We start from the raw sequence: 55,005 nt of genomic DNA, 5'->3' as shown, positions 1-55,005 counted from the left end.
CGGGGTGGGGCGCGACTGGGCCATTTCCTACGATGAGCTGGAACCGTACTATTGCCGCGCGGAACAGGAAATGGGCGTGGCCGGCCCCAACGATCCCGCCCTGCAATCGCCCAGCGAACGCAGCGCGCCGTACCCGATGGACATGGTGCCCTGGGGCTATGGCGACAAGCGCTTCGCCGAAGTGGTCAACCCGCACGGCTACCGCTCCGTGCCGATCCCGCAAGGCCGCTCGACGCGCCCATGGCAGGGCCGCCCGACGTGCTGCGGCAATAATAATTGCCAGCCGATCTGCCCCATCGGCGCCATGTACAACGGCATCCACCACGTGGAGCGGGCCGAGCTGAAGGGCGCGGGCGTGCTGGCCGAGGCCGTCGTCTACCGCATCGACACGGATCAGAACAACCGCGTGACGGCCGTGCACTGGTATGACGCGAAGAAACAGTCGCATATGGCGACGGGCAAGGCTTTCGTGATTGCCTGCAATGGCATTGAAACACCGCGTTTACTGCTGCTGGCGGCCAACCAGAACAATCCGAACGGCATCGCCAACAGTTCCGATCAAGTCGGCCGCAACATGATGGACCACTCGGGTTTCCACTGTACTTTCCTCGCCAATGAACCGATCTGGACGGGCCGTGGTCCTGCGCAGAGCAGCTGCCTGGTGGGCCCGCGCGATGGTGCCTTCCGCGCGCAGTATTCGGCCAACAAGATGATCCTGAACAATATCACCCGCGTCGGACCCGCTACGCAGCAGTCGTTGAAGCTGGGCCTGGTGGGCAAGGACCTCGACGATGAAATCCGCCGCCGCGCCGCGTTTGGCGTGGACTTGTCGATCAGCCTGGAACCGCTGCCCGAAGCGCATAACCGTTTGACCTTGAGCAAGACGCGCAAGGACCCGCTGGGCCTGGCCTGTCCCGACATTTACTATGACGTGGGCGATTACGTGCGCAATGGCGCGAAGGCCGCGCATGCGCAGCTCGAGCACATCGGCAAGCTGTTCGGCGCCGTGGAATTCCATATCACCGAGAGCCTGAACGCGAACAACCACATCATGGGCGGCGTCATCATGGGCAGCAACCGTCTTGACTCCGTGGTCGACGGCAATTGCCGCGCGCACGACCATGCCAATTTGTGGTTGCCGGGCGGCGGCGCCATGCCGTCGGCCAGCGTGGTCAACACCACCCTCAGCATGGCCGCGCTCGGCTTGCGCGCGGCCGACGACATCGCCCGCACCCTGGCAAGGGAGGCAGCATGATGCGCCGTTTATTACTGAGCCTGGCGCTGGCGGCCGGCTTGCCGCTGGCCGCCCACGCTGTGCCACCGGCGCCGCCTGTCACGCTGACGCCGGACCGCCCGGCCGCGCCTGCCGCCGCCAGTCCCGATGCGCGCCTGGAGCGGGGCCGTTACCTGGCCATCGCGGCCGATTGCATGGCTTGCCATACGGCAGCGGGCGGCAAGCCGTATGCGGGTGGCTACGCCATCGATTCGCCGCTGGGCACGATCTACGCGACGAACATCACGCCGTCGAAACAAGGCGGCATCGGCCACTACACGGAAGCCGACTTTGCGCGCGCGCTGCGCGAAGGCGTGCGCGCCGACGGCAGCCATCTGTATCCGGCCATGCCCTACACCAGCTATGCGCAGCTGACGGATGCGGACGTGGGCGACCTGTATTATTACTTCATGCAGGCCGTCAAGCCCGTCGACGAGCCAGCGCGCCAGACGGCCCTGCCATTCCCGTTCAATGTGCGCCTGTCCATGCTGGGCTGGAATACCTTGTTTCTTGACAATAAACGCTTCGTGCCGGACGCGGCGAAGAGCGCGCAGATCAACCGCGGCGCCTACCTGGCCGAAGGCCTGGCGCACTGCAGCGCCTGCCACACGCCGCGCAACGCGCTGATGGCGGAAATCGGCAGCCAGACCCTGGCCGGCGCGTCGCTTGGTTCCTGGCATGCGCCGAACATCACGTCCGACAAGGTCAGCGGCATCGGCGCGTGGACGGATGCGGAACTCACGGCTTACCTGAAGACGGGCCACGTGGAAGGCAAGGGGCAGGCGGCGGGCGGCATGGCCGAAGCCATCCAGAACAGCCTGCAGTTTTTGCGCGACGACGACGTGGCCGCCATCGTGGCCTGGCTGCGCACGGTGCCGCCCGTGCGCGCGCCGGGCCAGACGAAAGCTGCCTTCAGCCATGGCAGCGCCGCCAGCGAAGAGCCGCTGCTGCGCGGCATGGCCGGTTCCACCGAGCACCATTCGCTCAACAGTGGCGCCGTGCTGTTTTCCGGCTACTGCGCCAGCTGCCATTCGGCCAGCGGCGCCGGCAGCACGGGCCAGGCGTATCCCGCCCTGTTCCACAACACGGCGACGGGCGGCAATACGCCGGCCAATCTGGTCTCGGCCATGCTGTTTGGCGTCGAGCGCAAGATCGAAGGGGAAGAACACGAAGCGTTCATGCCCCGTTTCGACCAGCGCTCCTACGTGCAGCCATTGACGGATGAGCAGATCGCCGCTATCGCCAATTACGTATTGAAACAGTACGGTAACCCGGATGTGTCCGTCACGCCCGCGTATGTGGCGCAGGCGCGCAGCGGCGGCGAGAAGCCCGTGCTGGCGCGTGCACAGCCCTTCATGCTACCGGGCGGCATCGTGGGAATCTTGCTGCTGATCGCGCTGTTCGTTTGGCTGCGCCGGCGCCGCCAGCGCAAGGGATAAGGGTAGAAGCGACGCCGCAGCGGCGGCGAATATGAACGTTGGGCGCAACTTGCAGTAAAATGTAGGCTGAAAAATGGTTACGAGCAATCGTAGCCATTTTTTATTCTGGCCTGATCCTGGCGATTGTTTTCGTCTTATTTGAAAATTGACAATGTCCCATTCCCTGCATCACCAATTTTTACGTTTCGCCGCCGTCGGCGCTTCCGGCACGGCCGTGCAATACAGCGTGCTGTGGGGCGGCGTGGAATGGGCCGGCGTCAGCGCCGCCGCCGCGTCCGGCATCGGCTATATCCTCGGTTCCGTCGTTAACTACCTCCTCAATTACTTTTTCACGTTTAAAAGCGACAAGGGCCACGGCGAGGCGGCTTCCAAATATTTCACCCTGCTGGGCATCGGCTGGTGCATCAATACGGGCCTGATGTGGCTGCTGGTACACCAGCTGGGCTGGTATTACTGGCTGGCGCAGGTGCTGGCGACGGGCATCGGGCTGGTCTGGAATTTCGCGGGCAGCCGCTGGTGGGCCTTCAAGCCGGCCGGCGCAGCGGGAAAGTAGTCATTTCGTCATAAAAAGAGGCGCACTGGCCACACGCAGGCGCCCGGTTTTACCAAAACAAGGGGTTAATCATGCAGTTCCTGGAACGCTATTTCAAACTGAAGGACAACGGGACCAATGTGCGCACGGAGCTGCTGGCCGGCCTGACCACGTTCCTGACGATGGCCTACATCATCTTCGTCAACCCGTCCATCCTCGGCGACGCGGGCATGCCGAAAGACTCCGTTTTTGTCGCCACCTGCCTGGCGGCCGCCATCGGCACCCTGATCATGGGCCTGTATGCGAACTACCCGATCGCGCTGGCGCCGGGCATGGGCTTGAATGCGTACTTCTCGTACACGGTGGTCAAGGGCATGGGCATGAGCTGGGAAGTGGCGCTGGGCGCCGTCTTCATTTCCGGCTGCCTGTTCATCCTCGTCAGCCTGTTCAAGGTGCGCGAAATGATCATCAACAGCATCCCGCCCGCGCTGCGCACGGCCATCACTGTCGGTATCGGCCTGTTCCTGGCCATCATTTCCCTGAAAAGCGCGGGCGTGGTGGTGTCGAACCCGGCCACCATCATCGCCCTGGGCGACTTGCACCAGGCGGCGCCCATCCTGGCCATCCTCGGTTTCTTCATCATCGTCGCGCTGGACCGCCTGAAAGTGCCGGGCGCCATCCTGATCGGCATTCTCACCATCACCGTCGCCAGCTTCTTCTTTGGCGGCAACCAGTTCAACGGCATCGTCTCGGCGCCGCCCGCCATCGAGCCGACCTTGTTCAAGCTCGACATCATGGGCGCGCTGTCGATCGGCATCGTCAACGTGGTGCTGGTGTTTTTCCTGGTGGAATTGTTCGATGCGACGGGCACCCTGATGGGCGTGGCCAACCGTGCCGGCTTGTTGAAAGACGGCAAGATGGAACGCATGAACAAGGCCTTGCTGGCCGACAGCACGGCGATTGCCGCCGGCGCCTGCCTGGGTACGTCGAGCACGACGGCCTTCGTGGAAAGCGCGGCTGGCGTGCAGGCGGGTGGACGCACGGGCTTGACGGCCGTCGCCGTCGCGCTGCTGTTCCTGGGCAGCCTGTTCTTCGCTCCACTGGCACACACGGTGCCGCCGTACGCGACGGCGCCCGCGCTGCTGTACGTGGCCTGCCTGATGCTGCGCGAACTGACCTTCATCGACTGGGATGACAGCACGGAAAGCATTCCTGCCGCCATTACGGCGCTGATGATGCCGTTTACCTATTCCGTGGCCAGCGGCGTCGCGTTCGGCTTCATCACCTATGCCGTCTTGAAACTGTTGACGGGCAAGGGCAAGCAGGTATCGGTGGTGGCTTACATCATCGCCGCCATCTTCCTGTTCAAGTTTATCTACCTGGGCGAATAGCAAGTTTGCCGGCAAGCAGTTGCCGCAGCAATGACAAGGCCGCCCGTGCATCCGCATCGGCGGCCTTTTTTGATGGGAGGCTTACATCAGCAGTGCGGCCACCAGGTCTTTCTTGTGGTCGCCGGCGCTGCCGTCGAAGCGCAACGCCGCTTCCACATGCGCCAGGTGCTCGACCATCAGGCGCGCCGCCAGGTCGGCGTCGCCGCTGCGCGCCGCGTCGAGAAAGCGGCCGTGTTCGTCGCAAGAGCAGGCCGCGTCGTGGCCGGACTGGTACAGCATGGTGATGAGCGAACTGCGGCCCACGAGTTCGCGCACGATGTCGCGCAGCACGGCGTTGCCGGCGATATCGGCCAGCAATACGTGGAAGTCGCCCAGCAGTTGCGAGCGCAGCGGCGTGTCCCGTGCCAGCGCCTGGCGTTCCGCTTTCAGGTGCCGCTCCAGCATCCGGTAGTCGGCAGCTTTGGCCCGCGCGACGAATTCGCGCGCCAGGGCCGCCTCGATGATGCGCCGCGCGGCAAAGATGTCGCGTGCCTCCGCCTCCGTTGGCTGGCTGACGAAGGCGCCCTTGTCGGGCACCATGCGTATGAGTTTGTCTTTCGAGAGTATCAGCAGGGCGGCGCGGATCTTGGTGCGGCTGACGCCATACAGCCGGCACAGCGCCTCTTCGCGCAGCCGCGTGCCGGGCGGCAATTGGCGCGCCACGATGGCGGCCGCCATATGCTCGGCAATTTCCGCCGAGCTGTCGCCGCTGCCGGGTTGGTCCACCAGGGTTGCGCTTGATTCTGTCATGTCGGATGAGAGCAGTAAGCCAGGGGCAAGGCGAACCTTGCAAGCGCATGTCCGCGTGGCGGCGTGGTTGACGCCCCGCTGCCGGCATGCGGTTGTGCGCCTTGCGTGTCGCTAAGGCCTGGCTATTCTACTATCTTGCGTGGCGCAGCGCAGACGGACTCTGCCATCTGGCGAGGCTTGCTCGCTGGCGGCCTGTTTTGCTGGCCATGCAGATTGAAACTGGACATGGGAAATTTTGACGTATATAATTCGGCCTCCTTTCCCTGATAGCTCAGTTGGTAGAGCGACGGACTGTTAATCCGCAGGTCCCTGGTTCGAGTCCAGGTCGGGGAGCCAGAACAAGCAGCAGCAAAGGGCCACGTGGCAACACGTGGCCCTTTTGTCATGCGCGCACGGTTTCCCGTTCGCGCTGGCCATTGCTTCAGTGCCTTGGCGACGTGCGCGATGCCGGCCCGCTGGTGGCGGGGGCGCGCGCAGTGTTTCCCGGATCAGGGATCCACAAACACGTCGAAACGCACCTTCAGCGGGCTGCCCCACGAGATATCCACCCAGGCCCGGAAACCGCCGTTATACGGTGCGATGTTGTACACGGCCATGCGGGCGGCGCCGATGAAACGGTCCTGTGGCGTCGCGGCATACTCGCTGATGTTGAGCAATACGCGCGAATTGGCCTTCACGTTGGCATTGGCGAAGTTGACCGAAGGATGCACGCCATTGGCCGTCCACGTGTAATAGGTGGTGAAGGCGGCGGGGCTCAGGTTCAAGTCTTGTGCTGCCGCGCCTTTTGCACTCTTGCCTTCCTGCTCCATCGGCGCATCGGTTTCTTCCAGTGCCAGGTTGCTGCCGGTGCGGTGTTCTACTTTCATTTCCATGATGTACTCCTGATCGATAGTTTGGACGCCGCGCCTGTCGTCGTGCGGCAAGACGCCTTATCTGTTGCCGTGACGGCCAGTGTCACGTCCTGGCTGATAAGGTAGCCGTCTGCTCCATGCTGTTGGAGTAAGCCATTCTAGGCAAACGCGCGGGCAAAAAGCGCGCGGCGCGGCCGGAAAAACGGCGCTCACTTGTGCTGGCGCAAACACCTTGCAGGCAGGCGGGAATATCTTTTCCAGCAGGCTATTTTTACGGGGCGCCACGCATGCCGTGCAGGACAATGGCACAATAGGCCCAGCCGACCTGCCGATGCGAGCCTAGCCCATGCCGATACTGAACCTGAGCGCCGAAACCGATATCTATTACGAATTGATCGAAGGCGACCCCGCCAAGCCTTGCCTGGTATTCCTGCACGAGGGACTCGGTTGCTGTGCGATGTGGAAAGATTTCCCCGCGCAGCTATGCCAGGCGACGGGGTGCCGCGGCTTGCTGTATGACCGCCATGGCTATGGGCAGTCGTCGCCGCTGGCGGCGCGCCGCCAACTCCATTATTTGCACGACTACGCGCTGTGCGAGCTGCCGCAGGTGCTCGCCGCACTGCTGCCGGGACAGGACCATTTTCTCGTCGGCCACTCCGATGGCGGCAGCATTGCCCTGATCTATGCGGCGCAGCAGCCGCCGCGCTTGCGCGGCATCATCACCGAAGCGGCGCACGTGTTTGTCGAGGGCATCACGCTCGATGGCATACGCGTTGCGGATGCGGCGTTTGGCGCGGGCAAGCTGCGCGCGCTGGCGAAATACCATGGCGACAAGACGGAGACCATCTTCAAGGCCTGGTCGGATACCTGGCTCAGTTATGGTTTCCAGTTCTGGAACATCGAATACCTGCTGCCCTCCGTCGAATGTCCGGCGCTGGTGGTGCAGGGCAGCGAGGACCAGTACGGCAGCGCGGCCCAGGTCGACACGATCGTGGCGCAGGCGCTCAACGCCGTGCCCGCCATTGTCGAGCAGTGCGGCCATACGCCGCACCAGGAGCAGCCGCAGGCACTGCTGGCGCTGATGGAAGGTTTTTTGCAAGGCCGCATGGACGCGGCCACTCACCCGAGAACTGTATGATAGACCACCTGGATCACCTGGTATTGACCACCCGCGACAAGCCCGCCTGCATCGATTTCTATACGCGCGTGCTGGGCATGCAGCTGGAAACGTTTGGCGCCGGCCGCCATGCCTTCAAGTTTGGCGCGCAAAAAATCAATCTGCATGAGGCTGGCAAGGAATTCCTGCCCAAGGCGGACTTACCCACGCCCGGCTCGCTGGACCTGTGCTTCATCGCCGCCGTGCCACTGGACGCGTTCATCGCCCACCTGGCGGCGCTGGGGATTGCCATCGAGGAGGGACCGGTGGCCCGCACGGGCGCCAATTGGCCCATCCGCTCCGTGTATCTGCGCGACCCGGACCGCAACCTGATCGAAGTGTCCGAACGCGCCTGAGGTTCGTCAACCGCCGGCAACCCCCATCAATGGCAGGCGGGATCGCTGTCCCAGCGGCCCGAGCAGATGCGCGAGCGGCACAGCATGCCTTCGATCAGGCCCAGCTGCTGACAGCGCCGCAACAGTTCCGCCGTTTCCTGTTCCCCTTCCCGCTGGCGCAGCACCACGTCGCGCACGGGCGCCGCCGTGCTTTCTTGCCGGTGCGCATGGGCCACCATCGCCGTCAGCAAGGTCACGTCGCTGTCGCCGGGAGCGGCAACCGGCCTCGGCCCCTGAGGGCGCGCGGCGGCCTGGCGCACGGGCGGTAGCGTCTTGTGCGGTGCGCTTGCTGTCGTGGCGGCCATCGCAGGCAAGGGCGGTCCCGCCGTATTGACGATGGTGGCCGCCTGCGCCGCGTGCGGCGGCACCGTTGGCGCCGGCATTGCGGGCGGAGCCTCAATCACGGCCGTGACGTGCGCCGGCGGCAGGGGCAGGACGTCCGTGTCATACGCGAGCACGACCGTGATCAGCAGCGCCAGACACAGCGCGCCAGCGGCCCAGTGCCGCCAGCCGGGGCGCCAGCGCAGTGCAGGTCTGGCCACAGGCGCGGCGATGCCGTGTTCGAGCTGCGACAGGATGCCCTTGCCTTCGATGCGCGCGCCAGCCGCGCCGGTCTTGCTCAACAGGTCAGGGCTGCGGGCCTGGCCATCCCCGTTTTTCAGTAAAGACAAAATATCACCTCCGCAGTGGAACAAACTCGACTGACCTTGATGTAAACCGCGCTCATGCGGGCCGCGGACGCCTACGATCTAGCGATGCCGCCGAGCATGCTGCCCGGCCCCCGTTATTCCCGTCACGGAGCGCCCATGTTCGTCGCCCTGGTCTTGATGTATTTCCTGCTCGCCTGTCTTGCCTGCTGGCTGCTGCTGTTTCCCGGCGGCCGCGCCATCGTGCTGCACACGCTCGTCAACCTGGGCTGGCGCATGCAGCGGCGCGCGCAGCACCTGAAGGGCGGCAGCGGCGCGCAGTGGCAACGCGTGCAGCGGCACACGGTCTCGGGCATGGCGCGTGCCTGGCAGCTGCTGTGGCTGCATCGCTGGCTGAGTCTGGCGGGCAGCGTGCTGGTCATCGTGCCGCCGCTGCTGGCCTGGCTGTCCAGCGACCGCATCGCCTTGCGCGGCTATGCCGACCAGCAACACGCGATCAATGACCAGGTCAGCGACTTGTTGAAGGGCGAGCAGCTGGTGCCGCCGCCGGCCTTGCCGCCGCTGCTGTTTTCCACGGCGGAAGTAACGCAGCTGCGCCCGCTGCTGGGCGGCGCCAGCCGCAACTGGCAATTGCTCGACCACGATTTCGCGCAGCGCCTGCTGCTGGTCTTCAAGATCATGAAAGACGTGCATGGCTACGACATGGTCTTGCTGGAAGGCTATCGCAGCCCTGCGCGCCAGGACCAATTGGCGGCGGCCGGCCCGAACGTGACGAACGCGAGGGCGTTTCAAAGCTATCACCAGTATGGCCTGGCGGCCGATTGCGCATTCATGCATGAAGGAAAGCTCATCATTTCTGAAAAAAATGCCTGGGCCATGCGCGGCTACCGTTTATATGGCGTGACGGCCGAATCGGTGGGCCTGCGCTGGGGCGGGCGTTGGACCATGATGGATTTTGGCCACACGGAATTGCCGCAACCGCGCGTGCTGGGCAAGTAAGCCGCGCCAGTCATTCTAGCGCCGGGTTTGGGCCTGATTTTCACCGCTGCAAGCTTGCTTGCGCGGCGTCAATGGCAGGCCAGCGCCTGCCGCACGCTGGCACCTGGTACTTGTCATATGTCAACAAAGGCGCGCCGCATTGCTGTCAGCATGGGCCGAATCCGCCTCGCTGCGCGGCGGCGTTACTCCTGCTTTGCGACCTCACCCTGGGCTCATCATGCTGCGACGAATCTGGCATTTCCTCACCGACAGCCGCAATCTGACCATCCTCGGCTTCATGGCGCTGGCCGTGTTCCTGTACCTGGGCGCCGAGGTGCTGGAAGTGGCGCTGGTCTGGGCCCTGGCCTTGCTGCTGCTGGCCTTGGTCACGTGGCTGGGCCTGTGGCTGTGGCGCCGGCGCCGCGCGCGGCGCGATGCGCAGGCGCTGGGGCAGGCCATCCTCAACGAAGCCGAGATCGCCGCCGCGCAAGCCGCTTCGGCATCCACGGCCGGCAGTACGCAGCGGGGGGAACTCGACGCCGTGCGCACGGGCATGCTGGCCGCCATCGAGACCATCAAGACGTCCAAGCTGGGCATCAAATCGGGCGCCGCCGCCTTGTACGAACTGCCGTGGTACATGATCATCGGCAATCCGGCCGCCGGCAAGAGCAGCGCCATCCTGCATTCGGGCTTGCAGTTTCCCTTTGCCGACGGCAAGATCGTGCAAGGCGTGGGCGGCACGCGCAACTGCGACTGGTTTTTCACCACGGACGGCATCGTGCTCGACACGGCGGGACGCTATTCCGTCGTCGACGAGCATCGCGGCGAGTGGTTCGGCTTTCTCGACCTGCTGAAAAAATACCGGCGCAAGGCGCCCATCAACGGCATCCTCATCGCCGTCAGCATCGCCGAATTGAAAGGCGACCCTGATGTCGGCATGCAACTGGCGCGCAGCCTGCGCAAGCGGGTGCAGGACGTCATCGAACGCCTGGAAGTGTTCGCGCCCCTGTACATCGTGTTTACCAAGGCGGACCTGATCGCCGGCTTCACGGAGTTTTTCGCGGATGCCGAGCGTAGCGAGCGAGAGCGTGTATGGGGCGCCACCATGCCGTACCAGCGCAAGTTGCCCACGGCGGATTTGCTGGCGTTTTTCGACCAGGGTTTCGATGAATTGCACGATGGCTTGACGGAACTGAGCCTGGCCAATATGGCGCACCGGCAACGCAAGACGATGGCGCCCGGCGTCTTTACCTTTCCGCTGGAATTTGCCGCCATCAAGCCGGCCTTGCGCGCCTTCATCGCCACCCTGTTCGAGGAAAACCCGTTCCAGTTCCAGCCCGTGTTCCGCGGCTTTTACTTTACCAGCGCGCTGCAGGAAGGCGAGCCCGTCAGTGCCTCCTCGCAGCAGGTGGCGCGCCGCTTCGACCTGGCCTTCGCGCCGGCCCCGGCCGCGGCGCCGTCCGGTGCGCGCCAGCATGGCTATTTCCTGCTGGAGCTGTTCCGCAAGGTGATTTTTGCCGACAAGCACCTGGTGGCCAACTATGCCAACCGCGCCAAGCTGCGCTTCAAATATGCCGTGTTCTTTGCCGCCACGGTGTCGCTGGGCGCCTGCCTGGGCGGCTGGAGCTGGTCCTACCTGGGCAACCGGCAACTGGTGGCCAACGTCGAGGCCGATTTAACCAAAGTGGTGAAGCTGCAGGAGCGGCGCCTGGACTTGCAGTCGCGCCTGGAAGCGCTCGAGATCTTGCAGGACCGCATCGAGCAGCTGGAAGCGTACCGCACGCAACGGCCGTGGTCCCTGCGCCTGGGCCTGTACCAGGGCGAGCTGCTTGAACGCAAGCTGCGCGAGGAATATTTTGCCGGTGCGCGCCAGGTCATGCTCGGCCCCGTGGCGGGCGCGCTGGAAGCCTTGCTGTTTGAAATGAACGCCAGCGCGGACCAGCTGCAGCCCACGGCGCGCACGCCGCAGACGCCGGCCGCCGCGCCAGCAGCGTCCGCGGCACCGCGCAGCGTCCAGTACCAGGCGGCCAGCGCGATGAATGTGGAAGATGCCTATAACGCGCTGAAAACCTATCTGATGCTGGCCGATAAGACGCATGCGGAAAGCAGTCACCTGAATGACCAGCTGACGCGTTTCTGGCGTGCCTGGCTGGAGGGCAACCGGGGCGCCATGCCGCGCGAGCAGATGATACGCAGCGCCGAGCGGCTGCTGACGTTTTACCTGGCGCAGATCGGCGATCCGTCCTGGCCGCGCATCGAGCAGAAGCTGGCGCTGGTCGACCAGGCGCGCGAAAACCTGCGCCGCGTGGTGCGCGGCATGCCGGCGCGCGAGCGCGTGTATGCCGATGTCAAGGCGCGCGCCTCGACGCGCTTTCCCGGCATGACGGTGGCGCGCATCGTCGGCGAACAGGATCAGGCGCTGCTGGCGGGCAGTTACGCCGTCTCCGGCGCCTTTACGCGCCAGGCCTGGGAAAAGTTCGTCGAGGGCGCGTTTCGCGATGCCGCCAACCGCGAGCTGCAAAGCGCCGACTGGGTGCTGAAAAGCGCTTCCACCGACGACCTGACCCTGGAAGGCAGTCCGGAACAGATCGAGAAAAACCTGGTGGCCATGTACAAGGCCGACTACGCGCGCGAGTGGCAAAAATTCGTGCAGGGCGTGGCCGTCGCCGACCTGAAAGGCTTCGACGGCGCCGTGCAGGCGATGAACCGCCTGGGCGACCCGCAGTCGTCGCCGATCGCCAGGCTGCTGACGACCATCTATCAGGAAACATCGTGGGACAACCCGGCGCTGCAGAATGCCCAGTTGCGCCAGGCCGAGCGGGGCATCGTCGCCTGGTTCAAGGAAACCGTGCTGCGCCGCGCGCCGTCGCCGCTGACGGCCAGTCCCGCCGCTCTCCATGCGCAGCTCGACCCTGCCCGCCTGGACAAGCCCATGGGGCCTGTCGGGCGCGAATTTGCCGGCGTGGGCAAGCTGGTGGCGGCCAGGGACGACAATGCATCCCTGATGCGCGCCTACCTGGAAGCGCTGTCGAAACTGCGCAGCCGTTTGAACCAGCTGAAGAACCAGGGCGACGCGGGGCCGGGCGCGCGCCAGTTCATGCAGCAGACCCTGGAGGGCAGCGGTTCCGAACTGGCCGACGCCCTGAAACTGGTCGACGAGCAGGTGCTCACGGGGATGAGCGACGCGCAAAAGCAGGCGATCCGTCCCATCCTCGTGCGCCCGCTGATGCAGACCTTTGCCGTCATCGTCGCACCGGCCGAACTCGATATCAACAAGACCTGGGCGGCGCAGGTGTATGAACCGTTCCAGAAATCGCTGGCCAACAAATATCCATTCGCGCCCACGGCGCGCATCGAGGCGAGCAACCTCGAGATCGGCCAGTTCTTCGGCCCGGAAGGCCTGGTGGCGAAATTCGTCACCACGTCCATGGGCCCGCTGGTGGTGCGGCGCGGCGACGTGCTGGCGCCGCGCACCTGGGCCGACATGGGCATCAGCCTGTCGCCGCAGGTGGTGGCGCGTTTCCCCGGCTGGATCGCGCCGCTGGGCGCGGGCGGCGTGGCGGCCACGTCGACGGCGGCGCAAACCGTCTTCCAGATCCAGCCGTCGCCCGCGCCTGGCACCCTGGAATACACGGTGGAGATCGACGGCCAGCAGCTGCGTTACCGCAACACCCCGGCGCAGTGGACGAACATGGTCCATCCGGGCCCGCAAGGCGCGGCGGGCCAGCAGGGCGCGCGCATCACGGCCGTCACCTTCGACGGGCGCACGGTGGAACTGTTCAACGAGCCGGGGCAATTCGGCTTGAAGCGCATGATCGACGCGGCGGCCAAGAAGCGCAAGGAGGGCGGCGTGTTCGAACTGCGCTGGGCGCGCGGCGAGGTGGCCGTGGCGGTCGACCTGAAAATCACCAGCAGCGCCGAGACGACGGGCGCGGGATCCGCCACGGCGGTGCAGGAACAGGGCTTTCGCGGCATGCAGCTGCCCGAGACGATCGTCGGCGCGCCCGGTGCTTCTGCCGCGTCCCCCGCGCCTCCCGCGCAGGCCATCGCCGCCGCAGTCATGCCCGGAGTCTCGCCATGATGCGCGCGGCGCAGCAGGTGCGCCTCGGCTACTTTGGCAAGATTCCCGCGCGGGGCGACTTCATCAAGGCTTGCGACAATCACGCGCTGGTGCAGCTGCTCGACGACTGGCTGGCGCAGGTCATGACTGCCCTGACGGTGGAACCGCGTTGGAAGCTCAATTACGACGCCTTGCCGCCGCTGCGCTTTGCCTTCGTCGGCACGCGCAGCCGGCGCGCCATCGCCGGGCGCCTGGAAGCGAGCAATGACCAGTCGTTGCGGCGCTTTCCCTTCATGGCCATGGGCGCGCTGGAAGTCGATGACGCGGAGACCTTTGTCGCTTGCAGCCCGCTGGCGCTGGCGCCGCTGTGGCAGCGGGTGGAGCAGCTGTCGCAAGGCATCGTGGCCAGCGCCGAACCGGGGCCGGCCCTGCTGGCGCTGGCCGGCAACGTGGTCGAAGTCGAACCGGCGGCCCCTGATCACGCGGCGCGGCTGGCAGCCTTCTTGCAGGCGCAGACGGTGCACGGCTTGCAGACGCTGCTGGCATCGCCCGCGTTTCCCGTGACGGTGCGCGAACTGCTGCTGGGCCTGGGCATGCTGCTGCAGCCGGTGCGCCAGAGCGGCTTGCCGCGCCTGGAAAAAAGCCTGGTGCTGCCGCTGCCGCACGACGCGCAGCTGCGCGACCTGGTGGCCAGCTTCTGGCTGCACCTGATCGCGCCTTTCCTGAGCCTGGCCGATTTCGAACTGGCGCTGTTCTTTTCCCACCTCGACGAGGCGCCCGTGCTGGTGATCGGCTTTTGCGGCGCCGACCCGCATGGCTTGCGCGCGCTGATCGATCCGCAGGCCGGCTGCGAACGGCTGATCGTGTTCGATCAGCTGGACTGGGTCGAGGAGCAGCTGGGACGCGATGCGGCGCTGCGCCGTTTTTCCGCCTGCCTGCAGCAGGAACAGCTGTCGCTGCGCTCGGCCTGCGCCATGTTTGCCGATACCTTTGTCTGAAGGATTGCGATGAAATATCCTGTCATTCTTCTGCTGCTTGCTGCAGCCGCTCCCTGCCACGCGCAGGCGCAAGCGCCCCAGACACCGATGCCGGGGCAGATCCTTGTCACGGGCACCCTGGCCGACGAGGCGGGCAAGGCGGCGGTGCTGGCCCGCCTGCGCGAACTGTATGGCGCCGAGCGCGTGGTCGACCAGATCGCCATCGGCAGCGTGGCCGTGCCGGCCAACTGGAACGCCTACGTGCACAAGCTGATTGCGCCGAACCTGAAGCTGATTTCACGGGGGCAGATCAGTATCGACGGCAATAACGTCAGCGTGCGCGGCGAAGTGGCGAACGAGGCGCAGCGCCAGCAGATCGCCAGCGACATCGCCACCAGCCTCAATCCCACCTACGTCGTCAACAACGGCTTGCGGGTCAAGGCGGCCGAGGCGGAGCAGGGTTTGCTTGATGCTGCGCTGGATAAACGCATCATCGAATTCGACAGCGGCAAGGCGTCCATCACGCCGGCGGGCCTGGCCATCCTCGACGAGATGGCGGCCGCCATGCTCAGGCTGCGGGGCCGCAAGGTGGAGGTGATCGGCCACACGGACGACACGGGCCTGCGCGCCAGCAATGTGGCCTTGAGCCAGGCGCGCGCCGAAGCCGTGCGCGCCTACCTGGCCAGCAAGGGCGTCGCGGCCGATTCGGTGCTGGTGTCGGGCCAGGGACCGGACCGTCCCGTGGCCAGCAACGCCACGGCCGATGGCCGGGCGAGGAACCGGCGCATCGAGTTCCGTATTGCGCAATAGATTGGCTTGACACCTCACAGAACCGTAGCGAGCGGATGAGAGTTGTGGCCGAGAAGCGCAGGTGTGCGAATGCACATTGAGCATCGCAGGCCGCAAATCTCGACGCGCAGTAGGTTCTGTGAGGTGTTCAGGGCAGGGTGATGGTCAGGTGCGCGGGGCGCGGCGCCAGCTTGACCAGGTCCGCATACGCGGCCAGGGTCGTTTGCGTGCCGCGCGTCAGATGGGTTTTCAGGCCCAGGTAGGCGCAGATGGCCAGCAGGGCGAAAAAGCTCGACAGCGCCCACAGCGGCACGTCGCTGCCGCGCTTGTTGACCACCTGGTCGGGGCGGTCCGCGCGCGGCGCGAAGCCGCGGCTCTTGCCCTTGATGTGGGCGATCTCGTCGCCCAGGCGCGCCGTCAGGTAACTGAGTTTTTCGCCGCCGTCGATCGCATACTTGCCCTGGAATCCCAGCAATAAACACATGTGGAAGACCTGCAGCGCCTGCACGCGCATGGCGCCCTTGCCGCGCAAGGCGTCGAGGCGGTCGAAAAAGTGTTCGCCGGCCAGCTGGTCGCCAAAGATCAGCAGCTGCAGCGGGCGCCGCTCCCACTGCTTGCGCAGGGCGAAAGGCGAAGCCAGGATGATTTCATCGACGGCCGCGCAAAACGCATACTTGGCTGCCTCGATATCGTCGCCATCGGCGCGGATTTTTTTTGCTTCGCGCTCGAAGTCGTCGAGGAAGGCCGTGATGCGGTCCATGAAGCTTTGCTCGTCGCCGGGCGCCGAACCGTGCTTCAGCATGAACAGCATATAAAAGCCTTCGTGCATCAGGTCCAGCAGGGCGCTGCCGGCATGCCGGCTGCCGCCGGTTGGGGCGGAACCGCGTTGTCCCAGCAGGGAGGGCGCTGCGCGCCGTTCGATGAGCTGGCTCATGCCGTCACCGCGATCAGTTCCAGCTGCAGGTCGCGTATGCCGGCCGGCACGTACACGGAGATCGACTGCGCCTTGAGCATCTGTTCATATAGCACGCCACGGTTTTCAATCGCAAAATAATAGGTGTCGGGGCGCACGGGAATGGCGGCCGGCACTTGCGGCGCATGCGACAGTTTCAGGCCGGGCATGGCCGTGAGCACGCATTTTTCCACGTCGTCGGGTGCGCCCACTTTCACGCGCAGCGGCACCACGTCCACCAGTTCGATGGCGGGCATGGCGGCGCGGATCGCCAGGTACAAGGTGGTGTGCTGGTCGATCTTGCCCGAATCGAGCTTGCCCAGGTAGTACGACGGCTGGTCCTCGAGCAGGGCGATGGAAAAATACTTCGACGAGATGACGGTGTCGAGCAGTTCGCGGATGATGCCGTCGATGGCGTCGAAGCAGGCGCCCGGTTGCGCGTGGTCGTAGGCGGGCAGGCTGGCCAGGGTGTAATGCTTGGAGTAGCTGAGCAGGCCGCCCGCCAGTCCCAGCAGCGCTTCGTACAGGCGCTCCGGATGCAGGGCCGGATGGCGCACATAGTGCATCAGCGCGGCGGCGGCCGTGCTGACCGTGTGCAGCAGCCAGAACGAGGACACGTCGCCGGAGCGGAACTCGATCACGTTGCGGCTCGGTTCGCGGTGGTGGCCGTGCAGCGCGCTCACCTTCGCCTGCAAGGCGTCGAGCAGGTGTTCCAGCACGCCCTGCAAGCGCGGCGCGCCGGCGATGGCCAGGCTGGGGGCCATGAACGAGGGCACGGGTTCGAAGCCGCCAGATACAGTGCGCCGCAGGGCGATCAGCGGCAGGCAGTCGTAGGAGCCGCGCGCCTCGCTGTCGGGAATCAGCCGCACGGTTTTCTTCAGGTAGGCCACGTCGGCCACGGCGGACTCCGTAAACAGGTCGGGCGTGGCGCGCATGGCGTGCGCAAAGCGCGTGGCCGCCGGCATGCCTGCCGTCGATGCCTGCGCCGTGTAATTCATGCCTTCGCGATTGAGGATGGGCAGCGCCGCGTAATACGTCACTTCCTGCACCGCCGGCGGCAGCGCTTCCAGGTCCACCGGCGGGGGCAGGGTATCGCTGCCGGGCGCGCCGTCGCCCAGCGACTCGAACACTTCGCCGTCGCGGAAGATCGCCGACAGGGCATGCAGGCGCAAGGTGCCCGTCTTCAGCGCCGCCAGGTCCCACGCCATGTGCGCCACGCCCCACAGGTAGGGATGCAGCGCGCTGGCCGTGTGATGCAGGCGCGCTTCGTGATACTGGTCCTGGCGCTGGAAATGCTGCGGCCGCAGGAACAGGCCCTCTCCCCACAAGATTTTCGCTGCCATGCCCATCTCGTTTCTCCTTGAATGTGTGGCGTGCCGGTGTGCCTTGCTGCCCTGCGCTACTGGCAGCGCAGGGCAGCCAGCGGCGCCATGCCGCTATCCATGCTGGCGACGCTGAGCGCGCAGGCGTGCAGGCCGACGGTGATGCCGCCGCGTTCCGCGTCCGCGGCGACAAAGGTGGCGCGCCAGCGCTGTACCGCAGGCGCGCGGAACAGGGCCGCCACGCCGATGAAATCTGCCTCCTTGCTGACTTTTTCCTGCACTTCGTAGCGCTGGCCCGGCACCAGCAGCACTTCCTTCACTTCCATCAGGTCGGCGCCCAGCGCGGTCTTTTCGCGCTGCGCGTCGAGGAAGCTGTCGTAGGGCGCCTGCTCGAAGGCGGCGCGCTGGCGCAGCTTGTAGATGCGCGCCACCAGCGCCAGCGGCCGGCCGTCGGCATCCGTGTTGAGGCGCTGCGCCGCATGCAGGCGGATGCTGACATTGCGCGGCGGCTTTTGCGCGTCGGGCAGTTCCGCTGGCGGCTTGGCCACGCCGGCCACTTGCAGCGCCGCGTTGGCCAGGGTGCCGATGGCGCCGCCCGCACAGCCGGCCAGCAGAAGGGCCGGCAGCAGTGGCGCGGTGGCGCGGGCCAGGCGGCGGAGCGGGGCGTCAAATGGCATGGGTGATCTTTGCAAGGTGAACGGTGGAAATAAAAGTGTTGCAGTCATTTAAGCGCATGCAGGGGCGACCCGCTTGCGTTGGCACAAAGTCCGCCCGCGATCAAGATAATTACTGCGCCAGATCAGGATTCATGTCGCTGCGCGCGGCTGTGATGTGGAACTTCTTCTTTGCTGATTAATCTCAATTTGGCAAAAAAATTGGCGATCAATAATGGCCTCCACCAAGGCGCCGCCCATCTTTCCCAGCGGTAGCGTCCTCCACGTGAAGGAATGCCTCGATGAAGCCAGCCACCATGTTGCCCCGTATTGCCTGCCTCGCCAGCGCCCTGCTGCTGGCCGCCTGCGCCACGCCAGAACAGCCGGCGCCCAAAAAACCTGCCGCGCCGACCCTGGCGCAAGTGATGAGCGATGCCGATGCGGCCGCGCGTGCCGGCCAGTACGAGCGCGCCATGACCCTGCTCAAGGCCGGCGGCAGCAGTTACCCGGCCGACAAGGCGCCATGGCTGCAAATGGCGCAAATGAAGTTCGATCGCGGCCAGTACGGCGACGCCATCGGCCATGCGCTCGAAGCGCTGGAGCGCGATCCGGACGACAAGGTCGCCAACAGCATCGTCGCCGTCAGCGGCTTGCGTTTGTCCGGCAAGGCGCTGTCCGACCTGTCGCGGCAAAACAATCTGAATGGCTCGCTGCGCTCGGAAGCGCAGGACCTGGCCAAGCTGCTGCGCGCGAGCATCGGCGAAGACGTGCTGGTGCCGCCGGCCAAGCGCCCGCCGGCGGCCGGCAAGCGCGCTGCCATATCCGGCTCCGGCTCACCGGCAGCGAAGGGCGCGGCAGCGCCGGCAAGCGTGGCCGATCCGTTCAGCGGCTTGAAATAAGCGAGCATCCCCACCATCCCCTTGCAAAGGAAGCGACATGCCCAAGTCCGACAGCGTGCAGAAACGCCTGCAGAAGATACGCGCGCCGCGCGTGCAAATGACCTATGACGTCGAGATCGGCGACGCGATTGAAAACAAGGAGCTGCCCTTCGTGGTCGGCGTGCTGGGCGATTTTGGCGGCAATCCGGACAGCGAGAAAAAGCGCCTGAAGGACCGCAAGTTCGTCGCCCTCGACCGCGATAACTTCGACGAAGTGCTGGCCGGCGTGGCGCCGGTGGCGCGTTTCGCCGTGCCGAACCGCCTCAGCGAGGCGGGCGGCACGTTCGCCGTCGATCTGCATTTCCGCTCGATGGACGACTTCCGCCCCGAATCGGTGGTGCGCCAGGTGGCGCCCCTGCGCAAGCTGCTCGAGGCGCGCACCAAGCTGGCCGACCTGCGCAACAAGCTGGCCGGCAACGACAAGCTGGAAGACTTGCTGACGGAAGTGCTGAACAACACGGACAGCCTGGCCACTCTGAAACCGCAGTTCCCGGCGCAGGAGGATTGAGATGAGCGCCCAGGCAGAAGCCCCAGAATCCCTCGCTGTATCCGCATCCGATGCGCCGGCCGCCACCGATTTGCTGGACCAGATCGTCGAGCAAAGCCGCGTCGCCAAGTCCGGCGCCGAACATGCGCGCGCGCGCGACCTGATCTCGGAGCTGGTGGCACAGGTGCTCGATGGCACGGTGCTGATGTCCAGCAGCCTGTCGGCCACCTTGGACGGGCGCGTGGCGGAAATCGACCGCCTGATCTCCACCCAGCTCAGCGAAATCATGCATGCGGCGCCGTTCCAGCAGCTTGAGCAAAGCTGGACGGGACTGCGCTACCTGGTCGGCAATTCCGATACGGGCACGCGCCTGCAGATCCGCATGTTCAACGCCACCAAGCGCGAACTGGTGAAGGATTTCCAGGCCGCGCTGGAGTTCGACCAGAGCAGCATGTTCAAGAAGGTGTATGAAGAAGAATTCGGTACCTTCGGCGGCGCGCCGTTTGCCGCGCTGCTGGGCGACTTCGCCATCTCGCGCCAGCCGGAAGACATGTATTTCGTCGAGCAGATGTCGCACATCGCCGCCGCCGCGCATGCGCCCTTCATCGCCTCGGCCGCGCCGGAACTGTTTGGCCTGGAAAGCTACGGCGACCTGGGCAAGCCGCGCGACCTGGCCAAGGTGTTCGACACCATCGAGTACGCGAAATGGAAAGCCTTCCGCGAATCCGAGGATGCGCGCTATGTCGGCCTGACCTTGCCCCGCTTCCTGGGCCGCCTGCCGTTCAATCCCGCCGATGGCACCACGGTCGAAGGTTTTAACTTTGTCGAGGAAGTCGATGGCAGCGACCATCACAAATACCTGTGGTGTAACGCCGCGTATGCGTTCGGCTGCAAGCTGACGAGCGCCTTTGCCGACTACGGCTGGTGCGCCGCCATCCGCGGCGTGGAGGGCGGCGGCCTGGTGGACGACCTGCCGACCCACACCTTCAAGACGGACGAGGGCGACGTGGCCCTGAAATGCCCGGCCGAAGTGGCGATCACCGACCGCCGCGAAAAGGAATTGTCGGACCTGGGCTTCATCTCGCTGGTGCACTGCAAGAACACGGCATATGCGGCGTTTTTTGGCGCGCAGTCGGCGCAGAAAAGCCGCAAGTACAACAGCGACGCGGCCAACGCGAACGCGGTGCTGTCGTCCCAATTGCAGTACATCTTTGCCGTTTCGCGCATTGCCCACTACATGAAGGCGATGATGCGCGACAAGATCGGCAGCTTTGCCGCCGCCTCCAACGTGGAAGATTTTCTGAACCGCTGGCTGATGCAGTACGTGCTGCTCGACGATAACGCCAGCCAGGAACAGAAGGCGCAGTTCCCGCTGCGCGAGGCCTCGGTGCAGGTGCATGAAGTGCCGGGCCGGCCCGGCGTGTACCGCGCCGTGTCGTTCCTGCGGCCGCACTTCCAGCTCGATGAGTTATCCGTTTCGCTCCGACTGGTCGCGGAGTTGCCGAAGTCGACCAATTCCTGATTCACCCATCTTTCAACCAGAGGAGCACACCATGGCAATCGATGTATATCTGCAGATAGACGGCATCAAGGGCGAGTCCACCGATGACAAGCACAAGGACTGGATCGAATGCAAATCGGTCAGCTGGAGCGTCGCGCAGCCGAAGTCCGCCACCGCATCGACGGGCGGCGGCCACACGGCCGAACGCTGCGAGCACAAGGACATCGTCATCTCCAAGCTGGCCGACCTGGCCTCGCCGGTGCTGCTGCAGACCTGCTCGGCCGGCAAGACCATCCCCAAGGCGCGCTTCGAATTCATGCGCGCCGACGGCCAGGGCGAGCGCGTCAAGTATTTTGAAATCGAAATCGAGAATGTGCTGATCGGCGCCGTGACGCCGAACGTGGAAGAGGGCGATATCCTCGGTGAACACGTCGGCTTCAAGTTCTCGAAAGTGAAGTGGAAATACACGCAGCAAAAAGTGACGGGCGGCGCCGGCGGCAATACCTCGGGCGGCTGGGACCTTGCCGCGAACCGCGTGGCTTGATCCACGGTGCGCGGCGCGCGGCGGCCACCTTCGCCCGCGCGCCGCGCCGACTTTTCAGGAGAGCGCATGGACAGTTATGTACCTGGCCTGTTCGACCGCCTGATGGGCGACGGCGGTGCGGCGGGCGGCGTGGCGGTGCGCCTGTCGCTGGAACAATTGAAGGATGCGGTGGCGCGCGACCTGGAAGAGCTGCTCAACACGCGCGTGGCCCTGCCGCCCGGCGCGCTCGACGCCTATCCGGAATGCGCGGCATCCATCGTCAACTATGGCTTGATCGATTTCGCCGGCATGTGCTTGTCCAGCAGCGATGACCGCGCCCGCATCTGCGCCGCGCTGAAGGCGGCCATCGAACGCCACGAGCCGCGCCTGCGCAATGTGCGCGCCCGCCTGGAGCGCGAAGCGGGCGCCATCAACCGGGTCGGCTTTGTGATCAGCGGCACCCTGGCCGTGAGGTCCGGCGGCGAGACGGTCAATTTCGACGCCGTGCTGCAGCCGTCGTCGCTGCGCTATTCGATCAACCGCAAGGGAGCCGCCGCATGAGCAACAACCTGAAAACCCTGATCGCCAAATTCAATGACACGGCGCGCACGGCCGCCACCCGCGCCGCCGCGATCTGCGTGGGCCTGGGCCAGTACGAAGTCGATATCGAACACCTGTTTTTGGCCTTGCTGGAACAGGAGCGCAGCGATTTCGTCACCATCGCGCGGCGCAGCGAAATCAGCCTGACGGCGCTGGAGGCGGACCTGCGCCGCGAGATCGGCAGCTTCAGGACGGGCAGTGCGCGCACCCCCGTGTTCTCTCCCCATTTGCCGCTGCTGTTCGAGCACGCCTGGTTGATTACCTCGCTGGACACGGCGCAGCCGGGGCCTATCCGCAGCCGCCACCTGTTGCTGGCGCTGCTGACGGAGCCGGAACTGTCGCAGCTCGCGTACCGCGGCTCGAAGCTGTTCGCCCGTTTCAGCGTGGAGCAATTGAAGCACCATCCGGACAAGCTGACGGCCGGCTCCGGCGAGCAGGAAAGCGCGGCAGTGCCGCAGCCTTCCGAAACGGCCGTCGACCCGCTGACTGCCCTGGCCAGCAAAACCCCGGCGCTGGACCAGTTCACCACCGACCTGACGCAGCTGGCGCGCGACGGCAAGCTCGATCCCGTGATCGGCCGCGAGGCGGAGATACGCCAGGCCGTCGATATCCTGCTGCGCCGGCGCCAGAACAATCCGATTCTCACGGGCGAGGCGGGGGTGGGCAAGACGGCCGTGGTGGAAGGCCTGGCCTTGCGCATCGCCGCCGGCGACGTGCCCGAGGTGCTGCAGGGCGCGCACATCCACGCGCTCGACATGGGCTTGCTGCAGGCCGGCGCCAGCGTGAAGGGAGAATTCGAAAGCCGTCTGAAGAATGTCATCGACGAGGTGGCGAAAAGCCCGCATCCGGTCATCCTCTTCATCGACGAGGCGCACACCATGATCGGCGCCGGCGGCCAGGCGGGGCAGAACGATGCGGCCAATCTGCTGAAACCGGCGCTGGCGCGCGGCGCCCTGCGCACGATTGCCGCCACCACCTGGAGCGAGTACAAAAAGTATTTTGAAAAGGATGCGGCGCTGGCCCGGCGCTTCCAGGTGGTGAAGGTGGAAGAGCCGAGCGAAGACATCGCCTGCGCCATGCTGCGCGCCATGGCGCCGCTGATGGAGCGCCATTTCGGCATCCGCGTGCGCGACGCCGCCATCGTCGAGGCAGTGCGCCTGTCGCACCGCTACATCAGCGGGCGACAGCTGCCCGACAAGGCCGTCAGCGTGCTCGACACGGCATGTGCCAAGGTGGCGCTGGGCCAGCGCGCCACGCCGGCGCAGCTGGAAAACGCGCACCGGCGCCAGGAACGCATCGGCGCGGAAATCGCCGCGCTGGCCCGCGAGGCGGCCGATGGCGAAGTGCCCGATAAAGCCGGCGCCGCACGCCTGGCGCAGCTGCGGCGCGAACATGACGAGGGGCAGGCGGCGGTCGCGGCGCTGGCGCAGCGCTGGGAGCGCGAAAAGGCGCTGGTGGCGCAGATCGGCGAGCTGCGCGCGCAGCTGCGCGGCGAGCGGCCGGGCGAGATCGGCGCGGCGCGCCTGCTGGCGCTGAAGGAAGAGCTGGCGGCCCTGCAGGGAGAGGCGCCGCTGTCGCCGCTGGAAGTCGATGCGCAGGTGGTGGCCGGCATCGTCGCCGGCTGGACCGGCATCCCGCTGGGAAAAATGCTCAAGGACGAGATCCGCACGGTGCTGACCCTGGATGGGGCGCTGCGCGAACGGGTGCTGGGACAAGACCACGTCATCGAGGCGGTGGCGCAGCGCGTGCGCACGGCGCGCGCCAGCCTGGACGACCCGGACAAGCCGAAAGCCGTGTTTTTGTTTACGGGACCGTCCGGCACGGGCAAGACGGAAACGGCGCTGGCGCTGGCCGACCTGCTGTATGGGGGCGAGCGCAAGCTCATTACCATCAACATGAGCGAGTACCAGGAAGCGCACAGCGTGGCCGGCCTGAAAGGCTCGCCGCCCGGCTATGTCGGTTACGGAGAAGGCGGCGTGCTGACGGAAGCCGTGCGGCGCCAGCCCTACAGCGTGGTGCTGCTCGATGAAGCGGAAAAAGCCCATCCCGACGTGCTGGAACTGTTCTTCCAGGTGTTCGACAAGGGCGTGCTCGATGATGCGGAAGGGCGCGAAGTCGACTTTCGCAACACCATCATCATCGCCACCTCGAACCTCGGTTCGGGCGCCATGATGGCCGCCTGCCTGAACCGGGCGGCGCAGGACTTGCCCACGCCGGCCGCGCTGGAAGAACTGGTGCGCCCGCAACTGGTGGCGCGCTTCAAGCCGGCCTTGCTGGGGCGCCTGAAGGTGCTGCCCTTCTATCCCCTGAACGACGCGGTGCTGGCCGAGATCATCGTGCTGAAGCTGGCGCGGATAGGCGCGCGCATCGCGCGCAACCACCAGGCGCAGTTCAGCCATGACGCGGGCCTGGTCGACGCCGTGCTGGCGCGCTGCACCGAGGTCGATTCGGGCGCGCGCAATGTCGACCAGATCCTCAATGGCAGCTTGCTGCCGGCGATCGCCGAAGCGGTGCTGGCGCGCATGGCAGGAGGCGAGCCGGTGGCGTCGATACGCGTCAGCGCGAACAAGCAGGGACAGTTCAAGTACACGATCCGATAATCCATCTTCCGGAGAGCGCCATGTTCAATCTGGAGCAGTTGCTGCACCCCGTCAGCGCCGTCAGTCCATGCGGCGAAGACCTCACCTTCAGCCAGGAGCTCGACGCCATCGCGCGCGCACGCCAGCACGATGATCCCACCCTGGACCAGGGCGAGTGGGTGACTGCGCTGAAGGAAGCCGACTGGCCTTTCGTGGCGACGCGCTGCGAACAGCTGATCGCGACGCGCAGCAAGGATTTGCGCGTGGCCGTGTGGCTGGCCGAGGCGCATGCGAAGACGCGCCACTTCCGTGGCCTGGGCGATGGCTATGCGCTGCTGGCCGGCCTGTGCGAGCGTTACTGGGATGGTCTGTACCCGCTGGCGGAAGAGGGCGACCAGGAACAGCGCATCGGCAATGTCTTCTGGCTGCTGTCACGCACGCCGCAGCTGCTGCGCGAGATCCCGCTGACCGAAGGCGCAGATGGCCTGTTTTCATTGCAGGATTTCGATGCGGCGCGCCAGCGCGCGGCCGCCAGCCTGGCGCAGGGCGCAGCGGATCAGGGCTGGGGCGATACGCGGCACGACGAAGGGGCGACCCTGGCGCAGATGGAGGCGGCGCGGCAAAGAAATACGCGCGCCTTTTCCGACGGCTTGCTGGCCGATGCGCAGTACTGCATGCAGTCGCTGCTGGCGTTCGAGCGCAGCGTCGATGCGCGTTTCGGCGCTGATGGCCCGAGTTTTCGCGCCGCGCGCGAAGCGCTGGAAAACGTCATTCACTTCATCGCGCCGCTGTCTCCAGGTGCAGATCTTGCCGGCGCGCCGCCCTCCGCTGGCCAAGGCGCTGGCGGCAGCGGGGGGGCCATCGTGCAGCGCCAGCAAGCGCTGGCCCAGCTGCGTCAGGTCGCCGATTTCTTCCGCCGCACGGAGCCGCACAGCCCCGTCGCCTACCTGGCCGAGAAGGCCGCCAGCTGGGGCGAGCTTCCGCTGCACCTGTGGCTGCGCGCCGTCGTGAAGGACTCCGCCACCCTGGCGCAGCTCGACGACATGCTGGGCACGAACAGCGCAAACGGATGATGGCGTTTGCCCCTTCCATGCTACTCTTCGGGCATGTTCAGAATGCTCTTTTTTCCTGCCGCGCTATGCCTGTTCATCGCTGCCAGCGCGCGGGCCGGAGCTGCGGTGCCCCTGGTGATTTATGGCGACGATGATTATCCTCCGTACTCCTATGTTGAACATGGCCAGATGAAAGGCATCTACACGGAGATCGTGCGCGAAGCCGTGCAATCGATGCCGCAGTATGCGGTGCAGCTGCGCCCCGTGCCCTGGAAACGGGGCGTGCTGATGCTGCAGACGGGCGAGGCGTTTGCCCTGTATCCACCGTATTCGTGGCGCAGCGAGCGGCCGTATGTGCGCTATTCCGTGCCGCTGCTGATGGAGCAGCTGGTGGTGCTGTGCAACCAGGACGTGCTGGCCAAACGTACGCTGCGGCAGTGGCCCGCCGATTACGGCGGCCTGCACATCGGCGTGAACGCGGGTTTTTTGCTGGGCGATGCGAAGCTGACGGCTGCCGTGCAAGCGGCCAACATCGTGTTCGATACGGCCAAGGGCACGCGCACGAATCTGCTCAAGCTGATGCGCGGGCGCATCGATTGCTATGTCAGCGACCGCCTGTCGGCGCAGTGGGAATTGCAGCGCATCCGGCGCGAGGGTCCGCCGGGCACGCCGATGCAGGCGATACACGAAACCGCACAGCTGGCCAGCCAGCAGGGCCACCTGGGTTTTACGGAACGCCGGCCTGCCGCCTACCCGTATCGCGATGATTTTATCGAACAATTCAATGCCGCCATCGTGCGCATGCAGAACAATGGCGCGATCCGCCGCATCGTCGACCACGCATTGCAACCCTGACGTTGCAACCTTGATTTCACCCGATGGAGAAGACCATGAAAAAATTGCTGTTCCTGTGTGTGCTCGTGCTGGCCGGCTGTGTGGGCCGGCCCGAGAATATTCATCCCGTCAATAACTTCGACACGGCCCGCTATCTGGGCAAATGGTATGAGATCGCGCGCCTCGATCATTCCTTCGAGCGGGGCCTGAGCCAGGTGACGGCCGACTACAGCCTGCGCCAGGATGGCGGCCTGAAAGTGCTCAACCGCGGCTACAAGGATGCGGACGCTGTCTGGAAGGACGCGGAAGGCAAGGCGTATTTCGTCGACAAGAAAGACGTGGGCTACCTGAAGGTGTCGTTTTTTGGTCCCTTCTATGGTTCCTACATCGTCTTCGACCTCGACCAGCAAAATTACAGCTATTCCATGATCAGCGGCCCCGACAAGTCTTACTTCTGGTTGCTGTCGCGCACGCCAACCATGGACCCGCCCTTGCAGCAGCGCCTGGTAGAGAAAGCCGCTGGCCTGGGTTTCGATACGTCAAAATTGATCTATGTAAAGCAAAACTGACCTTGCTTGCCTGCCGCCCGTTCGTGGCGGCATACCGCCTTCTGGCTGTTGCTTTTCTGCATGTTATTTCTTGCAATACCACTCTGATTCACTCACAATCTGCTCCAAAGTAGTGCGCTGCGGCGCGCTGCCATTCCGGTGGCGAGTGTCCGTTGCGCCACCGCTCGTGATTGCCGCACGGCAGATGCCTGCTATATGATACGTAGCAGTAGGTCGGTTTCGTGGCGTCTGTGCATCGTTTTTCTTCAGATAGGAATCACGCAATGAAAAACCTCAAAATCGGCGTACGTCTCGGTGGCGGTTTTGCCGCCGTCCTGCTCCTGTTGACCAGCCTGACCGTGGTGGGCATCGTGCAGATGCAAAGCGCCAGCAAGGAAACCGATGCGCTCGTCAACGTCAAGGTGCGCAACGAGCGCCTGATCGGTGAATGGACCAAGGTCATCGAGGTCAATGCGGCGCGCACGGCGGCCGCCTGGAAAGTCAGCGATCCCGAACACCAGAAGCAGTTTGAACAGGAAATGGCGGTCTCGTCTGCACGCGCCACGGAAATCCAGAACGATATCGGCAAGAGCGAACTGAGCGCGGACGAGCAGGCGCTGTACCAGGAAGTACTGAGCACGCGCAAGGCCTACACGGAAGTGCGCAAGAATGTGTTCAAGGCCAAGAATGCGGGCGACCTGGAACTGGGCAAGCGCCTGTACGAAGGCGACATGGCCGTCAAGCGCGACGTCTACCTGGCGTCGCTGAAGAAGCTGGAATTGCTGGAAGCCAAACTGCTCGATGAAACGGCCGCGCAAATCCGTTCGCGCTACGAGAATGGCCGCATGCTGCTGATCTCGCTGGGCGTGGTGGCCATCTTGCTGGGCATCGCCTGCGCCTACTGGATCACGCGCTCGATCACGCGCCCCATCACGCGTGCCGTCGAAGTGGCGGAAGCCGTTTCCGCCGGCGACCTGACCAGCCATATTGTCGTGGAAAGCCGCGATGAGACAGGGCAATTGATGCATGCGCTGAAAAACATGAACGATAAACTGGTCAGTATCGTGGGCCAGGTGCGCGCGGGCACGGAATCCATCAGCACGGCGTCGAGCGAAATTGCCGCCGGCAACCTGGACTTGTCGTCACGCACGGAAGAGCAGGCCAGTTCGCTGGAAGAGACGGCGTCTTCCATGGAAGAGCTGACGTCCACCGTGAAACTCAATGCGGACAATGCGCGCAGCGCCAACCAGCTGGCCATCGACGCGTCGCAGATCGCCAGCAAGGGCGGCGTGGTGGTGTCGGAAGTGGTCAGCACCATGGGCTCGATCAACGATTCCTCGCGCAAGATTGTCGACATCATCAGCGTCATCGACGCCATCGCCTTCCAGACGAATATCCTGGCCCTGAATGCGGCCGTGGAAGCGGCCAGGGCCGGCGAGCAGGGCCGTGGGTTTGCTGTCGTGGCGTCCGAAGTGCGCAACCTGGCGCAGCGTTCCAGCGCGGCGGCCAAGGAAATCAAGGGCTTGATCGACGATTCCGTGCAAAAGGTCGAGGCCGGTTCGCAACTGGTGGACAAGGCGGGCCGTACCATGGACGAGATCGTGCAAAGCATCAGCCATGTGACGCAGATCATGAACCAGATCACCGACGCCAGTGATGAGCAGCGCGCCGGCATCGAACAAGTCAACCAGGCCATCGGCCAGATGGACCAGGTGACGCAGCAAAACGCGGCCTTGGTGGAAGAAGCGGCCGCGGCGGCCGAATCCATGCAGGAACAGGCGGCCAAGCTGGCTGACGTGGTGGGCCTGTTCAAGCTCGATGCAACGCAGCACTATGTTTCGGCCAGTGCTGGTCCGTCCGTGACAGCGTCTGCGCCAGCAAAATCTGCCATGCGACCCGTCATGCGGCCCGCCATCCAGCCTGCCAGGCACCGTGCGCCGGCGCCAACCGTAGCCGCGCCCGCGCCGGGCAAGTCGGCGCAAGCGGAAGCTGCGCGCGCACGCGTGTCGAAGGCGCCGGTGGCGTCGGGCGCCGACGAATGGGAAGAGTTTTAAGCGCAGATTCCCCTTGGCATGGCGTGGGCGCTACAATCGCGGCTTGAAGACAGCCGCGAACGCGCTCCGCCATGACTACCCGCCGTACCTCCAGCCCGATTTCCAGCGCTATCTCCAGCCCTGCCGCTGCCTCGTCCTCCCTGGCGGAACCGGCCAAACGGGCGCGCTGCCCAGCCTGCCTGCGCGCCGCATCCAGCTGCATCTGCCGCTGGATCGCCCCCGTTTCCCACGCGGTGGACGTGCTGATCCTGCAGCATCCGCTGGAAATCCACAATGCCAAGGGCAGCGCCCGCTTGCTGCACCTGAGCTTGCCCAACAGCCGCATGTTGACGGGCGAGCAGTTTGCTCCCGATACGCTCGCTGAATTGCTGGACGGCAAGCACAACGTGCTGCTGTATCCGGAGACGCCCGGCGACCGCTCGCTGGGCATCGCGCCGCCGCCAGCGCTCGACCCTGCCATCTTGCTTGATCCGGCCCGATTCTCGGCCCGGTTGCGGCTGGTGGTGCTGGACGCTACTTGGCGCAAGAGCCGCAAGATGCTGTATCTGAATCCCCTGTTGCAACAGCTGCCGCGCCTGCCCCTGCGCGATACGCCCGCATCCCATTACCTGATCCGCAAGGCGCACGCGCCAGACCAGCTATCGACCCTGGAGGCGACGTGTTATGCCCTCATGCAGTTGGAGCAGGACGCGGAGCGCTTCGTTCCCCTGATCGCGGCATTTGACGGTTTTGTCGCGCAGCAGTTGAGTTATGTCATGCCGCATGGCGAAAAAGCGTGAAACAGCATTACGCCAGCCCTTGATCTTGTCCGCACAGCGGCATAGTATACTGTACGTATATACAGTTGATGGGGCCGTTCATGAAAGCAATCATTCCAGAGCACGATGACAGCTTCGCCGGGCAAGCCATGTTGCCGCCGCAATCGCTGAAAGCCCGGAAGGGGCGCGGGGCAGTCTCGAACCTGCAAGGGCGCTACGAGGTGCACGCGCGCGCCGGTTTCGATGACGGCTGGAGCGTGGGCGGCCTGGATGAGGAGGCTGGAGAGGCGGCGGCGCCGGGCTGGAAGACGCAGGTCAGCGACGAGCAGGCGCGCACCATCCTCACGCGCAATGCTTCGCCCGATTTGCCGTTCAATGTCTCGCTGAATCCATACCGGGGCTGCGAACATGGCTGCATCTATTGCTTTGCCCGCCCCACGCACAGTTATCTGGGGCTATCGCCGGGCCTGGACTTCGAAAGCCGCATCTACGCCAAGGTGAACGCCCCCGAACTCTTGCGGCGCGAACTGGCCAAGCCATCCTATGTGACCGAACCGATCGCCGTGGGCGTCAACACGGATGCGTATCAGCCGTGCGAACGCGAACGGCAGCTGACGCGGCGCGTGCTGGAAGTGCTGCACGAATGCGACCACCCCGTGGCGCTGATCACGAAATCGTCGCTGATCGAGCGTGATATCGACATTCTGGCTCCCATGGCGGCCCGGCGCCTGGCCGCCGTGGCCGTCACTGTCACCACGCTCGACCCGGCCATCGCGCGCACCTTGGAGCCGCGCGCGGCCGCCCCGGCGCGGCGCTTGCGCACGATCCGCACCCTGACGGAGGCGGGCATCCCCGTGGGCGTGAGCATTGCGCCCATCATCCCGTTCGTGACGGAACCGGAAATCGAGCAGTTGCTCGAAGCCGTGCGCGACGCGGGCGCCATCCACGCCCATTATGTGGTGCTGCGTCTGCCGTGGGAAGTGAGCCCCCTGTTCCAGCAATGGCTGGAAGCACACTTCCCCGAACGGGCCCAGCGCGTGATGAACCGGGTGCGCGAAATGCGTGGCGGCAAGGATTACGACAGCGCGTTCGGCGCGCGCATGCGGGGGGAAGGCGTATGGGCCGACCTCATCCGCCAACGCTTTGAAAAAGCCGTGCACCGGCTGGGCTTGCATGGCAAGGGCGGCCGCTTCAAGCAGCTCGATTGCACGCAGTTCCGCCGCCCGCTGGTGGTGCCGCCGCTGGGCGCGAAAGTAAAAAATGGCAATGCGGGGCAGCTGGATTTGTTTTAAGTTAAGTCATTGTCACGGCCGAGAATGCTGGGGCGCGCTCACAAGCTGAAAGGCGGGCGACGCTGACCTGCGGCCGGGGGAAGGTCGCCGGGAGTGGCGCGCCATCGTCCGGGAACCCGGAGACAGGGTCTTGCCCGGGCACCGCAGGGTGCCGCGGTGCTGCCGTGCGGTGCTATGTTGGGGCGCTATCCTGCCGCGTTATCCTGTGTCTGTGTCTGTGTCTGTGTCTGCATCTGTGCCAGATGTTGCTCGATGGCAAAGACATGGGGGTCGCTCTTGCCCAGTTCGCGCAGGGCGCTGGCCAGGTGCAGCAGGTATTCGCTGTTCGGGCCGCTGGGGCCGTTTGAACGGGCGATCTGGCGCGCGATGTCCAGTTCCGGAGCGGCACCGAGGAAGGCGGCGTTTTCCTCGTTGGCGATGTACACCAGGCCTTCAACCTTGCTGCCATCGTCGAAGATGATGTCGGTGGCTAAACGCAGGTAGCCGTTCTTTTCGCGGTGGTCGAGGTGGGCGAAGACTTCGGGCGTGATCAGGTAAGCCATGCCGTCGCACACGGCGCCTGCCTGCGGCACGATGGTGGCGACCCGGCCTGGCGCCATCGGCGTGCCCCGGTGGTCGTGCGAACCTTGCCAGAAGCGCCGCGTCCAGCCGGCGATGCTGGCCGGGCGGCGCTCGATGTAGGGGAAATCGGCCTTGTAGATCAGCGAGCCATAGCCGAACAGCCAGACCTGTGCGTGGCCGTCGAATTTGTTCATGCGCTGGTTGATGGCGATGGTGGCGGCGTCGATGGACGACAGCTCGTTCAGGGCAGCTTGGGTCATGGTGCGGGCGGTATGGAGTGATGTGCCATTATAAAGGGGCGGCGGCCGAACCGTCCGCAGGCAAGGCCACACGTGCTGCGCCGCCGTTCGCCCCCACGTTCCATTCGTGCGTCTCGACGAACTGGAACAGGAAGGCCATGAAGCTTTCGGCCGCCGGCGACAGCGACCGTCCCGTCTTCGTGTAGACGAAGAAGCGCCGCGTCAGTTCCGGCTCGTGCAGGGCGCGCATGTGCAAATTATATAGTTTGACCATCGGTTCCGCGTACGGCAGGCAGACCGTGATGCCGAGGTTGGCGCTGACCATGGCCAGCGCCGTCGTCATGAAGGTCACTTCGTTATAGGGATTGAGCGACAGCTCGCGAAACGCGCCGTGCATGTCGCGCAGCAGGCGTTCCGTAAATTGTCCCTGCAGCGAAATGAACGGGTAGTCGCCCACGTCGGCCCAGGTGACCCTTTCCTTTTGCCGCAGCGGGTGCTGTTCGGGAAAGACCAGCACGAAGGGCATTTCGAACAGCACTTGCGCGGCGATTTCCGCCGTCGGATCGCGCTCGGGGCCGATGCCGAAATCGACTTCGCCGCTGAAGACGCGCGCCGAGACATTCTCCACGGGGCAGTCGACCAGGCGCAGCTGCACGTCCGGGTGCGCCTGTCGGTAGGCGGCGATCACTTCCGGCAGTAGGGTGCACGCCATCATCTGCGGCGCGGCAATGCGCACCAGGCCTGTCTTCAGGGCCTTGCGCTGGGCGATGCCAGCCATGGCGCCATCGAGGTCTTCGATCATCTTTTCAAACAGCGGATACAGTTCGCGGCCGATTTCGGACAGCTGCGTCTTGCGCGTGCTGCGCTCGACCACGCGCACGCCCAGCACGCTTTCCAGTTCCTTGATCAAGCCGCTCAAGGCGGACTGCGTCACGTGCAGGTATTCGGCGGCCAGGGTAAAACTGCCGGTCTTGGCCAGTGCCACGAAGGCGCGCATCTGCCGCAGGCTGGGACTCATAAGATAATCCGATAAATCAATGGTTAAAAATTGTTTGTATGATAGCTGGAACTCGATTCTAATGGTGAAAAGCTGAAAAACAGGCCAGCCATTGCGCCCAGGGCGCCATCCATTGGAGACAAGCACATGAAGATCAAGCAAATCCACCACGTCGCCTACCGCTGCATCGACGCGAAGAAGACCGTCGAGTGGTACGTCAAGCATTTGAACATGAATTTCGTCCTCGCCATCGCCGAAGACCTGGTGCCGTCGACCAAGGCGCCGGACCCGTACATGCACGTCTTCCTCGACGCGGGCCAGGGCAATGTGCTGGCCTTCTTCGAGCTGCCGACGCAGCCGCCGATGGACCGCGACCGCAATACCCCGGCCTGGGTGCAGCATCTGGCGCTGGAAGTGGGCAGCATGGAAGAGCTGCTGGCCGCCAAGGAGCGCCTGGTAGCCGGCGGCATCGAGGTGCTCGGTCCCGTCAACCACGCCATCTTCCAGTCGATCTATTTCTTCGACCCCAACGGCCACCGCCTGGAACTGGCGGCCAACGTGGGCACGCCCGAGATGATGGCCAAACTGGACGCCGTCAAATGGGAAATGCTGGAAGAATGGTCGCAGACGCGCCGCGCGCCAAAACACGCCGCCTGGATGCACGCGCCGGCGCAAGCCTGAGCGCAGTAGCTTGAATACGGCAGACCGACACTCTCTGACATACATCGAACAAGGAACACCATGAAACTCGCAACCCTGAAAAACGGCAGCCGCGACGGCGCCCTGATCCTCGTCAGCCGCGACTTGCGCCAGTACCAGCGAGTGGCCGCCATCGCGCCCACCCTGCAGGCGGCGCTCGACAACTGGGACGCCGTCGCGCCCAAGCTCGAACTTGCCTACGCGGACCTGAATGCAGGCAAGGCGCCGGACGCCCAGCCCTTTGACGCGGCGCTGTGCCACTCGCCGCTGCCGCGCGCCTACCAGTGGGCCGACGGTTCCGCCTATATCAACCACGTGGAGCTGGTGCGCAAGGCGCGCAACGCGGAGGTGCCGGCTTCGTTCTACACGGACCCGCTGATGTACCAGGGCGGCTCCGACAGCTTTATCGGTCCGCGCGACCCGATCTTCGCGCTGTCCGAAGAGTGGGGCATCGACCTGGAAGCGGAAGTGGCGGTGATTACGGGCGACGTGGCCATGGGCGCCGGCGTGGACGACGCGGCGAAGGCGATCCGCCTGGTGATGCTGGTCAACGACGTCTCGCTGCGCAACCTGATTCCGGGCGAACTGGCCAAGGGTTTCGGTTTCTTCCAGTCGAAGGCGGCCAGCGCGTTTTCGCCCGTCGCCGTCACGCCCGATGAACTGGGTGCCGACTGGGCGGACAGCAAGCTGCACCTGCCGTTGCTGGTTGACCTGAACGACAAACCGTTCGGCAAGCCGAATGCGGGCGAAGACATGACATTCAACTTTGCCCAACTGGTGGCGCATGCGGCGAAGACGCGCGAACTGGGCGCCGGCAGCATCATCGGTTCCGGCACCGTGTCGAACAAGCAGGGCAACCTGTTTGGCTCCAGCATCGGGAACGGCGGCGTGGGCTATTGCTGCCTGGCCGAAGTGCGCATGTATGAAACCATCGAACACGGCGCGCCGAAGACGGCGTACCTGAAGTTCGGCGACACGGTGCGCATCGAGATGCGCGACGCGGCCGGTGCCAGCATCTTCGGCAGCATCGAGCAGACCGTGGCCCCGTACGCCGGCCGCGCCTGAGGGGAGGGCGCCCCATGAAGCTGTACACCTATTTCCGCAGTTCGGCCGCCTATCGGGTGCGCATCGCCCTCAATTTGAAGGGCATCGCCTACGACACCATCCCCGTGCATCTGCTGCAGGACGGCGGCCAGCAACTGCTGCCCGCCTACCGCGCCGTCAACCCGTCGGCGCTGGTGCCGGCCCTCGACGACGACGGCGCCATCCTGACGCAGTCGCTGGCGATGCTGGAATATCTGGACGAGACGCGGCCAGCCGTGCCGCTGCTGCCGGCCGACGCGTTGGGACGCGCCAGGGTGCGCGCGCTGGCGCTGGCCATCGCCTGCGATGCCCATCCGCTGACGAACCTGCGCGTTTTGAAATACCTGAAAAATACCCTGGGGCTGTCGGACGAGGCCAAGCAGGAGTGGTACCGCCACTGGATGGCCGAGGGTCTGGCGGCCGTGGAAGCGCTGCTGGCGCAGGGCGACCCGGCCGGCACGGGCCTGTTCTGCCATGGCGGCAGCCCGACGATGGCCGACTGCTGCCTGGTGCCGCAGGTATTCAATGCACAGCGTTTCGCCATCGACCTGGCGCCGTACCCGCGCGTGGCGCGCATTCACGCGCATTGCACCGGCTTGCCTGCGTTTGCCGCCGCGCATCCGTCGCAGCAGCCTGACGCAGAATAAGTTTGATCCGCGTCAAGCCGCGAACCGCCCCGGCCAGCATGCAGGCCGGGGCTTTTTTATGGGTGCTTGATTTTGGGCAGTCAGTACCAGCTTGCCGGTAGGCTACAATTTGCGTTTGCCCAAATACTTCACGCCCCATGACCGCAACAATCGTTCCTGCCAGCATCACCGATGCCCTGTCCCTGGCGCACGCTTCCTGGCGTCCCATCCTGCTGCGCGGCTTGCAGGCCGTGATGGCGGCCGACCCCGCCTACCTGCCGGCGCTGGCCGCCGACGACTACCTGCCTACGCAGGGCCGGCTGTTTGCCGCCTTTGCCTTGCCGCTGGCACAGGTGCGCTACGTGCTGGTGGGCGAGGGGCCGTATCCGCGCGCCGACAGCGCCACGGGCGTGTGCTTCATGGATGGTGCCGTCGGCAGCCTGTGGTCGGCGACGGGCCTGTCGAAGCCCGTCAACCGCGCCACGTCCCTGCGCAACTTCATGAAGATGCTGCTGGTGGCCGATGGCCAGTTGCAGGGTGGCGACACGTCCGGCGTGGCCATGGCGCCCGTGGCGGCCGCCGCGCAGTTGCCGGGCAGCGGCGTGATCCAGACCCTGCCCGACTTGCAGCGCAAGATGACGGAGCAGGGCTTCTTGCTGCTCAACGCGGCGCTGGTGTTCCGTTCCCACGTGCCGCCCGTGCAGGATGCGCGCGGCTGGCTGCCCTTCCTGCAGGTGGTGCTGGAAGCGCTGGCGCAGCAGGGCGGGGCGGCCATGCCGCAACTGGTGCTGTGGGGCAAGATCGCCGAGCTCATCAAACGCCTGCCGGTGGCCGCATCCTTGCCGCAGGTGACGGCGGAACATCCGTATAATCTGTCCTTTATCGGCAATCGTGACATGCAGGCCTTGTTTGGCCCGATGCAACTATTGCGTGCTTGAGCTTGAATCATCGCCTGTCTGGCGGAAGTGCGGGGAATATGCAAATCAGTAACGTGGAAGAATTGAAGGCGTGGATCGCGGCGGGCGGCGTGCCCGACTATCTGTATTTCTGGGGCCACACGCCGGCGCAGCCGCAGTTGGCCGACAAAAGCTGCTTCAGCCAGTGGTTTCCGTCACCGTTCAGCCTGGCCGGCGTGACGTATGCGACGGCCGAGCACTACATGATGGCGCAAAAGGCGGCCCTGTTTGGCGACACGGCCGTCCAGGCGCGCATCGTGGCGGCCGAGCGGCCGTCGGAAGTGAAAAAGCTGGGACGCGAAGTGGCGAATTTTGATGCCAAAGTATGGGAAGCGGCACGTGCCGGCATCGTTTTCGATGGCAATTTTGCCAAGTTCTCGCAAAAGGCCGCGCTGCGCAAGTTTCTGCTGGGCACGGGCGAACGCGTCATCGTCGAAGCCAGTCCCGTCGACCGCATCTGGGGCGTGGGCCTGGCGTCGGACAATCCGCGCATCCTGGATCCCGCCAGCTGGGACGGCTTGAACTTGCTGGGGTTTGAACTGATGAAAGTGCGGACCGCTTTACGGGGCTGAGAACTGACGCCAAGCACGTCCGCGATTTCCCGACTGTTGTTTTCCTGAAGCCGCCGCGCCCGGCGCGGCCGGCCATGCCCCTTCCAGCCCTGTGGTCATCGAGGGGCGCTCTGACAAACCCCGCCGAATTTGTTATACTTGACTAAATCATTCAACTACTCGGGGTTTGAGGAGTTGAAAAACCGCAATATTTTAAACCAGTTGACCAGAGGATGTATGCGTCTGACTACAAAAGGCCGTTTTGCCGTGACAGCGATGATCGATCTTGCCCTGCGCCAGGGCAAGGGACCGGTCACCTTGTCCGGCATCAGCCAGCGGCAGTCGATTTCCCTGTCCTACCTGGAACAGCTGTTCGGCAAGCTGCGCCGGCATGAGATCGTCGAGTCGATCCGCGGTCCCGGCGGCGGCTACAGCCTGGCGCGCCGTGCAGACAAGGTGACGGTGGCCGACATCATCATCGCCGTCGACGAACCGCTGGACGCCACGCAGTGCGGCGGCAAGGAACATTGCCACGGCGCCGACGCGGCCACGGGTGCGCGCTGCATGACGCATGAATTGTGGTCCACACTCAACGAAAAAATGGTCGATTATCTGGATTCTGTGTCCTTGCAGGACCTGGTCGACCAGCAGAGACAAAAGATTGCCGAACAAAGCGTGATGGTGATGCACCGTAACCACGCCGCCCTCGGTTGATAATGACAAAAATACCAGTTGCTGATTGCAGGAGTTATTGATGAACGCCCCAGAAAAAAACGTAGGCCAAGTGCACTTTGAAACCGCACCGCATTTCCCGATCTACATGGATTACTCGGCCACCACGCCGATCGATCCACGCGTCGCCGACAAGATGATTCCGTACCTGCGCGAGCAGTTCGGCAATCCGGCATCGCGCAGCCACATGTATGGCTGGACGGCGGAAAAAGCCGTGGAAGAGGCACGCGGCTACGTGGCGGCCCTGGTGAACGCCGATCCGCGCGAAATCATCTGGACCTCCGGCGCGACGGAAAGCAACAACCTGGCCATCAAGGGCGCGGCACAGTTCTACAAGACCAAGGGCAAGCACATCATCACCGTCAAGACCGAGCACAAATCGGTGCTGGACACGGTGCGCGAACTGGAACGCATCGGCTTTGAAGCGACCTACCTGGAACCGCAGGACAACGGCCTGATCACCGTCGAGCAGCTGGCCGCGGCCGTGCGCCCGGACACCATCCTCGTGTCGGTCATGCTGGTGAATAACGAAATCGGCGTGATCCAGCCGATCGACGAAATCGGCGTGTTCTGTCGCTCGAAAGGCATCATCTTCCATTGCGACGCCGCGCAAGCGACGGGCAAGGTCGTCATCGACCTGCAAAAGACCAAGGTCGACCTGATGACCTTCACGGCACATAAAACCTACGGCCCGAAAGGCGTGGGCGCCCTGTACGTCTGCCGCAAGCCGCGCGTGCGCCTGGAAGCGCAGATGCACGGTGGCGGCCATGAGCGCGGCCTGCGTTCGGGCACCCTGCCTACGCACCAGATCGTCGGCATGGGCGAAGCGTTCCGCATCGCCAAGGAAGAAATGGACAGCGAAATCGGCCGCATCAAGGCCTTGCGCGACCGCTTGGCCAAGGGCTTGCAAGAGATCGAAGAAGTCTACATCAATGGCGACATGGATCACCGCGTGCCGCACAACCTGAACGTGAGCTTCAACTACGTTGAAGGCGAGTCGCTGATCATGGCGATCAAGGATATTGCCGTGTCGTCCGGTTCGGCCTGCACCTCGGCCAGCCTGGAACCATCGTACGTGCTGCGCGCACTGGGCCGCAGCGACGAACTGGCGCACAGCTCGATCCGCTTCACCATCGGCCGCTTCTCGACCGAGGAAGACATCGACTTCGCCGTGAACCTGCTGAAATCGAAAGTACACAAGCTGCGCGACCTGTCGCCGCTGTGGGACATGTTCAAGGATGGCATCGACATCAATTCCATCCAATGGGCAGCCCACTAACCAACACCGTGGCCCCTGTTGACGGGGCCGGCAAGAATATTAAAGGAGCATCAAAATGGCTTACTCGGACAAAGTACTCGATCACTACGAAAACCCGCGCAACGTGGGCGCTTTCGACAAGGGTGATGAAACCATCGGCACCGGCATGGTAGGCGCGCCTGCCTGCGGCGACGTGATGAAACTGCAGATCAAGGTCGGCGCCGATGGCCTGATCGAAGATGCGAAATTCAAGACCTACGGCTGCGGTTCGGCCATCGCGTCGAGCTCGCTGGTGACCGAATGGGTCAAGGGCAAGACCCTGGACCAGGCACTGGCCATCAAGAACACGCAGATCGCCGAAGAACTGGCCCTGCCGCCAGTGAAGATCCACTGCTCCATCCTGGCGGAAGACGCCATCAAGGCGGCAGTGCTGGATTACCAGACCCGTCACCCGGCAGCAGCTTAAACGTTGGTAGCCCGCCCCAGCCGCAAGGCCGGGGCAGTTACGGAGAAATACATGATCACACTGACCGAAAAAGCGGCGAAACACATCAACCGTTATATCGAACGGCGCGGCAAGGGCATGGGCCTGCGCTTTGGCGTGCGGACCACGGGCTGCTCGGGCCTGGCTTACAAGCTTGAGTATGTCGATGAAGTGGCGGCCGAAGACAGCGTTTTTGAGTCGCACGGCGTGAAAGTCTTCGTCGACCCGAAAAGCCTGCCTTACATCGACGGCACGGAGCTCGATTTCGCGCGCGAAGGCTTGAACGAAGGCTTCAAGTTCCACAATCCGAACGAAAAAGACGCCTGCGGCTGCGGCGAGTCCTTCAGGATTTAAACAGCTGGCAAGACCCCGGTCGGTGCGCTGTACCCATCGATTGCGGTACAGCGACCACTGACCATTATGCAAAACCACTTCGAATTATTCCAGTTGCCGGCGCAGTTCTCGCTCGACATGAGCGCGCTCGACTCTGCCTACCGCGACGTGCAGGGCAAGGTCCACCCGGACCGTTTCATCAACGCCAGCAGCGCTGAAAAGCGCGTGGCGATGCAATGGGCCACGCGCGCCAATGAAGCCTATCAAACCCTGAAAAGTCCGCAAAAGCGCGCGCAATACCTGTGCGAACTCAATGGCGTCGACCTGCAGACGGAGTCGAACACGGCCATGCCCGTCAGCTTCCTGATGCAGCAGATGGAATGGCGCGAAGAACTGGGCGACGCCCGCGCCGGCAAGGATGCCGATGCGCTCGACGCCCTGGACCGCCAGCTGCGCGGCGAACGCAAGGCCTTGCTGGCCCAGGTGGCGGCCCAGCTGGACGCGGCCGACTACGCGAATGCCGCGCAAAGCGTGCGCGCCCTGATGTTCCTCGACAAATTCGGCGAGGAAGTGCGTTTTGCCTATGAGGCCATCGAGGCTTGACCAGGCGATCGCTTGACCGGCGTGCCAAGCGCCAGTCTGGCCCGCGACTTATAATGCGCGTCAGGCATCAACTGCATCACGCAAAAAATTAATCGAGGCACGAATACAATGGCACTTCTGCAAATTTCCGAACCAGGCATGTCGACCGCGCCGCACCAGCACCGCCTGGCCGTCGGCATCGACCTTGGCACCACCAATTCCCTGGTCGCCACCGTCCGCAACAGCATTCCCGAGGTGCTCAACGACGAAGACGGGCGCTCCTTGCTGCCCTCCGTCGTGCGCTACCTGCCGAACGGCCACGCGAACATCGGCTACAAGGCCCTGGCCGCGCAAACCACCGACCCGAAGAACACCATCGTTTCCGTGAAACGCTTCATGGGCCGCGGCCTGGCAGACATCGCCTACGCGGAAAACCTGCCCTATGACTTCCAGGATACGCCTGGCATGGTGCAGCTGAAAACCGTGGCCGGCGTGAAAAGTCCCGTCGAAGTGTCGGCGCAAATCCTCGCCACCCTGCGCCAGCGCGCGGAAGATTCCCTCGGCGACGACCTGGTGGGCGCCGTGATTACTGTACCAGCGTATTTCGACGATGCACAGCGGCAAGCCACGAAAGATGCGGCGCAATTGGCCGGCATCAATGTCTTGCGCCTGCTGAGCGAGCCGACGGCCGCCGCCATCGCGTATGGCCTCGACAACGCTTCCGAAGGCGTGTACGCCGTGTATGACCTCGGCGGCGGTACCTTTGACATCTCGATCCTGAAACTGAGCAAGGGCGTCTTCGAAGTGCTGTCCACGGGCGGCGACTCGGCCCTGGGCGGCGACGATTTCGACCGCCGCCTGTTCTGCTGGATCAGCGAGCACGCCAAGCTGGCGCCGCTGTCGGACGAAGACACGGCCATCCTGATGGTCAAGGCGCGCGAGATCAAGGAATTGCTGTCGACCAAGTCGGAAACGACGATCGACGCCAAGCTGAACTCGGATGAAGAGATCCACCTGCGCATCACGGCCGAAGAATTCGCCGCCATGACTTCGCACCTGGTCGTGAAAACCATGAACGCCATCAAGAAAGCCTTGCGCGACGCGAACGTGGATGCGGACGACGTCGACGGCGTGGTGATGGTGGGCGGCGCCACGCGCATGCCGCACGTGCAGCGCGCCGTGAGCGAATTCTTCCACACGACGCCGCACGCGAATATCGATCCGGACAAAGTGGTGGCGCTGGGCGCCGCCATCCAGGCGAACTTGCTAGCAGGCAATCGCGCCGCCGGCGACGACTGGCTGCTGCTGGATGTGATCCCGCTGTCGCTGGGCATCGAAACGATGGGCGGGCTGGTGGAAAAAATCATCCCGCGCAATTCGACCATCCCGTGCGCCAGAGCCCAGGAATTCACGACATTCAAGGATGGCCAGACGGCGCTGGCCGTGCACGTGCTACAGGGCGAGCGCGAACTGGTGAGCGATTGCCGTTCGCTGGCGCGCTTCGAGCTGCGCGGCATTCCGCCGATGGTGGCGGGCGCCGCGCGCATCCGCATCACCTATCAGGTCGATGCGGATGGCTTGCTGTCCGTCTCGGCGCGCGAATTGCGCTCGGGCGTGGAAGCGTCGATCAGCGTCAAGCCGGCGTATGGCTTGGGCGACGATGACATCGCCCGCATGCTGCAGGATTCGTACACGTCGGCCGACGTCGACATGGTGGCGCGCGCCTTGCGCGAAGAGCAGGTGGAAGCGGAACGCATCCTGCTTGCCACGCAGTCGGCGCTCGATGAAGACGGCGGCTTGCTCGATGACGCCGAACGCGTCACCGTGGATGGCTTGATGAACAAGGTGCGCGACGCCATTGCGCAATCGCAAAGCGGCGCCATCGACCACCAGGCCCTGAAGCTGGCGATCGAGGCGCTGGCCGACGGCACCGAGGATTTCGCCTCGCGCCGCATGGACCGCAGCGTGCGCACGGCACTGACCGGCAAATCGCTGGATCAAGTTGTTTAAAGATAATTGACATGCGCGCCGCAGGCATTCGCCGCGGCCGCGCCCCGAATGACAGACTGAAAGAAGACACCATGCCACAAATCGTTATCCTGCCGCACGCCAAGCTTTGCCCGGACGGCGCCGTCATCGAAGCACCTGCCGGCAAGTCCATCTGCGACATCCTGCTGGAAAACGACATCGACATCGAGCACGCCTGCGAAAAATCGTGCGCCTGCACCACCTGCCACGTGCTGGTACGCGAGGGCATCGAATCGCTGAATGAAGCGACGGAACTGGAAGAGGACATGCTGGACAAGGCCTGGGGCCTGGAAGCCGTGTCGCGCCTGTCGTGCCAGTCCATCGTGGCCGAGGCCGACCTCGTCGTCGAAATCCCGAAATACACGATCAACCAGGTCAGCGAAGGCAGCCACTAACATGAAATGGTCCGACATTCACGTGATCGCCGAGGCTTTGTTCGACGCGCATCCGGACATCGATCCCCTGACCGTGCGTTTCACCGACCTGCACAACTGGGTGGTGGAGCTGGACGGCTTCGACGATGACCACACGCGCGGCGGCGAAAAAGTGCTCGAAGCGATACAGATGGCGTGGATCGATGAAGCGCGCTAAGGCCGCGGCAACCGCCGCCACCGTAGCCGCCGCGCCGAAAGACGTCATCACCGCCGCCAGCAACATGCCCGAAATCAAGGATGGCCAGTCGGTCGCCTTGCTGCAGGAATTGCACATCCTGACGCGCGACGGCAAGATGAACCAGGACAGCCGCCGCAAGCTCAAGCAGGTGTACCACCTGACGCAATTCATCGAGCCGCTGCTGCGCGAAGTGCAGCTGGACCATCCTGGCGTCTCGCTGGTCGACCACGGCGCCGGCAAGTCCTACCTGGGCTTCATCCTGTACGACCTGTTCTTCAAGAACGGCAACGACGGTTCGCACATCTACGGCATCGAGACGCGCGAAGAACTGGTGCAGCGTTCGCAGGAGCTGGCGAAGAAATTCAAGTTCCCCGGCATGTCGTTCTTGCCGCTGTCCGTGGCCGAATCGACGGAATCGACCTTGCTGCCGCAGCAGATCGACATCGTCACGGCCTTGCACGCATGCAACACTGCTACCGATGACGCCATCCACTTCGCCTTGAAGAAGAAGGCAAAATTCATGGTGCTGGTGCCATGTTGCCAGGCGGAAGTCGCTTCCGTGTTGAAGAAGAACAAGGGCAAGAGCCTGGGCAAGAATGTCTTGACGGAACTGTGGCGTCACCCGCTGCATACGCGCGAATTCGGCAGCCAGATCACCAACGTGCTGCGCTGCCTGCAGCTGGAAGCCCATGGCTACCAGGTCAGCGTGACGGAACTGGTGGGCTGGGAGCATTCGATGAAGAATGAGCTGATCATCGCCAGTTACAAGAACTTGCCGCGCCAGCGGCCGACGGAACGCTTGCAGGAAGTGCTGCAAACGCTGGGCCTGGAAGAGATGGGGCACCGTTTCTTTGCCGAGGAATTGGCCAAGGCCACGGCCTGATTGTTGGATTACGCGGCAAGCCGCTAATCCAAGCTACCTGATGCGCCACGTAGGTCGGATTCGCGCAGCGTAATCCGACAACCACCTGCGCAATCAACAAGAGGGGAGGAGCGGGTCGGTTACAATACCGGCTTTCTCCTCCTCTTGCTTTTTGCGCCTCCCCATGACCACACCTATTGAAATGCCCACCGTCCGCCTGGCCAAGCGCCTGTCTGAAGACGTGCCCTGTTCGCGCCGCGAGGCCGAGCTGTATATCGAGGGCGGCTGGGTAACGGTCGATGGCGTGCTGGTGGAAGAGTCGGGCGCGCGCGTGGCCGACAATCAAACGGTGGTGCTGCTGCCGAATGCGACCCTGGAAGAAATGCCGCCCGTGACGATCTTGCTGCACAAGCCGGCCGGCATCAATGGCGGCGTGGGCGCGGAAGGCAAGCCAGCCTTGAGCTGTTTGCGCCCCGAAGAAATTTTCACACCGGAAAATGTGGCGCCCAGTTCCGTCACGCGCTTCCTCAAGCGCCACCTGATCGGCCTGACCATCACCAATCCGCTCGAGACCATGGCTTCCGGCTTGCTGGTGTTTACGCAGGATTTCCGCGTCGCCCGCAAGCTGGTCGACGAAGCGAAAACGGTGGAACAGGAATTCATCGTGGAAGTGTCGGGCGCCATCGCCGAGAATGGCCTGGCGCTGCTCAATCACGGCTTGCCGTTCAATGGCAAGCCTTTGCCACCGATCAAGGTCAGCTGGCAAAATGAAACGCGCTTGCGTTTCGCCCTGAAAAACGTGCAGCCGGGCCAGATCGCCCACATGTGCAAGATGGTGGGACTGGACGTGGTCGCCATGAAACGGCTGCGCATCGGCCGCATTTCGATGGGCGCCATGCCGTCAGGTCAGTGGCGCTACCTGCAGGGTTACGAGAGGTTCTAAAGCTGCGGCGCCGTGATGGCGTGGTTTTCCGCAAAGCTTTTCCATAGCCGTTCGGCAATATTCAAGGCGATGGTATCGGCCTTCTCTTGCAGGGCCGCATTGCCCATGCTCTCGGTCGTGGCGAAGAACAGGGTCAGCCAGCGGCGGAACATGCAGGGCGTCAAATTTTCCATTTGCGCGTGCTGGGCCAGCGGCTTGCCGTGGTAGCGCATGGTGCCGCGCAGCAAACCTGACCAGAAATCGATTAATGTTGCCAGATGGGCATCCCAATCCTTGACCTCGGCGGCAAAGATGGGACCCAGCATGGCGTCGTCGCGCGCGGCCGCATAAAAGGTGTGGACGAGATGCTTGACTTCGTCTTCGCTGCAGACTTCGTCGCGGTAGGGGGCGAAGCGTGTGTGGGGGAGGGGGGCGGTATTATTCATGGCATGCCATGATCGCAGAGCCCCCGTGGCGCTTCAATGACCCAGGTCAAGCCACGCAAAAACTCAGGCGGCGACTTTCTTCGACTTCTTTGCGGGGGCCGGCAATTGGACAATCTGCGTGCCCACCAGCTTGTCGTGCAGGAATTGCCCATTGCCCGTGAACAGGGCCGTGCTTGACCAGGCCAGGATGCCGATGCCGATGGCACCCAAGGCAGTCCAGTGCTGCAGGTCGAAGGCATACGCCGCCACGAGCGCTGGCAGCAGCCACATCCATGACAGGACGTAACGGTACGCGGCCACGCGCAGCGGCACGTGGGCATGGCCCGGCAGTACCAGTTGCAAACGCCACGTCTTCATGGCCAGGGTTTGCCCTTCGCGGCTCCATTGATGGATGAAATACGCCCCCATGACGAGGAAGGCCAGGCATTGGCGCATGTGTTCCGTCAACGGCGTATGCGCGCCTTGCACGGCCAGTTCAAACAGCAGGAAGGGCAGGAACAGCACGGCCAGGGCCAGCAGCGACTCGTACACCATGGAAATCAGGCGACGCTTGATCGTGGGATGGGAAGTGATGCTGGCGGCAGGCGTGCTATTTGACATTGGTTGGCAGTGGGGCAGGCGTGGTAGGTGGCGTGACAGGCACGGCGGCAGGATCGCTTGCCGGCACTGCCGGCGCTGCGGGAGCGGGCGGCAGGACGGGCGCGGCGGCGGCAGGCGCTGCCGGCGTGGCGGGCGCCATGAGCACGGGCGGCTTGCTCGTGTTGGAATTGATTGCGGGCACTTTGCCCAGCGGTTTTTTCGGCACGAGTTCCGTCGCCAGCTTTTTCTTTTGATCTTCCGGCAATTGCTGGTACTGCTCCCATTGCGCGGTTTTTTGACCCGGATCAATCTTCTTCGTGCGCGTATAGTTTTCGCGCACGAGGCGGCGCTGTTCCGGCGTCAGCTTGACCCATTCGCGCATGCGCTCATGCACGCGGGTTTGCTCGTCCGGCGTCATGGAGGCAAAACGGCTGGCGATATCGAGCCATTTCTGCTTGCGCAAGGCTTCCAGCTTGTTCCATTCGCCCGCCAGCGGCTGCAGGGCTTCCTGCTGCGCGCGCGACAGCTTGTTCCACGATGGATTCTCGCCGGCCTTCGGCGTGCCGCCTTTGCCTGCCGTGCGGGGGGAGCCGGGCTTGGCGGCCGGGGCCGGGGGCGGCGCCACCACGGGAGCGGCCGCCACGGGAGGGGCGACGGGAGCGGCATGTTGCTGCGCGCCTACCCAGGCGGCGCCAGCGAGGGCGCAGGCACCCAAGCCGATGCCGCCAGCCAGCCAGCCTTTGCGTACGCTCGAGCGTGCCATGTTTATTGCTCGCGTTTCGTCAGGTAGGCGTTGAAGCCATGGTCCATGTAGGCGGAGAGCGGCAGTTCGTCCGACAGCACGGCGGCGTCGATTTCTGCCAGTTCGGCAATATGTTGTTCCTGCTCAAACTGATAGATGCCCACCATGCCGCCGACCAGCAGCAGCAGGGGGATGATGACGCTCATGCGGCCCAGCCACGACAGCGGTTCGACAAACAGGCTGCTGGCCGCGCCGGCGAACACATTCTGGCGCACGGTGACGGCGGCGGGCGCGTCCGCCTTCTTGCGCGACAGGGCCAGTTTGCGTGCCGCTGCCAGGCGATCGGTGGCCGATGCGGGCAGGTCGTCGAGTTTTTCGTTCAGTGCATGGCGCACTTTGTAAGCGAAATTGAGATCGTCGGTGTTCATAATTTAATTCCCTTGGCTTTCAGCGATTCGGCGAGCGTGTGGGTAGCTCTAGAGCAATGTGTTTTCACGCTACCTTCGGAGCAACCCATCGCTTCCGCTGTTTCAGCCACATCCATGTCCTGCCAATAACGCATGAGGAAGGCTTCGCGTTGACGTGAGGGCAGTTTTTGTACCTCTGCATCAATCAAATCAAGGATTTGCGCGCGTTCGACCTGGTCGGCCGAGGATTCGGCGGCGCTGGAGCCCTGTTCCGATTCATAAGTATCAAGTATATCAAAATCCTCATGCTCGTCGCCCGAGGGCTTCATGCCGGAGAAGAGGCTGACCCAGGTGTTGCGCACTTTTTCGCGACGGAAATAGTCGAGTATGGTGTTTTGCAAGATGCGCTGGAACAACATCGGCAGCTCGGCGGCCGGCTTGTCGCCGTACTTTTCGGCCAGCTTGATCATGGCGTCCTGCACGATGTCGAGTGCCGATTCTTCCTTGCGGACCGCGTAGGCGGCCTGCTTGAAAGCGCGCCGCTCGACATTTTCTAGAAAGTCGGATAATTCTTTGTCTGTTGCCATGCGGTATGGGGCGAGCTAACGGCTGCGTGTGCTGTGGGCGGAGAGGAGGCGGGACTGCTTTTCGTAAACTGAGCGCATGCTAGCAAAAAATGTGCGTTTCCGCATGGTTTTTGCATATCGGGTGAGCAAAAAGGCAGCAGCGCTGACATTTTCCTTGACCATAATGGTGCAACGCGATAACGTATGGGACGCTTTGAACACCCCAAAGCCCTATGGTCAGGTCGCGACCGGCACACAAGGCCATCCGCGGCAAGACGCGCTTTCATTTGTAGGCAGTTTGTTCTAACCCGCGCCACAAGCGCGAGCGGTTCGTACAGGCGCCACAGAAACTCCGGCCAAACGAGTTGCGTTAAGCGTTGTTTTGTAAGGTATCTATGGGTGCCCAAAGAAATGTCGTGACCGCATGAAAAGGGAAGCAGGAGCACTGTCGCGCACGGCGAACTTCGTCAGGAAAGAACATCCGATCAATCTCCAATGGACCTTGAAAGGAATGTTTCATGAATACCGAAGCAGCAGCAGGACCAATTACGGGCGCAGAAATTGTCGTGCGCTGTCTGGCTGAAGAGGGCGTCGAGCACGTCTTTGGATACCCGGGCGGAGCCGTACTCTACATCTACGACGCCATCTTCCAGCAAAACAAATTCCAGCATATCCTGGTACGCCACGAGCAGGCCGCGATCCACGCCGCCGATGCCTATTCGCGCAGCTCGAACAAGGTCGGTGTCGCCATCGTCACGTCCGGTCCGGGCGTCACGAATGCCGTCACGGGCCTGTCCACCGCGTACATGGACTCGATTCCCATGGTCGTGATCTCCGGCCAGGTGCCGAGCCACGCCATCGGGCAGGATGCGTTCCAGGAATGCGACACGGTCGGCATCACCCGCCCCGTGGTCAAGCACAACTTCCTCGTCAAGGACGTCAAGGACCTGGCAGCGACGATCAAGAAGGCTTTCTTCATCGCCCGTACCGGCCGTCCGGGACCCGTGCTGGTCGATATCCCCAAGGATATCAGCATGCACAAATGCCATTTCGACTATCCGAAGGAAGTCGAGATGCGTTCCTACCGTCCCGTCGACAAGGGCCATTCGGGCCAGATCCGCAAGGCCGTCCAATTGCTGCTGCAAGCGGAACGTCCGATGATCTACACGGGCGGCGGCGTGATCCTGGCAAATGCCTCGGCCGAGCTGAACAAGCTGGTCGACCGCCTGGGTTTCCCATGCACCAACACCTTGATGGGCCTGGGCGGCTACCGCGCCTCGAGCGAGCAGTATGTCGGCATGCCCGGCATGCACGGCACCTATGAAGCGAACATGGCGATGCAGAACTGCGACGTCCTGATCGCCATCGGCGCCCGTTTCGATGACCGCGTGATCGGCAACCCGAAACATTTCGCTTCGCATCCGCGCAAGATCATCCACGTGGACATCGATCCATCGTCGATTTCCAAGCGCGTGAAGGTCGATATTCCCATCGTCGGCAACGTCAAGGATGTGCTGATCGAATTCCTGGCGCAACTGGACGCGGCCGAAGCCAAGCCGAACGTCAATGCATTGAGCAACTGGTGGAAGCAGATCGCCGAATGGCGTGGCCGCGAATGCCTGAAATACCCGACCTCCGACCTGGTCATCAAGCCGCAAGCGGTGGTCGAGAAAGTATTCCAGATCACCAAGGGCGACGCCTTCATCACGTCCGACGTGGGCCAGCACCAGATGTGGGCTGCGCAATATTATGGCTTCGACAAGCCGCGCCGCTGGATCAATTCCGGCGGCCTGGGCACCATGGGTGTCGGCTTGCCGTATGCCATGGGCGTGCAGATGGCCAATCCGGACGCCACCGTTGCCTGCATCACGGGCGAAGGTTCGATCCAGATGTGCATCCAGGAATTGGCGACGTGCAAGCAGTATCATTTGACGCCGAAGATCATCATGCTCAACAACCGTTTCCTCGGCATGGTGCGCCAGTGGCAGGAAATCGATTACGGTTCGCGCTATTCCGAGTCGTACATGGATTCGCTGCCCGACTTCGAGAAGCTGGCTGAAGCCTACGGACACGTGGGCATGAGAATTGAAAAACCGGGCGACGTCGACGGCGCCCTGAAAGAGGCGTTTGGCATGAAAGACAGGCTGGTATTCATGAACTTCATTACCGACCAGTCCGAAAACGTGTGGCCCATGGTGAAAGCCGGCAAAGGCCTGTCCGAAATGATGCTCGGCTCGGAGGACCTCTAATCATGCGCCATATTATTTCTGTCTTGCTGGAAAACGAAGCGGGCGCCCTGTCGCGCGTGGTGGGCCTGTTCTCGGCACGCGGCTACAACATTGAAACATTGACGGTGGCGCCGACGGAAGACTCGACCCTGTCGCGCATGACCATCGTCACCAGCGGCTCGGACGACATCATCGAGCAGATCACCAAGCACCTGAACCGCCTGATCGAAGTGGTGAAGGTGGTGGACCTGACCGAAGGCCAGCATATCGAACGCGAGTTGATGCTGATCAAGGTTCGTGCCGTGGGCAAGGAGCGCGAGGAAATGAAGCGCACCGCCGATATCTTCCGTGGCCGCATCATCGATGTCACCGAAAAGACGTACACGATCGAACTGACCGGCAACAAGGTCAAGCTCGACGCGTTCATCGATTCGATCGACCGCGCCGCCATCCTGGAAACCGTCCGCACGGGTGGTTCCGGTATCGGCCGCGGCGAACGCATCCTCAAAGTATAAAAAGACAAGCAGCACTACGCGGCCCTGGCGCCGCATTTAAAACAACAACGCATCATCAAATTATAGGAAATACCATGAAAGTTTTTTACGACAAAGACGCTGACCTCTCCTTGATCAAAGGCAAAAACGTTGCCATCATCGGCTACGGTTCGCAAGGCCACGCACACGCACAAAACCTGAACGATTCGGGCGTCAACGTCACCGTCGGCCTGCGCAAGGGCGGCGCGTCGTGGACCAAGGTCGAGCAAGCTGGCTTGAAAGTGGCGGAAGTCAACGACGCCGTGAAAGCGGCCGACGTCATCATGATCCTGTTGCCAGATGAAAACATCGCCCAGGTCTACAACGAAAACATCGCCCCGTTCGCCAAGCAAGGCGCTGTCCTGGCCTTCGCCCACGGCTTCAACGTGCATTACGGCCAAGTCGTGCCACGCGCCGACCTGGACGTGATCATGGTCGCGCCGAAAGCCCCGGGCCACACCGTGCGCGCCACCTACACCCAGGGCGGCGGCGTGCCCCACCTGATCGCCGTGTACCAGGACAAATCGGGCATCGCCCGCGATATCGCCCTGTCGTATGCCTCGGCCAACGGCGGCGGCCGTGCCGGCATCATCGAAACGAACTTCCGCGAAGAAACTGAAACGGACTTGTTCGGCGAACAAGCCGTGCTGTGCGGCGGTGCCGTGGAACTGATCAAGGCTGGCTTCGAAACCCTGACGGAAGCCGGTTACGCGCCTGAAATGGCCTACTTCGAGTGCTTGCACGAACTGAAGCTGATCGTCGACCTGATCTATGAAGGCGGCATCGCCAACATGAACTACTCGATCTCGAACAACGCCGAATACGGCGAATACGTGACCGGTCCTAAAGTCGTGACCTCGGCCACCAAGGATGCGATGCGTCAATGCCTGAAAGATATTCAAACGGGCGAATACGCAAAGAGCTTCATCCTGGAAAACAAGGCAGGCGCACCGACCCTGATCTCGCGCCGCCGCCTGACGTCCGAGCACCAGATTGAAGAAGTGGGCGCGAAACTGCGCGCCATGATGCCTTGGATCGCCAAGAACAAGATGGTTGACCAGTCGAAGAACTAAGCAGTCATAGTTCCTCACAAGAAGCCGGCGCAAGCCGGCTTTTTTTTGTGCGCAGGCGCCTGGCAGGCAACATCCGTTACAATCGGGCCCATTCAACAATACCGTCAGCACCATGCTTGTTTTTTCTAAAGTTTTTATCGGCAATCTTCATGTGCTCAAGCGCCCCGTCTCGGTTGCCATCAGCTGCTGGTTTCTGGTCATCGGCTCGCTGTCAGCGCTGGTGTCGGCTTACCTCGGCCGAAACGATCCCGCCATGCTGGCCGGAATGGGGGGCAGCGTGATTCCCGCCGGGGTGCAATATGCGATGTTGCTCTTCAGTCAGGGCATTACCCTGGTGGCAGCGCTGGCCATGCTGCAGAGGCAGCGTGGCGCGCGCACTGTGTATCTGGTGTGGGGCGTGATCGACATTGCATTCTGCCTGGCGACCGTGCCGCTGAAGATGAACGTCTTGCCTGGCGCGCTGACGTTCGCCGTCATCTGCGCCTTCCTGTACAGTCCGAAATCGAATGCCTGGTTTTCGCCGCGCAAGGCGGCCAATGATGCCTGCATGACACCAGCTTGAGCACTGCCGGTTCAAGCACGGCTGTCTTGGCGCGCACGCTTTTCGCCCGCCTCCTATATAATTCCGCCCTTCCTTTGCAGTTTCACATGGACTGCATCTGTTTCGGTATCTGCCGACCGCAACGCGCATCACCGCTTTTGTAGCACGCCAGGCGCTAATTGATCAGCCGCTTGCGCAACCTGAAGGACCCCTATGACTGACCGCATTACCGCCACAGTACCCATGCAGGGCGCTGCTGAATCCTCCGTTTCCGAACGGCTTCCCGTCCTGGCCTTGCTGGCCCTGGCCATGACGGCGTTTCTCGCCCTCCTGTCGGAAACCTTGCCGGCCGGCTTGCTGCCGCAGATTGCCCGGGACCTGAATATTTCCGAAGTCATGACGGGCCAGCTGGTGACCGTCTACGCCATAGGTTCCATCCTGACGGCGATTCCCCTGACGGCCCTGACGAGCGGCTGGCGCCGGCGCAATGTCTTGCTGCTGGCCATCATCGGCTTCTTGATCTTCAATACGGCGACGGCCCTGTCGCCCAACTATATGGTCGCCCTGGTCTCGCGCTTCGTCACCGGCATGGCCGCTGGCCTAGCCTGGGGCTTGATGGCCGGCTACGCGCGCCGCATGGTCAGCGTCGAACAGCAGGGCAGGGCGATGGCCATTGCCATGATCGGCACGCCGCTGGCCCTGTCGCTGGGCGTGCCGCTGGGCACCCTGATGGGTGGCGTGCTGGGCTGGCGCAGCATCTTCGGCATCATGTCCGGCATGGCCGTGGTGCTGGTCGCGTGGGTGTTGCTGGCCGTGCCCGATTATCCGGGGCAAAAGAATGGGGAACGCCTGTCGATCCGTCAGGTGTTCATGACGCCGGGCGTGCGGCCGATCTTGGCCGTCATCGTCGCCTGGATGCTGGCGCATAACATTCTGTATACCTACATCGCACCGTTCCTGGCGCCGTCCGGCTTGCGCCCCCGCGTCGACCTGGTGCTGCTCGTGTATGGCGTGGGCTCGCTGGCCGGCATCTGGCTGGTCAGCCAGCTGATCGACCGCTGGCTGCGCCCGCTCGTGCTTGGCTGCATCGCCGCGTTTGCCCTCGTGATGGTGGCGCTGGGCCTGGCGATGGACTCCCCGATCGTCATCTATGTCAGCATGGCCATCTGGGGCATCACCTTTGGCGGCGCCGGCACCTTGCTGCAGACGGCGTCGGCGGACGCGGCTGGCGACGGCATGGATGTGGCGCAGGCCATGGTGGCGACCATCTGGAACGTGGCCATCGCGGGCGGCGGCCTGGCGGGCGGCATGCTGCTCGACGGCTATGGCGCTGCGTCGTTCCCCTGGGCCATGCTGGCCTTGCTGATGGTGGCACTGACCATCGCCTGGCGCGCGCACCGGCACAGTTTCAAGCCGGGCCGGCGCAGCGGCGGCGCAGTGCACGGTCACTAATAACATTGTTATTTTGAATGTCGCTGTGTTGAAATGTGAGCAGATGTGACTGGCAAGCACATTTTGTGACGATTTGTTAATTTGCGCCACAGGAATGAATGAGGCGTTAGAATCTACACAGTTTGACAAGTTTCTCAGGCGAAAGGGATGGCAAAAGCGTCCCCTTCGCTGGCTGTCAGCCATATTAACTACCTAGGAGTACCCCCATGACCGTGATGAAATCCGTCCTTGTTGCCGCCGCCGCCACCGTTGCCCTGAGCGCACAAGCCCAATCCCTGCCGACCAACGGCACCCTGGTGGTCGTACCCGCGTTTGGCGAAGTCAAGCATGTCAATGACCAGGTGGTCGCTACCCTGGCCGTCGAAGAACAGGACAAGGACAAGGCTGCCGCCGCGTCGAGAGTCAACCAGAAGATGAACAAGGGTATCGCCATCGTCAAGCAGGCCGATCCATCGGCAGCATTGAAATCGTACGGCTACTACACCTATCCCGTGTATCCGGAAGAGCGTCCATTGCCGGCTGGCGCCGTTGCCAAGCCGCGCCTGCCAACGGCCTGGCGCGTGGGCCAGTACCTGGAAGTGACGACGGCCAACCTGGCGACCCTGCCAAAAACCGTGTCGGCGGCGCAAGGCGTGCTGACCCTGAATGGCTTGAATTTCGGCCTAAAGCCGGAAACCATCCGCCTGCTGGATGACCAGCGCATCGCCGCCACGTATAAAAACCTGAACGAACGCGTGGCCGCCATCGCCAAGGCCATGGGCCGCAACGTTTCCGACGCCGTGCTCGATACGGTGGACTTCGAAGGTTCGGGCAACTATGTCACCGAAAACCGTGCTGCCGCCGCGCCGATGATGATGCGCAGCGCCAAGATGGCCGAAGACAGCACCGTTGCCGAACCAAGCTTCGAGCCGGGCGAAACGACGCTCGACATGCGCGTCGTCGGCAAGGTCAAGTTCAAGTAAGCTCAAGTAAGCTGAGTCGCGCGGAAATGCTTCCGCGTTAGCATGTTGTAAAGATCATGGGGCTGCTGGCCCCATGGTCGTTTTTGCCCCATTATTTCCAGGAGAACACTATGACCGTCATGAAAGCTATGCTGGCAGCCGCCGCCGCTACCGTTGCCCTGAGCGCACAAGCCCAGGCCTTGCCGACCTCCGGCACACTCGTGGTGGTGCCCGCCAACGGCGAAGTGGTGCATGCGAACGACCAGGTGACCGTCACCCTGGCCATCGAAGAGCAGGACAAGGACAAGGCCGCCGCCGCCTCGCGCGTGAACCAGAAGATGAACCAGGGCGCGGCCATCGTCAAGAAAGCCGACCCGCAAGCCGTGCTGAAGACCCAGGGCTACTACACGTATGCCGTGTATCCGGAAACGGCGCCCTTGCCGCCGGGCGTCGCCGCCAAGCCGCGCGTGCCGACCGGCTGGCGAGTGGGCCAGTATCTGCAGGTGACGACGACCAACCTGGCCGCCTTGCCGAAAACCGTATCCGCGGCGCAAGGCGTGCTGACCCTGAACCGCCTGAATTTCGGCCTGGCGCCCGCCACC

The 55,005-nt window shown here is 63.5% G+C and carries 57 protein-coding genes and 1 tRNA gene (2 of these 58 running past the window's edge); 45 read left to right on the top strand and 13 right to left on the bottom strand.

Annotated features, from left to right (window positions below):
- The 4 genes from CSQ91_RS12660 to CSQ91_RS12645 all read left to right on the top strand — a co-directional run.
- Positions 1–1,255 carry the 3' portion of a GMC family oxidoreductase gene (locus CSQ91_RS12660; RefSeq protein WP_099388420.1) on the top strand. The gene continues 404 nt to the left of window position 1, outside the view, so only the last 1,255 of its 1,659 coding nucleotides appear in the window; its start codon lies beyond the left edge, outside the window; the stop codon is at positions 1,253–1,255.
- Positions 1,252–2,712, top strand: coding sequence for a c-type cytochrome (locus tag CSQ91_RS12655; protein WP_257217303.1), 1,461 nt, complete (start codon positions 1,252–1,254; stop codon positions 2,710–2,712). The genes CSQ91_RS12660 and CSQ91_RS12655 overlap by 4 nt, the downstream gene beginning before the upstream one ends.
- A 151-nt stretch (positions 2,713–2,863) precedes the next feature.
- Complete coding sequence (locus CSQ91_RS12650) at positions 2,864–3,265, top strand: GtrA family protein (RefSeq protein WP_099388419.1); 402 nt, start codon at positions 2,864–2,866, stop codon at positions 3,263–3,265.
- A 71-nt stretch (positions 3,266–3,336) separates the two neighbouring features.
- Positions 3,337–4,635, top strand: coding sequence for an NCS2 family permease (locus tag CSQ91_RS12645; RefSeq protein ID WP_070282116.1), 1,299 nt, complete (start codon positions 3,337–3,339; stop codon positions 4,633–4,635).
- A gap of 81 nt (positions 4,636–4,716) precedes the next feature.
- Here the strand turns inward: CSQ91_RS12645 and CSQ91_RS12640 are convergent, their stop codons facing one another.
- Complete coding sequence (locus CSQ91_RS12640) at positions 4,717–5,424, bottom strand: GntR family transcriptional regulator (protein WP_052140687.1); 708 nt, start codon at positions 5,422–5,424, stop codon at positions 4,717–4,719.
- A 260-nt stretch (positions 5,425–5,684) separates the two neighbouring features.
- On the opposite strand from CSQ91_RS12640, the gene CSQ91_RS12635 reads away from it, so the two are divergent.
- Positions 5,685–5,760: transfer RNA gene (locus CSQ91_RS12635), tRNA-Asn, on the top strand.
- 152 nt (positions 5,761–5,912) lie between these two features.
- Here CSQ91_RS12635 and CSQ91_RS12630 read toward each other — a convergent pair.
- Positions 5,913–6,296, bottom strand: a complete 384-nt coding sequence (locus CSQ91_RS12630) for a hypothetical protein (protein WP_225317379.1) — start codon at positions 6,294–6,296, stop codon at positions 5,913–5,915.
- 325 nt (positions 6,297–6,621) lie between these two features.
- On the opposite strand from CSQ91_RS12630, the gene CSQ91_RS12625 reads away from it, so the two are divergent.
- Positions 6,622–7,413 (top strand): alpha/beta fold hydrolase, encoded by a 792-nt coding sequence (locus CSQ91_RS12625; RefSeq protein ID WP_070255744.1) that lies wholly within the window; start codon positions 6,622–6,624, stop codon positions 7,411–7,413.
- Positions 7,410–7,787, top strand: coding sequence for a VOC family protein (locus CSQ91_RS12620; protein ID WP_092606235.1), 378 nt, complete (start codon positions 7,410–7,412; stop codon positions 7,785–7,787). The genes CSQ91_RS12625 and CSQ91_RS12620 overlap by 4 nt, the downstream gene beginning before the upstream one ends.
- Positions 7,788–7,813: 26 nt before the next feature.
- On the opposite strand, the gene CSQ91_RS12615 is transcribed toward CSQ91_RS12620, so the two are convergent.
- Entirely contained in the window at positions 7,814–8,497 is a 684-nt protein-coding gene (locus tag CSQ91_RS12615; RefSeq protein ID WP_143451019.1) for a hypothetical protein, read from the bottom strand.
- A gap of 135 nt (positions 8,498–8,632) precedes the next feature.
- Between CSQ91_RS12615 and CSQ91_RS12610 the strand changes: the two genes are divergently transcribed.
- From CSQ91_RS12610 to CSQ91_RS12595, 4 genes are all read left to right on the top strand, one after another.
- Positions 8,633–9,472, top strand: coding sequence for a M15 family metallopeptidase (locus tag CSQ91_RS12610; protein WP_099388417.1), 840 nt, complete (start codon positions 8,633–8,635; stop codon positions 9,470–9,472).
- Positions 9,473–9,689: 217 nt separating this feature from the next.
- Entirely contained in the window at positions 9,690–13,532 is a 3,843-nt protein-coding gene (gene tssM / locus CSQ91_RS12605) for a type VI secretion system membrane subunit TssM (RefSeq protein ID WP_099388416.1), read from the top strand.
- Positions 13,529–14,509: a type VI secretion system-associated protein TagF gene (gene tagF, locus CSQ91_RS12600; protein ID WP_099388415.1), complete on the top strand. Its 981-nt coding sequence runs from the start codon at positions 13,529–13,531 to the stop codon at positions 14,507–14,509. Before tssM ends, tagF begins: the two co-directional genes overlap by 4 nt.
- Before the next feature lie 9 nt (positions 14,510–14,518).
- Positions 14,519–15,298, top strand: coding sequence for an OmpA family protein (locus CSQ91_RS12595; protein WP_070255729.1), 780 nt, complete (start codon positions 14,519–14,521; stop codon positions 15,296–15,298).
- 127 nt (positions 15,299–15,425) lie between these two features.
- Here CSQ91_RS12595 and icmH read toward each other — a convergent pair whose 3' ends face one another.
- The 3 genes from icmH to tssJ are packed head-to-tail and all read right to left on the bottom strand — an operon-like array spanning position 15,426 to position 18,228.
- Positions 15,426–16,211, bottom strand: coding sequence for a type IVB secretion system protein IcmH/DotU (icmH, locus tag CSQ91_RS12590; RefSeq protein WP_099388414.1), 786 nt, complete (start codon positions 16,209–16,211; stop codon positions 15,426–15,428).
- Positions 16,208–17,578 carry a type VI secretion system baseplate subunit TssK gene (gene tssK, locus CSQ91_RS12585; RefSeq protein ID WP_034779601.1) on the bottom strand — a complete coding sequence of 457 codons (1,371 nt, stop codon included), beginning with the start codon at positions 17,576–17,578 and terminating at the stop codon, positions 16,208–16,210. The genes icmH and tssK overlap by 4 nt, the downstream gene beginning before the upstream one ends.
- 50 nt (positions 17,579–17,628) lie before the next feature.
- Entirely contained in the window at positions 17,629–18,228 is a 600-nt protein-coding gene (gene tssJ / locus CSQ91_RS12580; protein WP_099388413.1) for a type VI secretion system lipoprotein TssJ, read from the bottom strand.
- Between the two features lie 278 nt (positions 18,229–18,506).
- On the opposite strand from tssJ, the gene CSQ91_RS12575 reads away from it, so the two are divergent.
- From CSQ91_RS12575 to CSQ91_RS12520, 12 genes are all read left to right on the top strand, one after another.
- Positions 18,507–19,103, top strand: a complete 597-nt coding sequence (locus tag CSQ91_RS12575) for a tetratricopeptide repeat protein (RefSeq protein ID WP_099388412.1) — start codon at positions 18,507–18,509, stop codon at positions 19,101–19,103.
- A 37-nt stretch (positions 19,104–19,140) separates the two neighbouring features.
- Complete coding sequence (gene tssB, locus CSQ91_RS12570; RefSeq protein WP_070255715.1) at positions 19,141–19,650, top strand: type VI secretion system contractile sheath small subunit; 510 nt, start codon at positions 19,141–19,143, stop codon at positions 19,648–19,650.
- A gap of 1 nt (position 19,651) precedes the next feature.
- Positions 19,652–21,151, top strand: coding sequence for a type VI secretion system contractile sheath large subunit (tssC, locus tag CSQ91_RS12565; RefSeq protein ID WP_099388411.1), 1,500 nt, complete (start codon positions 19,652–19,654; stop codon positions 21,149–21,151).
- A 31-nt stretch (positions 21,152–21,182) separates the two neighbouring features.
- On the top strand, positions 21,183–21,674 hold the full coding sequence (locus CSQ91_RS12560; RefSeq protein WP_034779593.1) for an Hcp family type VI secretion system effector: 492 nt from the start codon (positions 21,183–21,185) through the stop codon (positions 21,672–21,674).
- Positions 21,675–21,740: 66 nt separating this feature from the next.
- Positions 21,741–22,214 (top strand): type VI secretion system baseplate subunit TssE, encoded by a 474-nt coding sequence (tssE, locus tag CSQ91_RS12555; protein WP_035820620.1) that lies wholly within the window; start codon positions 21,741–21,743, stop codon positions 22,212–22,214.
- A complete protein-coding gene (gene tssH / locus CSQ91_RS12550) occupies positions 22,211–24,853 on the top strand; it encodes a type VI secretion system ATPase TssH (RefSeq protein ID WP_099388410.1) in 2,643 nt (880 codons plus the stop codon). Before tssE ends, tssH begins: the two co-directional genes overlap by 4 nt.
- Before the next feature lie 20 nt (positions 24,854–24,873).
- Positions 24,874–25,905, top strand: a complete 1,032-nt coding sequence (gene tssA, locus CSQ91_RS12545) for a type VI secretion system protein TssA (protein WP_099388409.1) — start codon at positions 24,874–24,876, stop codon at positions 25,903–25,905.
- A gap of 42 nt (positions 25,906–25,947) precedes the next feature.
- Positions 25,948–26,739, top strand: a complete 792-nt coding sequence (locus tag CSQ91_RS12540; protein ID WP_257217302.1) for a substrate-binding periplasmic protein — start codon at positions 25,948–25,950, stop codon at positions 26,737–26,739.
- Positions 26,740–26,774: 35 nt separating this feature from the next.
- Positions 26,775–27,287 carry a lipocalin family protein gene (locus tag CSQ91_RS12535; protein ID WP_099388687.1) on the top strand — a complete coding sequence of 171 codons (513 nt, stop codon included), beginning with the start codon at positions 26,775–26,777 and terminating at the stop codon, positions 27,285–27,287.
- Positions 27,288–27,550: 263 nt separating this feature from the next.
- Positions 27,551–29,320, top strand: coding sequence for a methyl-accepting chemotaxis protein (locus CSQ91_RS12530; protein WP_099388407.1), 1,770 nt, complete (start codon positions 27,551–27,553; stop codon positions 29,318–29,320).
- Between the two features lie 71 nt (positions 29,321–29,391).
- On the top strand, positions 29,392–30,099 hold the full coding sequence (locus CSQ91_RS12525) for a tRNA-uridine aminocarboxypropyltransferase (RefSeq protein WP_099388406.1): 708 nt from the start codon (positions 29,392–29,394) through the stop codon (positions 30,097–30,099).
- A 128-nt stretch (positions 30,100–30,227) separates the two neighbouring features.
- Positions 30,228–31,370 (top strand): PA0069 family radical SAM protein, encoded by a 1,143-nt coding sequence (locus CSQ91_RS12520; RefSeq protein ID WP_099388686.1) that lies wholly within the window; start codon positions 30,228–30,230, stop codon positions 31,368–31,370.
- A gap of 185 nt (positions 31,371–31,555) precedes the next feature.
- Here CSQ91_RS12520 and CSQ91_RS12515 read toward each other — a convergent pair whose 3' ends face one another.
- Together CSQ91_RS12515 and CSQ91_RS12510 are read right to left on the bottom strand one after the other, a co-directional pair.
- Positions 31,556–32,191 (bottom strand): gamma-glutamylcyclotransferase, encoded by a 636-nt coding sequence (locus CSQ91_RS12515; protein ID WP_373630454.1) that lies wholly within the window; start codon positions 32,189–32,191, stop codon positions 31,556–31,558.
- Positions 32,192–32,219: 28 nt separating this feature from the next.
- Positions 32,220–33,188, bottom strand: a complete 969-nt coding sequence (locus tag CSQ91_RS12510; RefSeq protein ID WP_099388405.1) for a LysR family transcriptional regulator — start codon at positions 33,186–33,188, stop codon at positions 32,220–32,222.
- Positions 33,189–33,314: 126 nt separating this feature from the next.
- Between CSQ91_RS12510 and CSQ91_RS12505 the strand changes: the two genes are divergently transcribed.
- The 15 genes from CSQ91_RS12505 (at position 33,315) to CSQ91_RS12435 (ending at position 44,916) form a co-directional block, all read left to right on the top strand.
- Positions 33,315–33,848 (top strand): VOC family protein, encoded by a 534-nt coding sequence (locus CSQ91_RS12505; RefSeq protein ID WP_099388404.1) that lies wholly within the window; start codon positions 33,315–33,317, stop codon positions 33,846–33,848.
- 60 nt (positions 33,849–33,908) lie between these two features.
- The gene (locus tag CSQ91_RS12500) at positions 33,909–34,931 is read left to right on the top strand and encodes a fumarylacetoacetate hydrolase family protein (protein ID WP_099388403.1); all 1,023 of its coding nucleotides are present in this window, start codon (positions 33,909–33,911) and stop codon (positions 34,929–34,931) included.
- 14 nt (positions 34,932–34,945) lie between these two features.
- Entirely contained in the window at positions 34,946–35,596 is a 651-nt protein-coding gene (gene maiA, locus CSQ91_RS12495) for a maleylacetoacetate isomerase (RefSeq protein WP_099388402.1), read from the top strand.
- A 137-nt stretch (positions 35,597–35,733) separates the two neighbouring features.
- Positions 35,734–36,513 carry a uracil-DNA glycosylase gene (locus tag CSQ91_RS12490; RefSeq protein WP_099388401.1) on the top strand — a complete coding sequence of 260 codons (780 nt, stop codon included), beginning with the start codon at positions 35,734–35,736 and terminating at the stop codon, positions 36,511–36,513.
- A gap of 38 nt (positions 36,514–36,551) precedes the next feature.
- The gene (locus CSQ91_RS12485; protein ID WP_099388400.1) at positions 36,552–37,103 is read left to right on the top strand and encodes an NADAR family protein; all 552 of its coding nucleotides are present in this window, start codon (positions 36,552–36,554) and stop codon (positions 37,101–37,103) included.
- 216 nt (positions 37,104–37,319) lie between these two features.
- Positions 37,320–37,796 (top strand): Fe-S cluster assembly transcriptional regulator IscR, encoded by a 477-nt coding sequence (gene iscR / locus CSQ91_RS12480; protein ID WP_034779566.1) that lies wholly within the window; start codon positions 37,320–37,322, stop codon positions 37,794–37,796.
- Positions 37,797–37,836: 40 nt separating this feature from the next.
- A complete protein-coding gene (locus tag CSQ91_RS12475) occupies positions 37,837–39,093 on the top strand; it encodes an IscS subfamily cysteine desulfurase (protein WP_034779564.1) in 1,257 nt (418 codons plus the stop codon).
- Between the two features lie 55 nt (positions 39,094–39,148).
- Positions 39,149–39,538, top strand: a complete 390-nt coding sequence (gene iscU / locus CSQ91_RS12470) for a Fe-S cluster assembly scaffold IscU (protein WP_034779562.1) — start codon at positions 39,149–39,151, stop codon at positions 39,536–39,538.
- Between the two features lie 51 nt (positions 39,539–39,589).
- A complete protein-coding gene (iscA, locus tag CSQ91_RS12465; protein WP_010399774.1) occupies positions 39,590–39,910 on the top strand; it encodes an iron-sulfur cluster assembly protein IscA in 321 nt (106 codons plus the stop codon).
- Positions 39,911–39,976: 66 nt separating this feature from the next.
- Positions 39,977–40,492, top strand: coding sequence for a Fe-S protein assembly co-chaperone HscB (gene hscB / locus CSQ91_RS12460; RefSeq protein ID WP_070255677.1), 516 nt, complete (start codon positions 39,977–39,979; stop codon positions 40,490–40,492).
- Positions 40,493–40,600: 108 nt separating this feature from the next.
- Positions 40,601–42,481: a Fe-S protein assembly chaperone HscA gene (hscA, locus tag CSQ91_RS12455; protein ID WP_099388399.1), complete on the top strand. Its 1,881-nt coding sequence runs from the start codon at positions 40,601–40,603 to the stop codon at positions 42,479–42,481.
- 71 nt (positions 42,482–42,552) lie between these two features.
- The gene (gene fdx / locus CSQ91_RS12450; RefSeq protein ID WP_034750070.1) at positions 42,553–42,894 is read left to right on the top strand and encodes an ISC system 2Fe-2S type ferredoxin; all 342 of its coding nucleotides are present in this window, start codon (positions 42,553–42,555) and stop codon (positions 42,892–42,894) included.
- Position 42,895: 1 nt separating this feature from the next.
- Positions 42,896–43,090 (top strand): Fe-S cluster assembly protein IscX, encoded by a 195-nt coding sequence (iscX, locus tag CSQ91_RS12445; RefSeq protein WP_070255671.1) that lies wholly within the window; start codon positions 42,896–42,898, stop codon positions 43,088–43,090.
- Entirely contained in the window at positions 43,077–43,994 is a 918-nt protein-coding gene (locus CSQ91_RS12440; RefSeq protein ID WP_099388398.1) for a class I SAM-dependent methyltransferase, read from the top strand. Before iscX ends, CSQ91_RS12440 begins: the two co-directional genes overlap by 14 nt.
- A gap of 163 nt (positions 43,995–44,157) precedes the next feature.
- Positions 44,158–44,916, top strand: a complete 759-nt coding sequence (locus CSQ91_RS12435; protein ID WP_034779556.1) for an rRNA pseudouridine synthase — start codon at positions 44,158–44,160, stop codon at positions 44,914–44,916.
- On the opposite strand, the gene CSQ91_RS12430 is transcribed toward CSQ91_RS12435, so the two are convergent.
- The 5 genes from CSQ91_RS12430 to CSQ91_RS12410 all read right to left on the bottom strand — a co-directional run bounded on the left by CSQ91_RS12430 (position 44,913) and on the right by CSQ91_RS12410 (position 47,656).
- A complete protein-coding gene (locus CSQ91_RS12430) occupies positions 44,913–45,341 on the bottom strand; it encodes a group III truncated hemoglobin (RefSeq protein WP_099388397.1) in 429 nt (142 codons plus the stop codon). The two genes, CSQ91_RS12435 and CSQ91_RS12430, sit on opposite strands and share 4 nt — an antisense overlap.
- A 63-nt stretch (positions 45,342–45,404) precedes the next feature.
- A complete protein-coding gene (locus tag CSQ91_RS12425; protein WP_034779554.1) occupies positions 45,405–45,941 on the bottom strand; it encodes an RDD family protein in 537 nt (178 codons plus the stop codon).
- Complete coding sequence (locus CSQ91_RS12420; RefSeq protein ID WP_099388396.1) at positions 45,931–46,683, bottom strand: DUF3106 domain-containing protein; 753 nt, start codon at positions 46,681–46,683, stop codon at positions 45,931–45,933. Before CSQ91_RS12420 ends, CSQ91_RS12425 begins: the two co-directional genes overlap by 11 nt.
- A 2-nt stretch (positions 46,684–46,685) precedes the next feature.
- The gene (locus CSQ91_RS12415) at positions 46,686–47,090 is read right to left on the bottom strand and encodes a DUF3619 family protein (RefSeq protein ID WP_070282155.1); all 405 of its coding nucleotides are present in this window, start codon (positions 47,088–47,090) and stop codon (positions 46,686–46,688) included.
- Positions 47,087–47,656 carry an RNA polymerase sigma factor gene (locus CSQ91_RS12410; RefSeq protein WP_034779551.1) on the bottom strand — a complete coding sequence of 190 codons (570 nt, stop codon included), beginning with the start codon at positions 47,654–47,656 and terminating at the stop codon, positions 47,087–47,089. Before CSQ91_RS12410 ends, CSQ91_RS12415 begins: the two co-directional genes overlap by 4 nt.
- 497 nt (positions 47,657–48,153) lie before the next feature.
- On the opposite strand from CSQ91_RS12410, the gene CSQ91_RS12405 reads away from it, so the two are divergent.
- The 7 genes from CSQ91_RS12405 to CSQ91_RS12375 all read left to right on the top strand — a co-directional run.
- Entirely contained in the window at positions 48,154–49,884 is a 1,731-nt protein-coding gene (locus tag CSQ91_RS12405; protein WP_052139969.1) for an acetolactate synthase 3 catalytic subunit, read from the top strand.
- 2 nt (positions 49,885–49,886) lie between these two features.
- Positions 49,887–50,378, top strand: a complete 492-nt coding sequence (gene ilvN / locus CSQ91_RS12400; protein WP_010399754.1) for an acetolactate synthase small subunit — start codon at positions 49,887–49,889, stop codon at positions 50,376–50,378.
- A 74-nt stretch (positions 50,379–50,452) separates the two neighbouring features.
- Entirely contained in the window at positions 50,453–51,469 is a 1,017-nt protein-coding gene (gene ilvC, locus CSQ91_RS12395; RefSeq protein ID WP_034750044.1) for a ketol-acid reductoisomerase, read from the top strand.
- A gap of 151 nt (positions 51,470–51,620) precedes the next feature.
- Complete coding sequence (locus tag CSQ91_RS12390; RefSeq protein ID WP_099388395.1) at positions 51,621–52,031, top strand: hypothetical protein; 411 nt, start codon at positions 51,621–51,623, stop codon at positions 52,029–52,031.
- A 192-nt stretch (positions 52,032–52,223) separates the two neighbouring features.
- Positions 52,224–53,462 (top strand): MFS transporter, encoded by a 1,239-nt coding sequence (locus tag CSQ91_RS12385; RefSeq protein WP_099388394.1) that lies wholly within the window; start codon positions 52,224–52,226, stop codon positions 53,460–53,462.
- A gap of 206 nt (positions 53,463–53,668) precedes the next feature.
- On the top strand, positions 53,669–54,424 hold the full coding sequence (locus CSQ91_RS12380; protein ID WP_099388393.1) for an SIMPL domain-containing protein: 756 nt from the start codon (positions 53,669–53,671) through the stop codon (positions 54,422–54,424).
- Between the two features lie 110 nt (positions 54,425–54,534).
- Positions 54,535–55,005, top strand: partial view of an SIMPL domain-containing protein gene (locus tag CSQ91_RS12375; RefSeq protein WP_099388392.1) — the 5' portion only. Its footprint extends 288 nt past the window's final position; only the first 471 of its 759 coding nucleotides appear in the window; it begins with the start codon at positions 54,535–54,537; its stop codon lies beyond the right edge, outside the window.

Source organism: Janthinobacterium sp. BJB301, assembly GCF_002735685.1.
Lineage (GTDB): Bacteria > Pseudomonadota > Gammaproteobacteria > Burkholderiales > Burkholderiaceae_D > Janthinobacterium > Janthinobacterium lividum.
This window is presented reverse-complemented; position numbering and strand designations above follow the sequence as displayed.

What these genes read in the sequence shown, in the direction of transcription:
- iscX (WP_070255671.1), top strand. Translation starts at nt 42,896, where the DNA reads ATGAAATGGTCCGACATTCACGTGATCGCCGAGGCTTTGTTCGACGCG.
- CSQ91_RS12525 (WP_099388406.1), top strand. Translation starts at nt 29,392, where the DNA reads ATGACTACCCGCCGTACCTCCAGCCCGATTTCCAGCGCTATCTCCAGC.
- CSQ91_RS12610 (WP_099388417.1), top strand. Translation starts at nt 8,633, where the DNA reads ATGTTCGTCGCCCTGGTCTTGATGTATTTCCTGCTCGCCTGTCTTGCC.
- CSQ91_RS12520 (WP_099388686.1), top strand. Translation starts at nt 30,228, where the DNA reads ATGTTGCCGCCGCAATCGCTGAAAGCCCGGAAGGGGCGCGGGGCAGTC.
- CSQ91_RS12530 (WP_099388407.1), top strand. Translation starts at nt 27,551, where the DNA reads ATGAAAAACCTCAAAATCGGCGTACGTCTCGGTGGCGGTTTTGCCGCC.
- CSQ91_RS12510 (WP_099388405.1), bottom strand. Translation starts at nt 33,188, where the DNA reads ATGAGTCCCAGCCTGCGGCAGATGCGCGCCTTCGTGGCACTGGCCAAG.
- tssH (WP_099388410.1), top strand. Translation starts at nt 22,211, where the DNA reads ATGAGCAACAACCTGAAAACCCTGATCGCCAAATTCAATGACACGGCG.
- tssM (WP_099388416.1), top strand. Translation starts at nt 9,690, where the DNA reads ATGCTGCGACGAATCTGGCATTTCCTCACCGACAGCCGCAATCTGACC.
- CSQ91_RS12630 (WP_225317379.1), bottom strand. Translation starts at nt 6,296, where the DNA reads ATGGAAATGAAAGTAGAACACCGCACCGGCAGCAACCTGGCACTGGAA.
- CSQ91_RS12575 (WP_099388412.1), top strand. Translation starts at nt 18,507, where the DNA reads ATGAAGCCAGCCACCATGTTGCCCCGTATTGCCTGCCTCGCCAGCGCC.
- CSQ91_RS12645 (WP_070282116.1), top strand. Translation starts at nt 3,337, where the DNA reads ATGCAGTTCCTGGAACGCTATTTCAAACTGAAGGACAACGGGACCAAT.
- CSQ91_RS12405 (WP_052139969.1), top strand. Translation starts at nt 48,154, where the DNA reads ATGAATACCGAAGCAGCAGCAGGACCAATTACGGGCGCAGAAATTGTC.
- CSQ91_RS12385 (WP_099388394.1), top strand. Translation starts at nt 52,224, where the DNA reads ATGACTGACCGCATTACCGCCACAGTACCCATGCAGGGCGCTGCTGAA.
- CSQ91_RS12535 (WP_099388687.1), top strand. Translation starts at nt 26,775, where the DNA reads ATGAAAAAATTGCTGTTCCTGTGTGTGCTCGTGCTGGCCGGCTGTGTG.
- tssJ (WP_099388413.1), bottom strand. Translation starts at nt 18,228, where the DNA reads ATGCCATTTGACGCCCCGCTCCGCCGCCTGGCCCGCGCCACCGCGCCA.
- hscB (WP_070255677.1), top strand. Translation starts at nt 39,977, where the DNA reads ATGCAAAACCACTTCGAATTATTCCAGTTGCCGGCGCAGTTCTCGCTC.
- hscA (WP_099388399.1), top strand. Translation starts at nt 40,601, where the DNA reads ATGGCACTTCTGCAAATTTCCGAACCAGGCATGTCGACCGCGCCGCAC.
- CSQ91_RS12475 (WP_034779564.1), top strand. Translation starts at nt 37,837, where the DNA reads ATGAACGCCCCAGAAAAAAACGTAGGCCAAGTGCACTTTGAAACCGCA.
- tssC (WP_099388411.1), top strand. Translation starts at nt 19,652, where the DNA reads ATGAGCGCCCAGGCAGAAGCCCCAGAATCCCTCGCTGTATCCGCATCC.
- CSQ91_RS12415 (WP_070282155.1), bottom strand. Translation starts at nt 47,090, where the DNA reads ATGAACACCGACGATCTCAATTTCGCTTACAAAGTGCGCCATGCACTG.
- CSQ91_RS12620 (WP_092606235.1), top strand. Translation starts at nt 7,410, where the DNA reads ATGATAGACCACCTGGATCACCTGGTATTGACCACCCGCGACAAGCCC.
- tssK (WP_034779601.1), bottom strand. Translation starts at nt 17,578, where the DNA reads ATGGGCATGGCAGCGAAAATCTTGTGGGGAGAGGGCCTGTTCCTGCGG.
- maiA (WP_099388402.1), top strand. Translation starts at nt 34,946, where the DNA reads ATGAAGCTGTACACCTATTTCCGCAGTTCGGCCGCCTATCGGGTGCGC.
- CSQ91_RS12425 (WP_034779554.1), bottom strand. Translation starts at nt 45,941, where the DNA reads ATGTCAAATAGCACGCCTGCCGCCAGCATCACTTCCCATCCCACGATC.
- tssA (WP_099388409.1), top strand. Translation starts at nt 24,874, where the DNA reads ATGTTCAATCTGGAGCAGTTGCTGCACCCCGTCAGCGCCGTCAGTCCA.
- tagF (WP_099388415.1), top strand. Translation starts at nt 13,529, where the DNA reads ATGATGCGCGCGGCGCAGCAGGTGCGCCTCGGCTACTTTGGCAAGATT.
- CSQ91_RS12485 (WP_099388400.1), top strand. Translation starts at nt 36,552, where the DNA reads ATGCAAATCAGTAACGTGGAAGAATTGAAGGCGTGGATCGCGGCGGGC.
- CSQ91_RS12655 (WP_257217303.1), top strand. Translation starts at nt 1,252, where the DNA reads ATGATGCGCCGTTTATTACTGAGCCTGGCGCTGGCGGCCGGCTTGCCG.
- CSQ91_RS12640 (WP_052140687.1), bottom strand. Translation starts at nt 5,424, where the DNA reads ATGACAGAATCAAGCGCAACCCTGGTGGACCAACCCGGCAGCGGCGAC.
- CSQ91_RS12490 (WP_099388401.1), top strand. Translation starts at nt 35,734, where the DNA reads ATGACCGCAACAATCGTTCCTGCCAGCATCACCGATGCCCTGTCCCTG.
- tssB (WP_070255715.1), top strand. Translation starts at nt 19,141, where the DNA reads ATGCCCAAGTCCGACAGCGTGCAGAAACGCCTGCAGAAGATACGCGCG.
- CSQ91_RS12410 (WP_034779551.1), bottom strand. Translation starts at nt 47,656, where the DNA reads ATGGCAACAGACAAAGAATTATCCGACTTTCTAGAAAATGTCGAGCGG.
- CSQ91_RS12500 (WP_099388403.1), top strand. Translation starts at nt 33,909, where the DNA reads ATGAAACTCGCAACCCTGAAAAACGGCAGCCGCGACGGCGCCCTGATC.
- CSQ91_RS12435 (WP_034779556.1), top strand. Translation starts at nt 44,158, where the DNA reads ATGACCACACCTATTGAAATGCCCACCGTCCGCCTGGCCAAGCGCCTG.
- CSQ91_RS12440 (WP_099388398.1), top strand. Translation starts at nt 43,077, where the DNA reads ATGAAGCGCGCTAAGGCCGCGGCAACCGCCGCCACCGTAGCCGCCGCG.
- fdx (WP_034750070.1), top strand. Translation starts at nt 42,553, where the DNA reads ATGCCACAAATCGTTATCCTGCCGCACGCCAAGCTTTGCCCGGACGGC.
- iscU (WP_034779562.1), top strand. Translation starts at nt 39,149, where the DNA reads ATGGCTTACTCGGACAAAGTACTCGATCACTACGAAAACCCGCGCAAC.
- CSQ91_RS12560 (WP_034779593.1), top strand. Translation starts at nt 21,183, where the DNA reads ATGGCAATCGATGTATATCTGCAGATAGACGGCATCAAGGGCGAGTCC.
- ilvC (WP_034750044.1), top strand. Translation starts at nt 50,453, where the DNA reads ATGAAAGTTTTTTACGACAAAGACGCTGACCTCTCCTTGATCAAAGGC.
- CSQ91_RS12625 (WP_070255744.1), top strand. Translation starts at nt 6,622, where the DNA reads ATGCCGATACTGAACCTGAGCGCCGAAACCGATATCTATTACGAATTG.
- CSQ91_RS12420 (WP_099388396.1), bottom strand. Translation starts at nt 46,683, where the DNA reads ATGGCACGCTCGAGCGTACGCAAAGGCTGGCTGGCTGGCGGCATCGGC.
- iscA (WP_010399774.1), top strand. Translation starts at nt 39,590, where the DNA reads ATGATCACACTGACCGAAAAAGCGGCGAAACACATCAACCGTTATATC.
- CSQ91_RS12380 (WP_099388393.1), top strand. Translation starts at nt 53,669, where the DNA reads ATGACCGTGATGAAATCCGTCCTTGTTGCCGCCGCCGCCACCGTTGCC.
- CSQ91_RS12650 (WP_099388419.1), top strand. Translation starts at nt 2,864, where the DNA reads ATGTCCCATTCCCTGCATCACCAATTTTTACGTTTCGCCGCCGTCGGC.
- tssE (WP_035820620.1), top strand. Translation starts at nt 21,741, where the DNA reads ATGGACAGTTATGTACCTGGCCTGTTCGACCGCCTGATGGGCGACGGC.
- CSQ91_RS12515 (WP_373630454.1), bottom strand. Translation starts at nt 32,191, where the DNA reads ATGACCCAAGCTGCCCTGAACGAGCTGTCGTCCATCGACGCCGCCACC.
- CSQ91_RS12430 (WP_099388397.1), bottom strand. Translation starts at nt 45,341, where the DNA reads ATGAATAATACCGCCCCCCTCCCCCACACACGCTTCGCCCCCTACCGC.
- iscR (WP_034779566.1), top strand. Translation starts at nt 37,320, where the DNA reads ATGCGTCTGACTACAAAAGGCCGTTTTGCCGTGACAGCGATGATCGAT.
- CSQ91_RS12595 (WP_070255729.1), top strand. Translation starts at nt 14,519, where the DNA reads ATGAAATATCCTGTCATTCTTCTGCTGCTTGCTGCAGCCGCTCCCTGC.
- icmH (WP_099388414.1), bottom strand. Translation starts at nt 16,211, where the DNA reads ATGAGCCAGCTCATCGAACGGCGCGCAGCGCCCTCCCTGCTGGGACAA.
- CSQ91_RS12505 (WP_099388404.1), top strand. Translation starts at nt 33,315, where the DNA reads ATGAAGATCAAGCAAATCCACCACGTCGCCTACCGCTGCATCGACGCG.
- ilvN (WP_010399754.1), top strand. Translation starts at nt 49,887, where the DNA reads ATGCGCCATATTATTTCTGTCTTGCTGGAAAACGAAGCGGGCGCCCTG.
- CSQ91_RS12540 (WP_257217302.1), top strand. Translation starts at nt 25,948, where the DNA reads ATGCTCTTTTTTCCTGCCGCGCTATGCCTGTTCATCGCTGCCAGCGCG.